We start from the raw sequence: 57,671 nt of genomic DNA on the forward strand, positions 1-57,671 counted from the left end.
TGAACTTTTGGAATCTGATGAACGATCATATGTTGACGATTGATAATCTGAAGATCTTGGTGACCGATATGATTTGGACGAACTTGATGAGCTATATGATGTTGAAGAGGTTAACGAACTGCTGTCCCCCTCTTCTTCGTGTTTTTGTTTTTGGTCTATATCATTTTTGCTTTCTTCTTTATCATCATGTTCTTTCTTTTGATCACCTTTTTTGTAAGAGCCTTTTGGGCCTAAGCTGATGCTCTTGATATGAAAAGGATATATCCGAAGCACTTCTTGATTTTTCACTAAAGTATAATGACCATCCGCATTATCTACGAGGATCCCTTCAATTGCTTCTGGTCCTCCTCGATTAATCGAAACCCATTTATGAGTTAAACTCTTAAAAACTTCGTTTAAATGATCAGCTTCCAAGACACCTGGCGTATGTCCTTCTTTATTTACAGCGTCATCATGTTTACTTATGCTTTTGATGTGATGAATATTAAAATAAACTACGCCATCCTCATTTGTGTCTAACGCAGCGAAATCATCTCCTAGCCATACCAAACTTCCTTTTTTAGATTCCGGACCGCCTTGATTTAATTGCACTGATTGGTTCATTAACTGTCCGATTAAGCTGTGAAAATCATCAGCATCAGCCATTTCTGCCGTCTCAATTGTTGTTGTGCTATTATTGGTATCCTCTGTAATACTTTTGACATGATCCAATTGATAATAAATGGTTTTTTTTTCAGTTTGTAAGGCGATATAATCTGATTTTACAGCTACCAATTTTCCTTTTTTAGATTCCGGACCTCCTCGATATACAGTGACAATTTTATCTTGCATTGAATGCAAAAAATTATAGTAAGATATATCATGATTTGAATGATTTTTCATTCTCCTCTTGCTCATTCATTACCCTCCTAGTCATTTATACATAGATGATAAATATATTGCATATATACGTGTCACAGTTATTTCTTGAACTAATTGAATAGCCTAATTGTCTGATTTTCAGCGAATACCTATAATCGTGCATTCACAAAATACTTAAATTGCTTTTAATGTATTGTGAACGATTGTTAATATACTCAAAAATCACTTCCGACTCACGGTCAAAACGTTCAATATCACTCTTTTTATATGGATCCATCAGGACAAACGGCCTGATCTGATCATAAAGCGCCAATATTTTTGGTTTCATATATTCAATGGTAAAGAGAGATTGGAGCGTTTTTTCTAACAGATGCTTGTAGGACCTGCGAAAATCGGGTTCATCCAAAATGCGAGCGGTTAATGTATTAAACCCTTGGATTCTTACATAATCTGCAGCCATCCGCTCTCCATGGATATCCCTGCCCCAAGTCGCATCATAGTCCCAAGGAATCACTTCAAATAATCCGGTTTCTCCGCTTCTGTACAAAGCGTAATTATGGACAAACCCGTCATAGTTTGAGGTGAACACAATGCCCGCCAGCCAGCGCAAATACTTATCGATATTCACATGCTTTGTCACTTCTGATTTAAATTGAGCTTTAGGGACAGTATTAATTTTAAAAATCATATCCTGTAAATAAAAATCATCTTCCTCGGTCCCTGTCTTCTTTTCATACCCATGCTCAAGCGACGTCTTCGTTTCTCTCTCCAAATCACTCACGAGAGAAAAATTAGCATCATCGTCAACCGCGTAAAAAATGGCTCCGTCCGCCAGCTTCCTTTTCGCTAAATAATATTCATCGACGGATTCAAGCTCTAGATACACTCCTTCATTCTTCCCATTTACCTTTAAAAACACAAATTCTGCCTTCGGAGACAGTGTCCCCAGCTCTGAGAAAAAATCGAGAGACAATTTGTTTCTCATCATGGAAGGATCTTTATATTCCGCATTCAAGTGAACCTCGCGGGCCCCGCGAAATGTTTTCGGCTGATAAAAGGAAATATGGTACGACTTCTTTTTGAAATCTCTAATATGAGATCCGCGATAAGCGATGTCGATATCAAATCTTTTCTGATTCACTTTCAGCACAGCCGGAACCGGTTCATCATCCCATATATCCTTTTTTAATTCCCGTAAGTCTTTTGGATGAATAAACAGCTGATACAGAGGCAAATTTGATTGATTCTTCATCCGTAGTCCCCCTTCAAAATTAGGCTTTTATTTTTGTGAGATCTCAGCGGAACACTTATACACTTTTTACAATCGTGCGTACTATGTGTGTAGTAAGGATCTTCATCCTTAAACCAATTACAAAAAGGAGGATTTCAATTGGGCCACTATTCCCATTCTGATATCAAAGAAGCGGTGAAATCCGCAAAAAAAGAAGGTTTAAAAACTTATTTATACCAAGAGCCTCGTGGAAAAAAACGCAGTCATAAAAAGTCGCACCGCTCACACAAGAAATCTCGCAGCCATAAAAAATCTTACTGTTCTCACAAGAAATCTCGCAGCCATAAAAAATCTTACTGTTCTCACAAAAAATCTCGCAGCCATAAAAAATCTTACTGTTCTCACAAGAAATCTCGCAGCCACAAAAAATCATACCGTTCTTACAAAAAGTCTCGCAGCTACAAGAAATCGTTCTGTTCTCGCAAAAAATCACGCAGCTACAAAAAGTCTTACTGCTCTCACAAGAAAAGATCACGCAGCTACAAAAAGTCTTACTGCTCTCACAAGAAAAGATCACGCAGCTACAAAAAATCGTTCTGTTCTCATAAGAAAAGATCACGCAGCTACAAAAAATCGTTCTGTTCTCATAAGAAAAGATCTCACAAAAAACACGGCAGAAAATTTCAGCACCACAAAAAAGATGATTACGACAGCAAAAAAGAATTCTGGAAAGACGGCAATTGCTGGGTAGTCAAAAAGAAATATAAATAATACAAAACTGTCATAGGCTCCGGCATACGTACGGTAGCCTATTTTCTAATTCCCCTATATCAGTTATATGTCATGACATAGCATATGCAACCCGCATTATTTGGTTTCTTTGAATGGATTTCGTTATACTCATGGTATCCTTACAATAAAGGCGGTGTTGTTATGTACATATTTCAAGCAGAAGAGCTTAGTTCCAAGGACACGTATAAGCTGCTGTCAGGAGCCGTTATTCCGCGCCCGATCGCATTTGTTACAACACTTTCTTCAAGCGGGACAATCAATGCGGCGCCTTTCAGTTTCTATAACGTGGTCAGCTCAGATCCTCCGCTACTCAGTATTTCTGTTAACCGGTCAGAAGGACGGCAAAAAGATACAGCCAGAAACGCGATAGAAAACGGTGAATTTGTCGTCCATGTCAGTGATGAAGCCATCATTGAAGACATCAATGAGACGGCGGCAAGTTTAGGGCCGGATGAAAGTGAAATGACACGCACCTCTCTCCATTCTGTAGAGAGCACAGCTGTTTCGGTGCCTGGCATTCAAGAAGCCCGCGTTCGTTTTGAATGCAAACTCGAACGGCATATCACATTCGACAATGATCATGGTGTAACCACGGCTGATCTGCTTATTGGCAGAGTTGTCTGTTTTCACCTCGATGAGAAGGTGTATGACGCAGATAAAGGGTATATTTTGACGGACGAATTAAAGCCGGCTTCCAGATTAGCCGGAAACCATTATGCAAAGCTCGGTGAAGAATTTACATTGATTCGTCCAAGTTCATAAAAGGACTATTTATATAGAAGAAACTAGTCAAAAAGACACTGTCATTAAAAGCCGGCACAGCATGTGCCTGGCTTTTTTTGTGTGAAGGAATGATAGTTGCACAAATCGTTTGCACTGATTTGGTCTTATAAATTCAGATATTGCCCATTACAATTAAAATAAGCCCGCACGAAGAGAAGGACGGCAGACTGATATCACCTGCACATAAGGAGCTGATGGGCATGCCTTTAGACCAAAGAAGATCAGCCATACTTCACCAGGTTCTCAACACAAAAAGCTATGTTACTTGCGGCGAATTAACGGAGCAATTAAACATTTCAAGGAGAACGCTGTACTATGACATTGAAAAAATTAACGGCTGGCTGAAAGAGACAGGACTGACACCGATCAAAAGAAGGCGTTCAGCAGGATTTTATTTAGAAGACCAAACGAAAAAAATGCTGACATCCGAAATGAAAACGCTGACAAATTCAAGTTATGAATATTCTCCTTCAGAGCGACAGGCAAGAGTGATCCTACGTATCTTAACGAGAAACAGACGATTGCTTCTGCAAAACTTCATTGACGAAAATCACATTAGCCGCAACACCGCCATTCAGGATATGAAGCATATTCGCGAAAAGCTGAAGACATTCGGTATCATTCTTTGCTTTACCAAAGAAAAGGGTTACTTTTTCTCAGGATTAGAGCAGCAAAAGCGAAAAATGTTGGCTGAATATACAAATCAGCTCATGCAAAAGAGCAGCAGCACTGCGGCGGTTACAGATCTTTGCCCCGATCCAGCTGCTTGTGAGCAGCGAATCCAAATCATGCGCTCTATGCTGCTGACGTTCGAAAAACTTCTTCACATGAATTTTGCTGATCATGTTCTCGCGGGCTTAAGTGTGCACTTTACGTTATTTCTGATCAGAATACAGGCGGGAAAAGAAATCACTCTAGAACAAGAAGAGCAATACGCCATCAGGCAAACGAAGGAATATGAAGCGGCCGTTCGAGCGGTGGAAGCGGCGGAACTGCCGGAAAAAGCCTTTATTTCCGATCAAGAAATGTGCTACTTCACGATCCATTTGCTAGGGGCTAAAATCAGCCAGTTCCCCGCTTCAAGTCTCATTGCAGGTGAGTTGGGTGCGGTACATGATATTGCGGACAGAATGATTGTCGATTTCCAGCGTTACGCCTGCGTGCTTTTTCAAGACCCGGAAAATCTAAAAAAACATCTGGTGCTTCATTTGAAATCAGCTTATTACAGAATTAAATATGATATCACCCCTCATGAGAGTGAGATAGCTGCCTCCATCAAAACGAAATACAGTGATATTTTCTGCTTAACGAAAAAAGTCGTTCATCACCTTCAAAAAGAATTAAGAAAGCCTGTCAGCAGTGAAGAAACAGCATTTATCGCCATGCATTTCGGAGGCTGGATGAAACGCGAAGGGGTCGCGCCCTCACTCAGAAAAACAGCGGTTATTGTCTGTCCGGGCGGCATCGGCACATCAAAAATTTTGCAGAGCCAAATTGAAGATCTTCTGCCGAATGTCGATATTCTGGAAACCGTGTCAAGCCGTGTCTATGAAACAATGACGCTTGAAACGGATGTCCTGATCTCTACCGTTCCGCTCCCAGACAGAGGGGTGCCTGTACTCATCGTCAATCCCATACTGAACAGCAGGGAAAAGATCAGCCTGCTGAAAAAAGTAGATGTACTCTCAAACAGCGCTGCCCATTTCCATCCAAGTGTTCATGACATCATGTGCATCATCGAAAAACACGCAGAAGGCATTCATAAAACAGAGCTGATGCGCGAACTGACCGAGTATTTAGGACAGCCGCACAAACATGAAAAGGAGGCGAACCGCAAACCAATGCTTGCTGAATTAATGACACCTAACCATATAACGATGGCCGACTCTGCCCCCGGTTGGGAAGATGCTGTCCGCATGGCGGCAAAGCCGCTATTGGATGACGGGTCTGTTACCCCGCAATACGTCGATGCCATGATTGCCACGATTCAGACACTGGGCCCATATATCGTCATTACGCCGAATGTCGCCATCCCGCACGCAAGGCCTGAAGACGGTGTGAATCAAATCGGTATGAGCTTTCTGAGACTGAAACAAGCCGTTTCCTTTTCAGAGAAGCCCGAGCATTCAGTCCAGCTAATTATCGTGCTCGCGGCAATCGACAATGACACCCATTTGAAAGCCCTCTCCCAGCTCACGAATATGCTGGGTGATCCGGAAAACATTCAATTGCTGATTAACGCTCAATCGGCGGAAGATGTGCTGCCAATGATTCAAAAATACTCAAATTAGGAGTGATTCAAGTGAAAAAAATCTTAATTGTTTGCGGAAATGGACTCGGATCAAGCTTTATTGTTGAAATGAATGTAAAAAAAATCATTGAAGAACTGAACATCAGCGCTGATGTGACACATACAGACCTCACCTCAAGCAAAACAGAGCAAGCGGATCTGTATTTAGGATCAGCCGATATTGTGTCAGGCCTAGACGATGGAACGCGTAACGTGGTCGGACTTAAAAACCTGCTGGACCAGAAAGAAATCAAAGAAGCCATCCTTTCCAACTTGTAACACAAAAAAACATAGACGACGGGGGTGCATCTGATGCTTGATTTTTTGATAAACGATTTCCTGGGAACTCCTGCTATCTTAATTGGACTTTTTGCCTTAGCCGGTTTGCTTCTGCAAAAGAAAAACGCTGCGGATACCGTATCGGGCACACTGAAAACGGCCATGGGATTTGTCATCCTCAGTGCCGGGGCGGCGATTGTCTCAGATTCACTTGCGGTATTCGGCAGCATGTTCGAAAAAGCATTTCACATTAAAGGCGTCGTACCCAATACAGATGCAATCTCAGCCATTGCTCAAAAAACGTTTGGTACAGAGACGGCACTCATTATGATCTTTGGAATGATTGTTAACATATTGCTGGCGCGTCTAACGCCATTTAAATATATTTTCTTAACCGGCCATCATATTCTCTACATGGCTTCATTGATTTCGGCCGTGCTGATTACCGGCGGCATCAGCGGTGTTCCTCTCATTGCTGCGGGCGCCATTATTCTTGGGGGGCTGATGGTGCTGTCACCCGCCATCCTTCAGCCGTATACAAAAAAAATTACAGGAAGCGATGATCTCGCTCTCGGCCATTTCGGTTCTGCCGGCTATTTTATTGCTGGATTCATCGGCAAACATGCGGGCAATCCATCTCATTCCACTGAGGATATCAAAGTTCCGAAATCATTAGGATTTCTGCGGGATACGTCAGTCTCCATTTCTTTAACGATGGCACTCCTTTTCTTTATTGTCGCTCCTTTCGCCGGAAAGGACTATATTGAAGCATCGTTGAGCGGCGGAAGCCATTTTCTCGTTTATTCCTTTATGCAGGCCATTACGTTCGCTGCTGGGGTATATGTCATCTTGGCGGGGGTTCGGATGGTAATCGCGGAAATTGTCCCTGCTTTTAAAGGCATCGCAGAAAAGCTAGTGAAAGGCGCCAAACCCGCTCTTGACTGTCCGACGGTTTTTCCTTTTGCGCCCAACGCTGTGATTATCGGGTTTTTATCCAGCTTCCTGGCGGGTATTGTATCCATTTTTCTTCTTCCGGTCTTCGGTCTCAGCGTTATTGTCCCGGGACTTGTACCGCATTTCTTTACAGGAGCGGCGGCGGGAGTTTACGGAAATGCAACCGGCGGCGTGCGGGGGGCTGTACTCGGTGCGTTTGCCAATGGGATTCTCATTTCTATTCTGCCTGCGTTTCTTCTACCGGTTCTTGGCTCGCTCGGATTTGAAGGCACAACTTACGGTGATTCAGACTTTGGCATTATCGGGATTCTTCTTGGCTGGATCATACAATTATGTACTTAAAGTGAGGGATGCTGCGTCATGAAACATTTATTTTCACCTTCTCTGATGTGTATGGATTTAACAAAATTCAACGAGCAGATCACCATTCTAAACAGCCGTGCCGATATGTATCATGTTGACATTATGGACGGCCATTTCGTCAAAAACATTACCCTGTCCCCATTTTTCATCAGCCAGCTCAGAACAGTGACAGCTCTCCCTATTGATGCCCACCTGATGGTTGAGAAGCCGGAGGATTTTATCGATATGACAGCAGAGGCCGGCGCTGATTACATTAGCGTGCACGCCGAAACGATTAACCGGGCGGCATTTCGGCTGATACACAAAATCAAAGATCATGGCGCAAAGGTCGGGATTGTATTGAACCCGGCCACTCCGCTAGAGTGGATCAGCCCTTATGTTCATTTGATTGATAAACTGACGATTATGACCGTTGATCCGGGTTTTGCCGGGCAGCCGTTTATCGCAGAAATGACGAAAAAAATCCGGGCGGCCAAAGAATGGAGAGAAACAAATCATTATACGTATGCCATTGAGGTTGACGGCTCCTGTAATGAAAAAACCTTCCGCACGCTTGCAGAAGCTGGGAATGACATTTTTATCATCGGCAATTCAGGCCTCTTTGACCTCGATGAAAACACAGAAATCGCATGGAATAAAATGAAAACCATTTTCCAGCAGCAGACACATCCTATAAAAATGCAACACCCGGAGTAATCCCCCCCGGGTGTTTTTCTATGAAACATTTTCTCTCCCACAAACGTATAAAGAGATGAGTTTAGGAGGGATTGGTATGACAGGCACTCATTTTTTAATTTTAATACTGATCGCAGCTGCTTTCAGTACATCATTTTATATTTTCGCCAGTAAACGCGGCATTCCCAAACCCCGTTGGTGGTATAAACCGGTGAACAGTATTCAAGGCGTGCTGGAAATCGTTCTGCTCATTTTACTGGGATTTTCTCTTTTGCGTTATCCGCCAGAGTATATGCTCATTTTATATCTTTTCGTCATTAATGGTTTACGTGCTCTTATGGAATGGAAATATGAGCGTGAAGAAAAACAATATGTACACTCATTATTTGGTGCTGCACTGTTTCTGGTCATTTTTATTTATATGAGTATGTTCTTCTTCGTATCTTAAATCCCAACAGCCGCCCCATCCCCCCTTGGGTCGGCTCCTCCTTGGAGAAAGCCCTCCTCATCCACTGCGATTGCTGCTGCGTGGCCCATCAGCGGGTCATAATCACTGACTGTCTCCACGAGATGGCCGCTTTCTTTTAGCATTTCGACCGTCTTCTCTGCAATTCTGTTCTCAACTCTGAGACCTTCATAATCCTCGCCCCACGTTCTGCCCCATACCCAGCGCGGTTCGCTGATTGCCTGCTGTGGATCCATTCCATAGTCCAGCATCCGGGTGATGATTGCCGTCTGAGTCTGCGGCTGGCCTTCGCCCCCTTGCGTGCCGTACAGAATCTTCGGTTCCCCATTCTTACAGACCATAGCCGGCATCAGCGTATGGAAGCTGCGCTTTCTCGGCTCAAGTGTATTGACATGGTTTTCATCCAATGAGAAAAATGAACCGCGATTTTGCATGAGAATGCCTGTATCGCCGGCAGTAACAGCCGAGCCAAATTCAAAGTACAGGCTTTGAATGAACGACACCGCGTTGCCATCCGAATCCATCACCGCCGCATAGGCGGTATCACTGCCTACCGGTCTGCTTTCCACCGGTTCAGCTATATAACCGATTTCTTCCGCCAGCTGCTTGGCATAACTTTTGTCCAAGAGCCTTTCCAGCGGAATATCAGCAAACGCCGGATCAGTCAGAACGGCATTCCGATCTAGAAAACTCTTTTTCAGTGCCTCCACGAGTACATGATAATAGGTAAATGAACCATGTTCTATTTGGCTGAAATCATAGTTTTCCAGAATGTTCAACGTCATTAAACCCGTAAAACCTTGGGAATTCGGCGGCGCCTGATACACAATGTACCCCCGGTAATCACAGGATACAGGCTCCATCCACTCACCCTTGTGTGCTGTAAAATCATCAAGTGTCATATAGCTGCCATTATGCTGTAAAAACGAGACAATCCGCTGTGCGATATCACCTTCATAAAATGCGCTTCTTCCTCTTTCAGCAATCATTGTCAGGCTATTCGCAAGCTCTTTTTGCACAAACCGTTCGCCGGGGACCGGTGCTTTGCCGTTTTTCGTGAAGATATCAGCGGTGTAAGGTGTTGACGCCAGCAATTCAAGATTCGTCGCTGTATGCCGGCACTGATCTGCAGATACAGGAAAACCATTTGCAGCATAATGGAGTGCAGGCTCCAATACATCAGAAAGCGACATCCGTCCGTATGTCTTCAGCACGGCATCCCAGCTATCGACCATTCCCGGTACGGTAATTGCGCTGTCGATCCCCCGCAGCGGGATCTCATTTTTCCCCTTATACACGTCTCTCGTCACATTTTTTCCTGAACGGCCGCTGCCATTGTACACTCTTACCGCCTTTGTTTTTTGATGAAAGGTCAGCCAAAAGGAATCTCCTCCAAGCCCCGTCATATGCGGATAGACAACCGCCAGACAAGCGCTCACGGCGACAGCGGCGTCAAATGCGTTTCCTCCCTTCTCCAGAATGCGGTTTCCCGCTTGTGATGCGAGGTAATGCGGACTGACGACCATTTGCTTAGTGCCGATAATAGATCTGTTCATCACAAGTCCCCTTTGCAAGAGATTTTCTTCATTATAGAGACCCTGTTTTTTCGCATCTACTGATCCGGAAGAAAAGCTGACGAACTTTATCCTTTTCGTAAACATAAAAATATTTTTATATTCATTGCGAAAATAAATATAAATTTTCTCTTACGAAATGAAACTTATATGATAAAATATTGACTAAAAGTCAAACGAAAGCAGGTGCAACAAATGGGCAATGAATATCAAATTCCTAACCTTGTTCTTGATGAGATAGACAAACAGATTCTTACCATTTTGCATGAGGAAGGGAGGATTTCTTATACGGATCTTGGCAAAAGAGTTGAATTATCACGTGTTGCGGTTCAATCACGCATTAATCAGCTGATTGAAGCAGGTGTTATTGAAAAATTCACAGCCGTGATCAATCCAGCTAAAATCGGCATTCATGTATCCGTGTTTTTTAATGTGGAGGTAGAGCCGCAATTCCTAGAAGAAGTCGCCCTAAAGCTTGAAGAAGAACCTGCGGTCACCAGCCTTTATCACATGACTGGTCCGAGCAAGCTTCACATGCACGGGATCTTCGCGGATGATCAGGAAATGGAAGAGTTTTTAACGAAACGGCTGTATCCGCTTCAGGGCGTCGTCAGCGTTGATTGCCAAATGCTGATCAAACGGTACAAAAGCCGTATGGGAATGAAGCTGTAAAGGAGAGAAACTGATGAAAAACCATCCTTATCGGGATATGACCGCCGCAATGGTGCGCACCGGAATCTTAGGCTTCGGGGGCGGGCCATCGGTGATTCCGCTGATCCGCCATGAAGCGGTGAATAAATATAAATGGATAGATGATGATGAATTTGGAGAAATATTAGCCATCGCCAATGCACTCCCCGGACCGATCGCAACCAAGATGGCGGCGTATCTGGGATTCAAACTAAAAGGCACGCTAGGCGCAATTGTTGCCACTCTGGCCCACATTCTGCCTACATGCCTTGCAATGGTTGCCTTATTTGCGGCTGTAAACGTCTTAAGCCACTCGGCAGTTGTTGCCGGCATGATTGGCGCAGTAACGCCGGTTATCGCCGTAATGCTCGGTATCATGGCATACGAGTTTGGGCAAAAAGCGCTCAAAGGATTTGGCTGGGTCACCGGAATCCTGTTTTTTATCATCGCTTTTATCGGACTGCAATTGTTACAGATCAACCCCGGTATCGTTATTATCATTTTCTTAGCATACGGGGCATTTCATTTTAAACTGAAAGACAAAATCACGAATAAACATTCAAAAGATAAAGGAATGTCCGCCTCATGATCATTATGTTTTTATTCACAGCATTTTTTATCGCAAACATTCTGGGATATGGCGGCGGCCCAGCCTCTATCCCGCTGATGTTTGAAGAAGTCGTAAACAGATACGGCTGGCTGTCAAACGACCAATTCTCTAACATGCTCGCACTTGCGAACGCATTGCCAGGCCCGATCGCAACCAAAATCGCCGCTTATGTCGGCTACAGCGCAGGCGGCTGGCCCGGCTTTCTGATTGCCCTGATCGCAACTGTTGTACCGTCCGCGCTCGCGCTGATCGTCCTGCTGCGCATCATTCAGCGTTTTCGCCAATCACCCGTGATCAAAGGCATGACACTGTCTGTCCAGCCTGTTATCGCTGTCATGATGCTCATTCTCACTTGGCAAATCGGCGCCGACGGCATCAAAGCCATCGGCTGGATTCAATCCTTAGTGATTGCGGGCATTTCCCTCCTTTTCATGACAAAATTCAAACTGCATCCGGCTTTCCTGATTATCGCGGCATTTTTATATGGGGGGCTTGTAGTTCCTCATTTATAGAAAAAGCACCCTCAAAGGGTGCTTTTTTATTTTGGGCCAGAAATGCCATTTGTCATATAAATTGTTTCTTTGGCTGCATCATTTTTGATCACGTTTTTGATTTGCAGCGTGTTTCCTGACATTCTGGCAAATTGCTTATCTTGAGGCGAGTTTGTTTTGACGTGTATCCATTCCAGCCGGTATCTTTAGCTTAAGAAATTGGGAACCTGTTGGGTTAGCGGCTGCAAATCCTCTTAAACCCCACTATCCACACTCCAGATTTGATATTCTAATTCTTCTAATAATTGTGTTCTCTGCACATTTGTTCTTGTACCATTCGTCTAATTCCCTATTCACAAGTAGACAATGAAGTAATTCACCGATTTCAGGATATTCACTAATAAATAAATCTGATTCCATCTTCCATAAATAATAATCATTCCATCCATTAATCCATTAATTATTTAACTATTTCCACCAAGTCGTTGTTACTTCATTTAAATGATATTCAATATATGCAATCACTTTTTTATAGTCGTCTGATGAAAATTCTTTAATAGGGTTTTCCCAATCATTATTTTTAACTATTGAAACCAGATAATTACCTTCAGCAGAAATGTCAGGAACCCAGCCTAAATCAAGCGTTATTGAGGATTGTTCATGATAAAGCTGCAACAAACTGTCTGTGAACAAAAACCAGGAATCATCATTCGGTTCTAAAGTTCTTGGATCTATTTCAACAAAATGATTATAATTTACTTTCCAACCTTGTGTTATTCTTAGGGGGTGTATATTAACTTTTGGAACATCTAATTTAACATGTTTTCTCAAATCATGACCTCTTTAGTAACTAGTTTGCTCTATGAGGTATTCTTACCTCTGACTTACGAAGACTACTGTCTCAAAAGACTAATTAGATAAATTAAGCCTCATTAAAAAAGCAGGTAGTACAACCTGCTTCTTTATTAGTATTCGTTTTTAATTTCTTTCATAAAAATATTATCTAATTGTTTAATTAATTCTTTAAGCTCAGTGCACATAATATCTTCTAATGGATTTTCCCAATCTTCGTTTTTTATAAGTTCAATGCCATAACTTCCGGTTGGATCCCCATCTGGGTACCATCCTACATCAAGCAACAAGTTTTTTGTCTTATGAGAAACTTGCAGGAGATCTTGATTAAAGTCAAATAACCAAGCATCATCACTTGCCTCTAATGTTTTAGGGTCAGTATCTTTTAATGTAATATAATCGACAGTCCAACCAGCCGGTATCTTTAGCCTTAAGAAATCGGGAACCTGTTGGGTTAGCGGCTGCAAATCTTCTAAAACCCCGCTTCCCACACTCCAGATTTGATATTCTAATTCTTCTAATACATGTTCTATTTTATCAAAAGATTCTACGTCATAAATCTTATCTATTTTTAAGTCAACCACTTTGATATGGTATTGATCATCTTGATATAGTACCTTAATAATGGCATTATGTTTTTCATTTTGCAGTATTAGTAGTTCATATTCTTCTACCGTTCTTTTTTCTGAGTTTAAATTGTTCAGTACTACATACCAACCATCACAGATTTTTAATGGCTGCAATTGAGAAATATGATCTCTGCTCATCTCGCTTCTCCTTGTACTCCACATTGTTATCCTATCTATAAAAAAACTTGCCGATGACAACACGGCAAGTTTCTAACTATAGCAATTCTAATACATCAGTAAACAAGGCATCTCCTAATGTTAATCTTCTGTTGAAAGGCTGTATATGCGGCAATTCACTCCACTCATACACAGTATCGTAGTAATCATACAAATAACTGAGTTCGATAAACCCTTTCTCTTGCATTATCTTATTGATATAGTTCGTTCCCTGAATGAATTCTAAAGATTCAGCGGTCCCTACAATATCATAAGCGCCATCAATTGAATCGTGTCTTAGGGAATAACTATAATTTAGTACATAAACAGGAACCAATTTAGATACTTTCATATTGATTTGCTGTTCTAAATGAAATCCATTTTCTCCAGAAAGATCTTGCAAGTGGATATTGATTTCTCCTGAAGGATTGTTTAAATCTCTAACTTCAATTTTTTTCAAACCTTTTATTTGATTAAATTCATCAGGTACCTTTATTTTCTCTGCACATTTGTTCTTGTACCATTCATCTAATTCCCTATTCACAAATAGCCGATGAAGCAAGTCACCGATTTCAGGATATTCAACAATAAATCTGATTCCATGTTCCATAGTATTTAACCATCCCATCTTCTTGAAGGCTCGCCTTTTTTCGTCTGCTTACCAGTTACAGGATCAAACTCTCCTAAATGCTCTGTTCTTCTGCGGTTCCACTTTTCTAATTTGCCATGTTGGGAATCCCATTGCCAATTAAAACCATCTTTATCTGTCCAAGACTTTCTTTTTAACCTTTCTTTTATTTGTACCATGCCTCTATCTTCCATCCATTTAGTTGGTTCCTTTAAACGGTATCCATTTGAATTGTCTCCAACAATCTTCTCTCTGTCAGCTATCGCAGCATTGTATTCTTCAGTCCGTTTCTTCTTACTGTAGTTAGTACCATTATGAGCAACGTAATCATTTTGAGTCATCCCCTCAGGTTTTTCCAACCATTTAGGTTTTTTTGACTGGCTACTAGCCATCTTCATAATTCCAAGATCTTTCACAGCAGTCGTTCCCACATCTACACGGACTGTCGGGAATCCGAACATGAGACCGTCAGGAGTTACTGGGCGTTCTGCGTACACGCGGACGTTTGTCGGGACTTTGAATTGTTTTACTTTTTCTAGTGTTTTGTTTGCCTTTTGGACTTTTGAATGGGTTGCAAGCGGTATGCCTTTGTCTATATGTTTCGCCAATGCACCAGCTCCAACCAAGCTCAATGCCGCTTCCAGCGCGCCCGATTTCCGCTTCTCCTCAGACACTTTGTTTCCAAACATATCTCTGCCTGTCACGGCTTCAGAGAATCCGTTTGACGCAACGAGGCCGTATGCGCCCATTTCTGACATTTTGAGAATGTCTAAGGATTTGCCGGTTTTGTAGGCATCTAAAGCGTGTTCGGCCGCGATAGCCGCTTTTCCGGTTTTGTAGATGGCTTTTCCGCCTTTGAAGGCGCGGCCTGCCCAGCCGACGACCGGTATGAATCCGGCTGCGGCCATAGCTCCCGCGGTCACACGTTCTGCGGCGGAGAGTTTTTCGCCGGTAACCGGATCAACGCCTTCGGTTGCTCTTTTATAATCATAATAGCCAGTGACTTCTCCAGTAAAGTTGCAAACTCCATCCCATGTTTTTTCATACCACGGTTTATTCGCTTCTTCTTCAGCCTTTTCCTGAAGCCGTCTTGCTTCGGCTTGCTGGGCTTTTGCATCAATATAGGTCGTTCCTTGCTTTTCTACTTCAATCACGCTTTTGTAAACTTCATTGCTGTGGAAGGCTTTTTTATCATAGTACATAGGGGATGCGCTTTTCCCATTGCTGGTGGCCTGCATAAGAACAGAATATTTGGTGAGCACTGAGTTGTCCAAAGATTCTAAATTTTGATATTCAGTGGTCAGGGATTCATCAAGCTTATCGACTGCCGTGATCGTGTCACGTCTGATTTTCTGGGCATCGCCCATCTTATCTGCATAGTCGTCAAGCGTGTACATGTCGAGATCAATAATATCGCTGATGCCTGACAAAATAGAATCGATTTCTGCTTTATGAGCGGAGACAATTTCCGAGGCTTTTAAATCTCCGTTGGGCAGCTCATGATCCAAAAAAGAAGTTTCCACATATGAATCATTCAGTTCTTGATCTTTAATATCTCCTGAAATGCCGTTCAAAAATGCAATCTGAGCAGAGACAAGCGTCAGCCAGCTGTCGACGATTTCCGCCTGTCCCTGAAAGAAGTCCTTAATATTGTCCGCGCCTTTTCCTTTAAAATTGTCACCTAACTCAGCAACTTCCTGAAACGCCTTTTTTAGCGTGTTCAGCTGCTCTTCCAGCGTCTCATATTGCTTTTTTCTATTTTTCGCTTCATCGATTAAAGAATGTGATTCAAATACTTTACTCATCGCACTGCCCTTTCTCTTCTATTTTACTGCGATCGCCTCATCCTGCTCTTTCAGTGAATCAACATTATCCTTCGTATCCTCGATATTTTTCTGTACCGCTTTTTTATAATCTCCGAGCATGGTTTTGATGTTCTCCTCACGCTCATGATATTTCTTCGTATAATCGAGGCTGTTTTTTCCGTTGGATCCTGCGGCGCCGATTGATACGTCAGCAAGCGCATCTTTGACAGACTCTAATGTTTTAATGACTGTGTCGTACTTCAGCTTAATTTCTGACATAAAAAAAGATCACCACCATTTTAGTTTACTAATTTGTCTTCCTGCTTCTTCTACGAAATCTTCTCCTTTAGCAAGAAGGTCGCCTGCGGCATTCGCTGCACTTTTTGTCAAATTCAGCTCAAATTTCTCTGTCTCAAGCCAGAATATTTTGCTTTGAATCGAAGCCATATACTCGTTATATTTATCATTCACAATCTTAGAAGCTTCCGATTTCGCCTCTTCTCTTCCCTTGTCGAAATCATCAGCTTTTGTTCCCGTCCAATGCTTGCCTAATTCCGGTTTCACAATTTCTTTGATTTCAGTGATTGCCTCTTCTTGCAGTGTGTCTATGTCTTTTTTTGCTTTTTTCAGCTTTTCGATCTTGTCTTCCACGTCGGAAATTTTTCCGTTGAGCGAACTTTTGATATCCGCTAGCATACTTTCATAACCCATCTGAATCACCTCTTAATACTCAAAAAGTCGTATGGAGGGGCTGATGAAGAGAGACTTTTCCATACTTTATTTCCATATATTATATTTTAAAATAGCAAGAAGGCGGCTTAAATAGGGTAAAATGCTTAATTTAAGCTTGTAACGCTCTGAATACGGAGGTCTAAAGTCTCTTTTTTGTTCGTTATCAGATCAATGCGAGCGTTTTTTTTGTTGAGAAATTCTAAAGTCGTAGTTAGAAAGACACTTGAAAGAGGCAGATTTTGATGATTTGTTCTTTTCCTTATGTGGTAAAATCTCGTAAGGTTAAAAGGAGAAACGGAGGGATGACAATGAGTTTTTTCAGTCCGATGATGTTATTTTTCGTGGTTTTTCCTTTTCTGTCCTACTTTGTATTTGGAATGGCAGGCACTTTATTGTTTAGAAAACACGGCCTTTGGTCAATGCCTCTTACAGTGCTCTGCTTATTGGTCATATTTATGTTCAGCATTGACTCGGCAACGCCTGATTTTGTTGTGTGGCTTATTTCATTTCCGCTTCTGACCCTATTGGCGGCAGGGGTGACCCTTTGGATCAAAAGCTTGTATGAGCTGCAGTCCCAATTGTACAGAACGTTTGAAAAGTCTTTTCCCCTTAAATCATCAGGTGTGATGAAAAAATTTGCGATGCCGACGTCTCCCTACAACAAATCAATATCATTGTCTGAATCAATTTGTAAAAGCATGATGGGATGTTCTTTATACGCGTATTCCAACCGAATGAATCAAAGAATTCAACTGTCCCTATGCTCGCGTATTGCTCAAACTGAAAATCTGTAGGCAGCACCCTCTAGTTTCAAACAATAGGTAAACCTTAGCGAACATATCCATCGTATACAAAAGATGGATACAAAAAAAGACCGGCATCCCGCCAGTCCTTCCTTTACATCTATGACATTGCACCTGCCGGAACAACCGCTTTCCGGCCTACAGAATAGTATTCCACTCCGGCGGCAGCAGCCTCTTCTAATGAATAGCAATTTCGACCGTCGAAAATCAGCGGCTGCTCCATCAAATCTTGATAATCTGCTAATGGAAATTGTTTAATCTCATCCCAGTCCGTTAAAATCATGACGGCGTCTGATCCCTTAACGGCTTCCGCCATCGTTTTTTTGTATTCAACAGCCTGCGGCAATATATGCTTCGCATGGCTGACGGCAATGGGATCGAAGGCTTTGATATGGGCGTCTAGTGCGGCGAGGCGGTTAGCAATGACAATCGACGGCGCGTCTCTCATATCGTCCGTGTTCGGTTTAAATGACAGCCCTAAAAGGGTGATCGTTTTTCCCGTCACTCCGCCAAGCCTGTTCAGCGCTTTATCAACGAGCATCGCCTGCTGATTGTTGTTGACCTTGATGACCGATTTCAGCAGCTCAAAATCATGCTCGACATTGCCCGCAATTTGCACGAGGGCGTTTGTGTCCTTTGGGAAACAAGAACCGCCGTAGCCAATGCCCGCTTTTAAAAATTGGCTCCCGATCCGCTTATCCTGTCCCATGCCGTATGCGACAGATTCAATATCAGCGCCGACCTTTTCACATATATTCGAAATTTCATTTATAAAACTGATTTTAGTAGCCAGAAAGGCATTTGAGGCATATTTGATCATCTCGGCGCTTCTGATATCCGTTTGGTAAATCGGGATATCAAGCGGAAGAAAGAGCTCTTCAAGCGTTCTGGCGGTGTCCTGATCGGCTGTTCCGATCACAATCCTGTCTCCATGAAACGTGTCATGGATGGCTGACCCTTCACGTAAAAATTCCGGATTGGATGCGATCGATATGCTGACAGGCTCCGCAAGATGTTTGGTAATCAGCTCGTAAATCCAATCATTTGTTCCGACAGGCACTGTGCTTTTTGTTACGACGATCGTATCTCGCGTCACGTGCCGGGCAATACGCTTGGCCACATCTGTAATATGCTCCAGGTTCGCATGCCCGTCGTTCTTTTGGGGTGTGCCGACCGCTATAAAAATAATCTCTGCCTGGTCTAAGCCTTTCTCGTAGCTCGTTTCAAAGCTCAGCCGCCCATCAGCTATATTTTTTCTCATCAGCTCTTCAAGACCCGGTTCAAATATGGGGGAAATCCCTTTTCTCATTTCTTCAATCTTTTGAGCGTTAATATCAATGCAAGTTACATGATGGCCAATCTCAGAAAGAGAAACACCTGTCACAAGACCGACATAGCCTGTTCCGATGACTGTTATATTCATGGTTTCCCTCCAACAGTTAAATTGCTGCTTTACAGCTTCCGTATTATCGTATGAGAACATCCTGACATGAATGCGGATGATCTCCCGGAATCAACCTGTACAGATTTCTGAAATATGATTCAATCATACAATATACTATTATATCGTTCTCACAAAGAAAGTGGGGAAATGAGAATTGCAGATCAAAAGAGCACGAATCGTTTTTTTCTTTTGACCGGCTGCGGTGCCTGCCTGTAAATCGCTTGATTTTGCAGAAGAAGCTCAGCGTTTTCTGTGAGCATATAAGAATATTCCGTACCGAATTCTTTCTCAAGAACACGGAGTGCCTCCTGATAGCGAAAATCTCTTGTTTTCAGATTATGAGCATCTGAAGCTAAGAAATGTATCAGATTGGCTTCAGCCAGCCGCAGCGAAAATGCTTTCATCTGTTTCCCGAAAACTCCTGCGAGGCTTCCGGTTGTCAACTGAGATGCCGCTCCTTTTTCTATAAGATGATACAGCAAGGACGGATTTTCGCGGATCTCGCTATTGCGTTCGGGATGCGCGATAACCGGAATGTATCCTTTCAGCTGCAAATCATAAAAAAGCTGCTCGGCATATCGCGGTACATGATCAAACGGAAACTCAATCAAGATATATTTCGTGTCATTCAGTGACAGCAGCCGGCCCTCAGCCAATTCCCGTTTCAAGTCCCCATAAATTCTGATTTCCTGTCCCGGCAGTACGGTGAGCGGGATCTCCTCTTTCATTAAACGTTTGTTTAACAGGTCTGCCGCTTCTCTGACAGCGGTTTGCTCATTTTCATATGAGCCATTCTTATGATGCGGGGTTGCAATGATGGTTCTGATTCCTTCACGAACAGCCGCCCTGGCCATTTCGATGCTGTCTGCCAGGCTACTTGCCCCGTCATCCATTGACGGGAGGATGTGGCAATGAATATCAATCATTTCTAAGCCTCCTTTTTTCGCAAAAATAAATAACGGGCAGCATGCACGTTATTTATTTTTGTATGAAATTGTCTCCCCTTCCGTAGTAGCCGTAATCAGAGTGCTTCGAGCGCTTCTTGCCGTTCATAATGGCTCCGAGGAGCTTGCTGTTGCACGAATCGAGCGCCTCTTTTGCTTTTGCGGCTTTTTCTTTTTCCGTCTTCCCGCTTGAAACAACCAAAACGGAACCGTCTGCAACGTTCCCTAAAATTTGCGCGTCTGCTACAGGGAGAATAGGCGGCGTATCGAAAATCACCATATCATAGGCCGCACACGCTTCCTCCGAAAGCTCTTCCATCCACTTGGAGGAAAGCAGCTCGGCCGGATTCGGCGGGATCGGGCCGCTCGTCAACACATCAAGATTTTGTTCCTTAGACGTTTGCACAGCCTGCTTCAGTGAGTATTTTTTCAATAAAACGGATGTTAAGCCTGTCATATTTTCTAGTTGAAAGGTGGTATGTACTGTAGGTTTTCGCAAATCTGCATCGATGAGCAAAACCTTTTTTCCCTGCTGTGCAAATACGACAGCAAGGTTAGCAGCTGTGGTAGACTTTCCTTCTCCAGGGCATGCCGAGGTGATCATTACTGATTTCATTTGGCGATCCACTGAAGAAAATTCTATATTTGTTCGAATCGTTCGATATTGTTCTGAATTCAAGGATTTCGGCTCTGTCAGCGCAATGACATTTTTGCGACTCCATGAGCCCTTGCTTTTTCTAAGCGCCAAAATGTCCACTCCCCGCTTTATCAGATTGAATGCCTTTTAAGCTCTTTTCTGTTTTCTGTTCATTGGCAATGGTGGAAACCGTTCCTAATACCGGTATGTCCAGCAATGTTTCGAGCTGCTCTTCCGATTTGATCGTATTATCCAAATGCTCAAGCAGGAAGGCCAGTCCGATGCTTCCTGCCAATCCTGCCGCAAACGCGATGGCGATGTTCAGCAGCGGTTTTGGCGATACAGGCGACGGATGGTCAGAAACCTCAGCTTTTGACAGAATGCTTACGTTGTCAACATTCATAATCGAAGTGATTTTGTCTTTAAAGACAGATGCGACAGTGTTGGCAATGTGAGCCGCCGTTTCCGCGCTCCCGTCTCTGACAGAAATATTGACCACTTGGGAATCCTGCTCACTGGAAACAGTAATTTTTTCATTCAGTTCTTGTGAAGTCATCGACAAGCCCATCTCTTTAATCACTTCGTCTAAAATAGCAGGGCTCTTAATGATGACGTTATACGTATTGATTAATTGAAGATTGGTTTGGACATCGTTAAATTGGACTTCTTTTTGGTCGTTTTTCGATTGATTGACCAAGATCTGAGTTGACTTTTCATAGATGGGTGTAAGTGCGAAGAAACTGATGAATCCGCCGGCAGCAGTCGCAGCTGCGGTTACAATCATAATCAAAAGTATGCGTTTTCTTAACGTTGATAATATGTCTTTTAAACTAATAGATTCTCCCATGATACCTCCAAATCAGCTTAAACATCCTTTTCCATACGATTATACAACGTTAAAACAGCATTTCTCCATCTTTTCACGTGACAATATTCGACAAAAATTTACAAAATCAGTTTTCAGCCTCTATTATGTAAGCGTTCTATTTATTGTCTTGCCAGAGCTGAATCTTTTTCTCCTTCCGTTCATAAATCAGAAAAAAACCCCGCCAAAAACCAGCGGGATTTTTATGTTGCATATCCATTTTTAATATGAGAAATCAAATTTTCAAGCATTTCCTTAGTGGTCATCTCGGATGACTGCTCACCAATATCATGTGCATGCATCAAAATTTTCAGAAATTCTTCTTGATTCAATTTCTTTTCACTCATCATTTTATTCCTTTCAGCTTCCATTAAGTTGAAAACACGATTATTATATGATGCCGGCTCTCGTTTTGCAATCTCTAATACATCATTCGACACATCCCATTTTTTATGTCCTATTTTAGGAAAAACTTTTTCATGCCGTTGTGTTGCGATATAATAGAGAAATTGGATCTTTTTATTACGTGACTCGGTTAGGAGCGATAATCATGCTTCAGAATATGATTTCTAAAGACGATGTGCTGGCATCGGCTGAACAATTAAAAGAGCTTCTTCCTTACAGCGAGGAAAATGTTCAGCTGATCAAAAAAGCCCTTATTTTATATCGGCAGGATTCGGTCTATCGTTTACAAGCAGTGAGTCCGACGGAAGTTACGGCTTACGTGCAGGATGTTGTGCCTGTGCGGGTCACATTGAACTTATTTGTCATAGCCAAAAGCGGCTGTTCATGTCCGTCTGGGAGAATCTGCCGCCATAAGCTGGCTGTTTTTTTATATGTATATGCAATGTTTGAACGAGTGGGAACTTTTACAGAGCACTGGCTGGAGAGGGAAAAGCTTGAAGAAAGCAAAGAGCTCGTCCGGCGTCAATTTCAAGAGAAGGTGCTGCCTAATGAAGAGTCGCTTTCAAGCTGGCTTGCTTTTTTCGATTCAGAGTTTTCTCTTTGGCAGGCACGCACGCCTGAAGGCAGCCAAAACATGCAGGGCCTCTATTACGGCTATCTGTCTGCTTTGAAAAAGCATGCCCCGATCAAGCCGGAGCTGAAAAGTCTATATCAGATTCATTCAGCGATCGCGGTGTGGCTTCGCATGTTTACATTGATTGAAGAAGGAAAACTGGACCCCGAGCGCGATTTTTATTCCCTCAATCCTTATGTTGAACAGCTGATGGATACGATCTACAGCTCAATTGATAAATTAAAGACGTACGCACTGTCGTTTGCACTCGATCCTTTTCTGGAGAAAACGCCGGATGTCATTCGGAATCTCTTATTAAAGGAGGATATTTTTCAATATGAACGCATCCGCATTTTCGGTGAAATTTGGAGCGCGCTGTTGCCGCGGCCGAAATGGGTGGCGCGTGAGCAAGAGATCCTGCAAAAAGAAGCCGGGCGGCGGTTTTCTCCTGAGATGCAATTCGGGCGTCTGCATCTAGAATTTTTGCAGAAACATGATGATGCGATTTTTGCGGAAACCGACCAATTCCCTCCGGAAGCGCTGCCGTATACGTTCCAATGGCTGAGTGAAATCACCGCGAAAAAGGATTGGAAACGGCTCAAGGCATGGTACCTCCGTATTGAATTGATTGCGATTGGTTATACGAAGCTGGATAAGCCGTTCAAAGAAATTCGCGACGTAATTGGCGAGCTCTTCCTTCTGCTGAACGCGTATGTGAAGCAAACCAATGACCATGCACTGTTTGAACGCTATGCAGCAGGCTGTCTGCCGTATACTTTCACAGAATACAGCCATCATTTGTATGAGAAAAAGCGTTATGCCGAGTGGATTGAAATCCACAGTCTTGTTGGCTTTTCCATCTATGAAATAGATAAAACGATGCTCAAAGAAATTGCGGCGAGCGATCCCGAGGCCCTCATACCCGCTTACCACAGAGAAGTGGCCTTTTTCATCGACCAGAAAAACCGCAGCTCTTACAAGGAAGCGGCCCGGTATTTGAAAAAACTGCGGACGCTCTACAAAAAAGCGAAAAAACTGAAGGTATGGGAACGCTATATTCAGCAGCTGAGCTCACATTACAAGCGCCTGCGCGCCCTTCAAGAAGAACTGCAGAAAGGAAAGTTGATTGATGGCGAGTCTTAAAGAAATACTTATTCACGTCGAACAAATGGAAGACGGGTCATTCACGCTCTCAGCCTTTGATGAGAATGAGCAGCCCCTTCCCTACAGCCACATGAAAAAGCATTTGTTTCAATGGCACGAATCCTCATTTTACGGAACATTCCTTGAGGATGTCAGCTTCATCGGGACAACCGCGGTTTTGCTTTCTCCATGGATGACTGTAGAGCTTCTCGGCAAGAACTCGTTCAACTCATTCAGCTCCGTGCAGCTCACAGAAGAAACGGAACCGCTGATTGAGGCAGCGTCCACCATTTACGAATTTATCGCGGACGGCGATTTCCTGCCTGACTATGAAGCATGGACAAACGGTGTTTTTCGCTGGAAGGATCGGGACAGCATACTGGATGGCTTTACTGCGGAATGGTTTTCAGCCGCGGTGCAGGATTATATTCAATATGACGACGAACTGCGTGAGAAATGGGAAAATATCAAAGAGAAATCACCTGCGGTCACAACATTTCGCGGACATTTTCTGGATGAAGAGGATTTTCTCGAAGGCATCGGCTGGGTTGACGATCAAACCCCGTTTACGGTCGGCCTCCGCTTGAACGAACCAGACTTTGACGGCGATGATTGGAAAATCGAAATGTTTTTACGCGATAAAAAGAGCGGCGCGGTTGTATTTTTTGATGGGCTGAAGAGCCTCAAAAAATCGTGGCAGGCCTACAGCGATAAAATCGCACGGGAGCAGGACCGCTTTCATAGAACGGTTCCGTGGCTGTCATTTGATTCCGGCACGACGCTGATTTCAGAGGAAGAAGCCTGGATTTTCCTGTCAGAGGCAAGTGAGACGCTTGTCGATATGGGCGTTGAAATTCTTCTGCCATCCTGGTGGCAGATTGTCAGAGACAGCAGCATGATGCTTAAAGCAAAGGTGTCTTCCGCCCCGCGCGGCGAGTCATTTGTCGGTATGAATGCGCTGCTTGATTTTAACTGGCGGTTTGCGACAAACGGCATTGAGCTGACAGAGGATGAATTTAACGAGCTTGTCGCGAGCAACAGGCGCCTCGTCAATATTCGCGGGCAATGGGTGAAAATAGATCCTCAGTTTATCAAACAGATGAAACGGCTGATGGAGAAAGCGGAATCAGAAGGGCTCCATATGTCTGATATTCTGGCACGCGAGCTGATGGATCAGCGGGAAGGCGGGCTTGAGGATTCAGACATCATGGATACATCCGCTTTTGCCGGTATTCAATTCGACCTGTCAAAACAGCTCAGATCACTGATTCGAAAGCTGACAACTGCGGAAAATTTGCCGGAGCATGAGGTCAGCCCCTCCTTTCAAGGCACGCTCCGTCCGTATCAGAAATACGGCATGAATTGGCTGCTGTTTCTGCGGCAAAGCGGTTTTGGCGCCTGTCTGGCCGATGACATGGGGCTTGGGAAAACCATTCAGATGATCGCCTATTTTCTTCATGTGAAGGAAAGCGGACGGCAAAACACGCCGAATCTGATCATCGCGCCGACATCCGTCCTCGGCAACTGGCAGCGGGAGCTTCAAACCTTTGCGCCCAATCTGTCGGTCGCTCTCCATTACGGCCCTCGCCGTCCGAAGGGAGAAGACTTCACCGGCTATTATGATAACGCGGATGTTGTATTAACCTCCTACGGGCTGTCGCATGCCGATTCTGAAGAGCTTTCTACCGTGACATGGAGCACAATCTGCCTTGACGAAGCACAAAATATTAAAAACGCGCACACGAAGCAATCACGCGCAATCAGAAAGCTGAAGGGCATTCACCATATTGCGCTGAGCGGAACACCGATGGAAAACCGTTTGACTGAGCTATGGTCGATTTTCGACTTCATGAATAAAGGCTATCTCGGCAGTCTGACTGGTTTCCATAAACGCTATGTATTGCCGATCGAAAAGGACCGGGACGAAAAAAGAATCGGACAGCTTCAGCAATTAATCCGGCCGTTTTTGCTGCGGCGGACAAAACGGGATGAGGACGTCGCATTAAACCTTCCCGACAAGCTGGAGCAAAAAGAGTTTATTCCGCTGTCAGCCGAACAGGCGTCTCTCTATGAGCAGCTGGTGAAAGACACTTTTGAACATATGACGTCACTGACAGGCATGCAGCGAAAAGCACTGATCCTCAGCATGCTCGGACGGCTTAAACAAATATGCGATCATCCCGCGCTTTATTTGAAGGAAGACCAAACCGAGCTGCTGGCCGGAAGATCAGTCAAGCTTGAAAAATTGCTTGAGCTGATGACTGCGATCCGCACCCAAAACGAAAGCTGTCTCATTTTTACGCAATATATTCAAATGGGGAACATGATGAAGCGATTGCTTGAAAAAACCTTCGGCGAACCTGTACAGTTTTTGAACGGGAGTCTTTCTAAGCAAGACCGCGATACACTCGTTGAGAAATTTCAAAAGAAAGAATACCCGACACTGATTCTATCGCTGAAAGCGGGCGGAACCGGACTCAATCTGACAGCCGCCAATCACGTCATTCATTATGACAGATGGTGGAATCCGGCTGTTGAAAACCAAGCCACTGACCGGGCATACCGCATCGGGCAGGAGCGATTTGTCCATGTTCATAAAATGATTACAACAGGAACAATTGAAGAAAAAATTGATATGATGCTTGAAACAAAGCAAACACTGAATGACCAAATTATCCAAAGCGAAAACTGGATTACCGAGCTGTCCACAGATGAGCTCGAAGAATTATTCACATTAAGCGCCTCAGCGCAGGCACAATAACCACAAAAAAGCTGGCTCCTAAAAAGAGCCAGCTTTTTTCCGTTCATAGCCGTCACGCCGAATTTCACAGAATCCGTTACGCCGGTTATGTTCAGGATGCACTTTTTTTCGAAAAATAAACTTTACAGCAAATGCCGAATCATATGGGCAACGCCGTGTTCATCATTGGTCAGGGTTACAGCGCCGGCTATCGCTTTGATGTCCTCCCGCGCATTGCCCATCGCTACACCTTTTCCGGCAGCTTCCAGCATGGATTTGTCATTTAAGCTGTCGCCCACGGCTGCTGTTTCATTCATTGGGATGTTAAGCCGCTTTGCCAGTCTTTCCAGCGCCTGCCCCTTGGATGCCTTTTTGGAGGATAACTCAAAGTTATGATCAGCAGAGCTGACAAGTGTCAGATCTTTATCATGCTGGTATCTCTGCCAGCCGGCCTCCAGCTTTTCTTTGAAGAAAGAAAAGCCAAGAATGTTGTAAAAATCAATCTGTTTATCCTCCTCAAAGAGCTCTTGAAACGTGTCGATATAGGCGAAGCCCGATTGACTGTATTGCACCTCGGCTGCCTGTATCAGAACAGAAAGATCAGCCTCTGGATTCGCACTTTTGACCCGGTCAAGCTCAACGTCAAGGAGCTGCCTGCCGTTTTGCTGCGTGTAAATGGCTGAGTCTGTAAAAACCTCGTAATAATAGTTTTCTGACTCGAGCCATGAGAGAATGTCATACGCCCGTTTTTTATCGATTGTTTCCGAATGAAAAAGCCTGCCGTCAGGGTCGTGAATGACGGCGCCGTTCGCACTGATAACCCACGTTTTGATCCCGAGCGGTTGAAAAATGGACACGACATCAAAATAAGCGCGTCCCGTTGATACAACAACCTCAATCCCGTCCTGCTGTGCCTGCCGCAGAGCATTTTCATTTTCTGTGCTTACTTGATGTTTGCTGTTCAGCAAGGTTCCGTCTAAGTCAATCGCAATCAATTTCACGTTGATCAGCCCTTTCTTTCATCTTGCTCTGTCACGAGAAGTTCGACGCCATTAAGATCAAGCAAGTCGCAAAACGCCTGATCAGGCAGCCGGTCTGTGATTAAGAGATCAATTTCACTCAGCTCAGCGTACTGATAAAAACCGGTGCTTCCCAGCTTTGAATAATCCGCAAGGGCGATCACCTGCTTCGCCTGCTGAATCATTTTTCGCTTCACCAGCCCATCTTCTTCATGGGCGATCGTAATGCCGTGTTCAGAAATGCCGACAACACCGATCAGCGCTTTATCGACGTGATAGCTTGAAAGCTTTTCAATCACAGAGGCGCCGTACAAAAAACGGTGCTCCTTTTCAAGCTTGCCTCCGAGAAGATAGATCTCAATACCACCTTTGTCTGAGAGCACTTCCGCTAGATTAATGGAGTTGGTGATAACCGTGCAGTCATCTGCATTTAAGTGTTTAGCGCACGCCTGAACGGTTGTAGACGCATCTAAAATAACCCGGTCGCCATTTTGGATCAGCGATGCTGCGAGTTTGCCAATCTTATTTTTTTCCTCGGACACTGTTTTCAGCCGGCCGGAATACCCTTGGATTTTCTGATGCACAGACGGCAGAATGGCGCCGCCTCTTGTGCGGATAATGGCATTCTGTTCCTCCAGCTTCACAAGATCCCGCCTTGCTGTATCTCTGGACACCTGAAGGAGCGTACAGATCTGCTCCGTTGTAATGCGGTTATGCTCTTTTAGATAATCCACAATCGCTACTAATCTTTCTTCTTGGTACACGCCCTCATTCCTTTTTATATGTCGTTATCTTTAAGCGATTATAAGTTTTTATATATGAACAATCAATATTTTTAAGTGAAATTAAGTAAAAATGCATCGTAAGAACCAATTTTTCCTAGAACAAACAGAAAGAAAAAACCAGTCTGGTCGACTGGTCAATTCAGAGGGGGTGATGCGAAGATAAGTAATCGTGAATGGAATATAAAGCGGGAGGAGCAGGGGTATGTCAATCGGCAGCTTTTTCCCGAGGTTTAGGATCCATAAAACGAACAGTGTCAGCCATCACTTCAGTTACATATACTTTGACACCTTCCGCATTTTCATAGCTCCTTGTCTGAATCCTTCCGCTTAGGCCGACGAGAGAGCCTTTTTGGCAATATAACGCCGTGTTTTCGGCCGTTTTTCTCCAAAGCGTGCAATTGACGTAATCCGCTTCAATATCCCCCGAAGCATTTTTGAAGCTTCGGTTAACCGCGATCGTAATGTGTGTGACTGCCGCGCCTGCGGAAGTGTATCGAAGCTCAGGGTCTTTTGTTAACCGTCCGACAAGCATGACCTGATTGAACATTGCGATTCCTCCTCTCCTTGCGGTTACACGTATTGTAGACGATGCATCGAGAAAAGAAAAACGCCTAAAATTGAATATCAGCCTCTGTTTTTATCTTTCGTTTTCATTTTTCCCTCAGCTAAAAACAGCTTATGTTTTTTCCCTCTAAAGAAATATGTATTTTTTAAAAACCGGAAAAACAATTTAGATGTCAGCCAATGCTGCGTATTCATACAGACATAAGAAGAGCCGTCCCATGCAAACCACTGAAAGCTGAGCTTCTTTTCCGGCAGCGACAGCTGGATTTTGTACTGTTCCATCCCATCGTAAGTTTCGTATAAAAAAATCATCCTCTCTTTCCTATAGAGATGAACCTCAAAAATATCTTTACGGCTTAACATATAAACTTCGCTCGTTGGAACCAAAGGCTGATCCGCCCGAGTGCCGTCAATATAAATTTCCTTTAAATGAAATCGATTCATACACACCTCTCCGTAATCCATAGTCAGTTACAGTATAATGAAATAGTCAGTTACAGTATAATGAAAAAATAGAAATTATTAAATGTTGTACCGAACAAAATAAATTGCCCCCAGCATTACAGCGTTTTCACGGAAAAATGAATATGTGTTATAATTCATTTTAAGAATTCTTTGTAAGTAAATGGGGTGAGATAAAATGAAAACCTTTAAACTGGTTGATCTGAACGTGGAACGAGTGGACAAGGAAGAAAAGTCAATTGAACAGTTTCCCCTTATTGACGGACTGATTATCAATAAAGAAGACGGCGAAAATCACTGGCTGATTGAAGCGCTTGTTCCGAAGGAGCACATGTCTTTTTTTGACCAGCTTCAAAAAAAGCAAGCTGAGGTCAAAGTATTTGTGACGATTACGAAAAAAAGCAACCGCCCCGCCCAGCTGACTGCAGCTGTGAAGAACATTGCTGAACTGGAAGAAAGCATTTCGGTTTTAATTTACGGACAAATGGTGACAAGAAAACAGCAAGGCACTGAAACCATTCTGGAATCTCTTGTGAAAGAGGGCTATACAGGAGCGAAGCTGATCGAAGCGTTTAAACAGAAGATATAAAAGAGAGTGGAAATCATCCCCTCTCTTATTTTACATGTGCTGAGGTGATAGGTATGAGTAAGCGTAAAATTCAAACGGTTTTATTATCACTTATCGGCGCGGCTGTCCTTCTAACATCGAGTTTGCAAACACCTAGAGAAGCTGATGCTGCCGAGAAGAGGCCCAATCTAAGGAAGATGAATGTCGATGAATTCTTCACTGATCACGACGGAACTTTTATCTTACGTGATCTAAAAAACGAAAAAACATTCATCTATGACAATCAACGCGCGAAACAAAGATTTGCGCCGCAATCCACTTTTAAAGTCCCAAACGCGCTCATTGGATTACAAACAGGCGCCGTTAAAGATGAATATGACATCAAATACTGGGACGGTGTAAAACGTGAGCTCGATATCTGGAATCAGGATCACACGCTCGGATCTGCCATGAGATACTCTGTTGTTTGGTATTATCAAGCGATGGCACGAGACATCGGAGAAGATCGAATGAAGGAATGGATTGATAAAATAGCTTATGGCAATCAAGATATCAGCGGCGGCATTGACCAATTTTGGCTGAGCAGCACGCTTAAGATTTCTCCTCTGGAACAGACTGACTTTATGGAAGCCTTATACAAAGAAAAACTGCCATTTGATAAAAGCGTAATGAAAACGGTGAAGCGGATGATGATTCAGGAGGATGAAGATCATTATACCCTTTATGGAAAAACCGGTTCAGGTTCAGGCATCGGCTGGTATGCAGGCTTTGTCAAAACTGAAAACGGAGTGTATAGTTTCGTGACGAACATTGATGGTACCGGCACAGAAGCGAAAAGCATGACAATGAACATATTAAACAAATATATTCTGTATTAGAATAAAGCCTGCCTTTTATCACAAGGCAGGCTTTTTCATTCTCCTATAATCAAATGAAAAATAAATGGTCTACACACATCTTCACATTCCGCTACTCGATCTGTCATTTGTATGACCGACAATCTCAATCAATTTCCCTTTCACTGCGAGACGTCCTTCGGTTTCCACAGCTTTGTCGCATGTGATTAATGTGATTTCCTTTTCTTTTGTATCCTGGATCACATCTGCATTTATTTCAGAAATATTTTTTATTGATGTCACAGAGTACATATAATCGTTTTTGAAATCTGTGATGACAATTTTGGCGCCTGTTTTTATGTTAGCCAGAGGTCCGAATAAAAGGCTCTTCCGCTTCAGGTGATGGCCTGCCAATGGATAGTTTCCCTCGCCCATTTTCTGATCCGGGCGCATTGTAGCCGCTCCGATCAGCAGGTTTTCATTGGTGGTTCCTTTTAATATGGGGAGCTCCAGATCCACACTTTCAATGGTGATCCGGCCGATTATGGCCTTCGGATCCCGATCGAAGCCCGCATTTATAGCTTCCTTTAGCGTGGGCGGCTGAATGGAATTGAAATCAAATTCTGCTTCTTTTTCATTATTTTCTTGCAGCTGCTTCACAGTCAATTCCGACTCATACTGGTTTTTGCTAAGGTAGGCGATGAGACTTCCTTTTATGAAAGGAGAAAAGATAAGCAGCAGGCCGGAAAGAATAAACACCGCTATGATTATCTTTTTATACATACTGTACATCCCTTTCTTTTGCGTCATGCTATGGTTTTAAAAAAGCACCTGATCAAATCTTCAATGATCAGGTGCCATCACATTTAAGCCTTTCTTTGTCTCTTTCTAGAGACATGAGCCATAGCTCCGCCTGCTAAGAGCAGCAGAATGCCGATCATAACCGGCACCGTACTGTCTGTATCACCGGTTTTTGGAAGGGAATTGTCTGTTTTGGTATGGCCAGCTGGATCATCGGCTTTTGGATGTGAATTGTCTGTTTTTACATGACCATCTGTGCCATCGGTTTTTGGATGCTGTCCATCTCCCTTCACATGTTTATCCGGTGTATCATTGCTCGGCGTTGGCGTTTTTAATTTCTGATTAGAAGCAACAACCTCAACAGGTTTTGACTGTCCTTTTTCAATTGTGAAATCGATTGGTGTTTCATCCAGTTTATAGCCATCGGGCGCCTTTGTTTCGATAAGCTGGTAGCGTCCCGGCGCAAGGCCTTTGATAGTGAAATGTCCATTTTGATTTGTTTTCCACAATTTAGGTAGATCTTTGTCGTAGCCGTCAGTTTTTACAGGCTTGCCGCTCGCGTCCAATAACTTGAATTCAGCACCCTCCAAAACGGCTTTTTTATCGTCTTGATCCACTTTTGTCAGTTTCACGTCGCCTGGTGTCAGTATGTTCTCTGCGGTGATTTCGACTGGCTTTGTTTCAGTATTGGTGATCTTGAACGATATTGGCGTTTTATTCAAACTGTAATTCGCAGGTGCTTTTGTTTCGATAAACTGATATTCTCCCGCTTTGAGACCGTGTACGATAATCTGTCCTTTGTCATCCGTGATGAGACCGGATTTCAAAACTTTGCCGTTGGCATCAGTCAGATTGAACTCCGCTCCTTGAAGAACTTTCTCTTTATCATGTTGATCTATTTTTGTAAGAACGACACGGTTCTCGATGTTGACAGCTGTTACTTCAACTTGTTCTGGTTGGCCTTCATGTTCAGCCTTAATGGTGAACGGCACCGGGCTTTCGGATAGGAGATATCCGTCTGGCGCCTGTTTTTCAACAAATTGATAGCTTCCCGGAGCCAAACCGTCAACCTCAATGTTGCCGCCTTCTTTTGAGACAAGGTCATCTCTTACTGTGTTTCCATTGTTGTCAACGATTTTGAAAATGGCACCGGCTACTCCTTTTTCATCTTGGTCTACTTTCGTTAATTGAACGGAGCCTTTATAGTTAATGGCTATCCCGGCATCAGCTGACTTTGGCTTTCCTTCTGCTGATTCGGAGATGGTGAACTCTTTTCTCTCAGTGTTCAGCACATATCCTTCAGGCGCTTTCGTTTCGACAAAGGCGTAGCGTCCAGGTACGAGACCTGAAGCTGTGATCTTTCCATCTTTATCCGAGGTCAGCTCTTCTTGAACCGTATTTCCTTTGTCATCGACAATCTTGAAGACGGCCCCTTCAAGTTTCTGCCCTTCAGCATCTTCCTTCACGAGCTGAACGGAGCCTTTATCGTTAACAGCTATCCCGGCATCAGTTATTTCCGGCTTTCCTTCTGCTGATTCAGAGATGGTAAACTCCTGTTTCTCAGTGTTTAATACATAACCCTCAGGCGCTTTCGTTTCGACAAAAGCGTAGCGTCCAGGTGCAAGGCCTGAAGCTGTGACCTTTCCATCCTTATCTGAGGTCAACTCTTCTTGAACCGTATTTCCTTCCTCATCGACAATCTTGAAAACAGCCCCTTCAAGTTTCTGCCCTTTGGCATTTTCCTTCACCAGCTGCACAGAACCTTTATAGTTAACGGCTGCTCCGGCATCAGCTGACTCCGGCTTTCCTTCTGCTGATTCGGAGATGGTAAACTCTTGTTTCTCGGTGTTTAATACGTATCCCTTAGGCGCTTTTGTTTCGACAAAGGCGTAGCGTCCCGGCGCAAGGCCTGAAGCCTCTACTTTTCCGTTTTTATCCGACGTCAGCTCTTCTTGAACCGTATTTCCTTCGTCATCGATAATCTTGAAGACCGCTCCTTCGAGTTTCTGGCCTGCGGCATCTTCCTTCGTTAAATAGGCCCTTCCTTGATAATTGACCATTTCTCCTAATTCTACGTCAGACACCTGATTCTTATCATTCTTTGCGATTGAGAAATGAATCGCTTTTGTATTCACGATAAACCCGGCAGGAGCTTTCGTTTCGGTGAGTCGGTAATAGCCCGCCGGCAAACCATTCATTTCGATTTTTCCGTTTTTGTCGCTTTTGATATCCGTTTCTATCAAAGTATAGGTGCCGTTGCCCGCCTTTTTCTCCAGCTTGAAAACAGCACCAGCTAAAGGATTTTTTTGTTCGTCTTTTTTGATAAGCGTCACCTTGTTCTGTTGATTTACGACTTTGTACAGCGCTCCTGTCTTGGATGAGTTGCTGTCTATCTTAACAGAGACTCCTTTTGCATAAGCATCGCTGATGGTATATCCGTCAGGCGCTTTTACTTCTTTTAATACGTAAGAGCCGTAGCGAATATTTCCGAATGTAAGCTTACCATCGGCCCCTGTTGTGCCGTTGCGCAGGAGCTGCTTGGCGTCTTCAGACCATAACTGAAACTCTGCTCCTTCAAGAGCTTTATCGTCCTCTCCTGTCTTTAAAATTGTCAGGCTTCCTTTTTCTCCAGATCCGGAACCGTCGCCGCTTGAAATGGCAACAAAGATCGAGCTGCTGTTTTCCTGAGTCTGCTCTTTCACATTTGTTCCTGAAATGGACACCTTATTTTTAACGTGGCCGTTCGTGCCGGCTATATTAATCAGAGACCGGTATTTGATCACATAGGCACGGTCAATTTGCTTATAGCTGCCTATGAATTGCAGGACAAACGATTGTTCACCTGTTGTATTGTCGGTTTTGATGTCTACCTTGTAGTCTTTGTCTTTTTGAAGCTCGACATCGCCCGCGGTCAGATTTCCGCTGCTGTCTTTGACCACTCCGTTTTCATCATATTTTGCTTGATATACTTTAAAAGACGCTGCATCTAGTATTTGATTATCATCTGGCGTGTCAGTAACTTTCACGTCATCCAGCGTTGATTGGCTAGAGTTGACGTTGATATTCCAATCGATGTGGTTTCCATTTTGTTTGCCGCCTTTGAAAACCAGGTTTCCTCCGTTCACAACCGAAACAGAACCCGTCAACGTGCGGTCTGCATACCCGTCATTATGGTATGTTGCCTTGTTTGTGTACTGATTCTGGTCAATGACCTTTCCTTTGAGCGATGTCTTAAACTCAATCAGGTATGGCACAGAATCGCTCGTTTTAAGGTGTACTGTCAGAGTGCGTTCATTTTTTTCTGAAGGCTCTTCGACCTCATACTTGGAAGGATCAAGGACGTCTCCTTCTGTGATGGAGCCGTTTTTATTGATCGTATAGCTCTTTACCACAACGGAACCCGGCACAAATTGCTGAGGATCTATTATGGCATCTTTTATATAAGGATTTTTTGTCGGTTCGCCATTATAATTGATGCCGACTTTCCACGTGATTTCCTTTGAAACTGCGTTATATGAACCGTTTTTGAAACCATTATTTGAAGTCTGATGATTCGGTGTAAAACCGCTTGATACCTTATTTGTGCGGTCATTGCCGTATTGATCAGTCCATGTTGAATGTGCTGTATTCTTGACGCTTTCGTTAGAATAATCAGCATTGAATGTTGTTGTGTAAGTGATCTTAAACTGACTGTCTGTTTTTTTGTAATCCCCGATCAATGCCAAAGTAAAGCCTTTATTGTCGGGTTTTTTTGTCAATGTGTAGTCTTTGTCTTTCTGCAACGTTTTGTTGTTCGTTGTGTCTTGAATCTTGAACGATTCATCAATCAGAACCAATCCGCCGCTTTCGAATTGGTCATCCAACGTCCAATTGTTCATCTCATATTTGTTTTTATTAATTGTAATCGTCCAATCAACCGTCTTCTTCTCATAATCAACGTTTGAATACCCTTTAATGAGGTTCTGCTGAATGGCTATTCCAGAGGCTTCTTTAGAATCCCCTGTTCCGGTCACCACGCTATTGGTGTATGTTGTCGATTTATCAATGATCACTCCGCTGTTGACCTTTGTTTGATATGTGATTTTGTAAGCGCTGGTAACGGTTTTATTAAATTTGATTTCAAATCCGCTTCCATTATCGATCAGCGTGTAATCCTCGCCTTCCTTTAAAGGCGTGCCCGCTTGCTCGCTGCCATTCTGTCCAAAGGTAATAGGAATAACCTTCAAGGAATCTTTTACGAGGTGCAAATCGCCAGTTCCAAAAGAATCCTTAATGCTGGCCTTGGATTGGTCGATCTGTTTCTCACCATAGTTGTATGAAAGAGCCCAGCTGAATGTTTGAGATTCTCCATCATATCCGGTCGATGATTTCGCGATCATTTTTCCATATTTGGCCGCAACAGTGGCTTCTGCAGAAATTGGTTCCAGATTGTCTCCGCTGAATGCCGCCTTGTTCGTCAGCGATATATTTCCGCCTTCACTCGGCTTTGCACTATTGTCAATGTCGGTTTCGTACACAAGGCGGTAGGCTGAATCAATTGTCCCATCAAATGTGACATTTCCTTTTGAATCAATGCTGTAGCCGGAAGAAACTTCATTTCCTTTGCTGACAGAACCATCAATGTTCACATTGAGTTCATACACTTTAACTGAACGGTAGGTTAAACCCTCTGGAAGGCTTTCCGTGAGTTTGGCATTCTTGACTTGATCTAACTTTTTATTGACATCGACCGTCCATGTTACTTTACCGGGGTTGATGCCTTTATCCAGTGCACCTGATTTATCAATGGTTTTACTCACATTTGGTTTAAAATAAACTGTTGTTTCAGGAGTATCAGAATTCACAGGGAATGGAATCTTCTGTGTTGTCGAACCCGTTATTTTTTTCTCATTGAACTGCGTATTGATAACCAATGTGCCTTTGACATTAGAACTTTCTTTTACCTCGCCGTTAAATGTCATCACCACATGTCCGTTCGTATCAATAGAAAATGTCCCGTATGTGGTGTCTCCGGCGCTTAACGGCAGGTTCACAATGTCATTATGCATAATAAATTCTTTAGGTAAATCAAATTCATATTTATCACCGGCATTGATTGTTTTTCCCAAATCGTCAGGAATGGCCCAATCAATTGCAATTTTCACCGGAGAATTCGTATCGGCACGATTGCCCTTGTCATATGGCTTTCCGTTTTCGTCCGTCAATGTCACGCCGGTTAAAAGATTTTGCGTGATTTGTTTTTCTTCAGTTTGCAAACTTCTGAAAGCTGATTGACTTGAGGATGACACTTTATTTGAATCTTTATCCTTTGAGGAATCACCGCTCTTAGAGTCGGCTGACGGTTGCTGTTCTTCCTCTTTTTGATCCTTGCTGACTGGAGGTGCAGATTTGTCATCTGTCTCTTTCTGATCACCATCAGTATCAGAAGGGTCGTTTTTTGGCTCTTCCTCCTCGGCATCTGGTGATTCATCTTTCTTAACAGGAATAATCACCTGCTGGGTTTTGCCTCCCCCTAGTTGAAAAAGGGCTGCTACTGTATGTTCATCGTCTTTGGCATCTGCAGCAAACGCGGCTGACAGTGTAATGGTCCCCTTGGCATTCGGAGAATCCGCGAATCCAGTTGTTAATTTTACCGTCATGGTGCTGCTGCCCGCCGGCACTTGATAGCTGCCGATGACCTGATCAGCAGATTTGATTTCACCTTCTGCACCTTTATCAAATGTAAAGTTTTTAGGGATCTCCACATTGATATCCTGTTCACTATCTGTTTCTACATCTTTTTTCAATGACCATTCATATGTCAGTGTCACTTCATCCCCCGGCGTTAATGCCGGTTCGTTTCCTTTTGATCCGTCTACAATCTGGTTCTTGCCGTCCTTGACAGTCACCGAATCGAAGAATTGGCTGTCACTTGACGGTACATCCACAGCCTGTGCGGTAAGAGTATAGCTGGCGATCTGACTGAAGAAGAAAAAGATGGCAAGGCTTATGATCATAACGATCCGCCCGCTTTTTTTCAGCCCTAAGGGAAAACTCCTCGTTCTCAACTTTTCATTCCTCCCTTTCATATCTATTTTTCACTTGCCGATTGATACATGAGACCATAAAACCATGTTCCATCCCCCACAATTAAACTACTAATGCCGAATGAGTTTTAAAACTAAGATTTGCCATCCGAACCAAACTACATTGTATGAAATGGAACTATACAATTTCTGTACAACAAAAAATCATGTATGATTCAAGTGAAATGGATATAATTGGAGATTCGAAGTTTCAGACATATGGCGAGGGCCTTCCCTTTAGATGACATGTACAAAAAAACCAGTGTGCATCGAAAGGCAATCGACACTCACTGGTTTGGATAAGTTTTCTGCTTCTTTAATTAATCTGATCTTTCATTTGTTTGTAGCGCTGATATTCCTTTATCGCATCTTCTACCTTCCCGTTTTTGTTAAATATCTGCATTTTGTATTGCATAATTTTGTGATCGAAAGGTTCAATTTTCTCAACCTGCAGACAAATGTCCATCGCTTGACTGTAGTTCATTTCATGCATGAAAAAATCAATCAATTCATATGCCTTGCCGATCCACAGTTGGGCAAGACGCGTTTTTTCCGGTTCTGCCCACAAGTAGCCGTACTCCATAAAGTAATGGTTTTCGTATGACATTAACATATCCATGTGCTGGTGTAAGGTAGATGTATTAAGCGGCGGAGCCTCTTTTAGTGACCTTTCCCATTCAACAACATCAATTTTTACTCCTGAAAAACGAAGAATATACCCTGTTTCGGTTTTCTCGATTGATTGGCCGAAAGGAACCTGGCCGATTAATTTCCGGATTTGGTAAATGGTTGAGTAAAGCTGGGTGCTTGCTTTTGAAACATCATAGTTGGGCCAAAAAAGGTCGATTAAAAGGTCTTTACTGACGACACGTCCTTGATTTTGAAGTAAAAAAGCATAGATTTCACGCGCCTTGGACGTTCTCCATTTGACCGGTATGTTTGTCTTGACACTATTTAAGGTTTGATAAAACTGCAGGCTTCCAAAACATTGAATGAAATAATGCGCCTCGGTATTTTCTGCAGGTGCCCTGAGCTTGTTATTCGTTCTGATACGTTCAACTGTTGTCTCAAGCCGCTTGTAAATGACAGGCTTCAGCAAATAATCAATGGCATTCAGCTCAAACGCTTTGATAGCAAACTCATTATAAGCCGTGATAAAAATAACTTGGACGTTTTCATTCTGCGCTTGAATCGCTTCAGCAAGCTCAATGCCATTAATTCCGGGCATTTCAATATCAAGAAACACCGCATCTATAGCAAGGATCGCCGCATGCTCCAGAGCTTCAATCGGATCTTGAAATGCCGTAATAGATTGAAAGGCGTTTGTCCGTTCAAGCATATTCTTAAAATGAAGCAATGCCAGATGCTCATCATCAACAATTAACGCGTTCAAAAACACATCCCACCCTATATGTAAAATCGAGATATTAGTAAATATCTTCTATTATATCATGCCAAATAGCCCCTTTAATTGGATTCTTTTTCTTTCTATTGTAGCTTTTGAAAGTTTACATTTACAATATTTATAAAAAATAGGAATGTAGAATGAACCTATTAAAAAGGAGCATTGTTATGAAAGAAAAATTTATTTTCATTTCGATTATTTTCGGTTATGCCGCTTTGTTTATGGCTTTTATAGCGATTGACCATCTTTCTGGATCAACACTTCCTGAAGCAAAGCATGGGGTCATGAACTTGGAGAACTGGGATTTTCAGAAGGATGGGAATGTACAGCTGAACGGAAAGTGGACATTATATCCAAATCAGATTTTATCGCCAAAAGAGATTGCTTCAGCAAAAGGAAAAGATCCCCTCTTCGTTGATGTCCCCAGTAATGTGAAGCTGGCCAAGCAAGGTATCAACGTGGATTACGGAACGTACAAGCTGACGATCAAATCAAAGCTAGACAATCAGGTTTTCGGGGTCAGCACGTCGTTTATTTACAGTGCAAATCGCAGCTATTTTAATGGACAAGTCATAGGCCAAAGCGGCAGCCCCTCAAATAAACCTGATTTTACAGCACAAAACAGACCGTATACGAGCTTTTTCCCGCTTCACAAGGGTGATAATGAACTTGTCGTACAGTTTTCGAACTTCGGAAAAACGCCGGGGTGGGGAATCGCAAAGCCGATTACCTTTGGAACTCAGGACCAAATAGTGCGTGAAAACAAAATTTCCTTTCTTAATGATACGGTCATGATTACAGCATTTTTCATTACCGGATTATATTTTCTGGGCTTTTACCTGCAAAGAAAAAAGGATAAACATTTGCTGTTTTTTTCTGTTATGTGTCTTCTGTTTTCATTCATTATTCTGATGATCGGAAAAGAGCGGATTATATTCCTCCTCTTTCCGTCCATTTCATTTTCATTGTTAAATTCAATGAGGGCAATCTCAACTGTGTTTGTCAGTATAGCGGTTTTTCTCTATCTCTATTTTGCTTACAGAGAGATTGTGTCAAAACGTTTTATGCTCATAGCCACTGTTTCTTGCGGGCTGGTCTTGATCATAGATTTTTTAACCGTTGGGTTTATCGGCCACTCCTCATACATACTACATTCCGTGCTAGCCGTTTCGACCCTGGTTTATATCACATATATTTTTACGATCGCAGCGATCCGCAAAATGGAAGGAAGCCTGTATCTGACAATCGCTTCTATATCAATGAGTGCTTTTGTCATTTTAACGACCATCTCCGCTTACACAGGAAAAACGGCTTTTTCTTTTAATTCGATCTACTCATTGCCGACAGTCATTGCGTTGCTGGCGATTGTTCTTCTCATGGCACAGCAATTTGCCGGCGCATTCCGCGAAAATGAAGTGCTGTCGTGGAAATTACTCAGGGTTGACCGGCTGAAGGATGAGTTTATAGCGAAGACATCGCATGAATTTAAAACTCCGCTGAACAGCATTATTAATATATGCCAAACGTTGCTGGCCGGCAAAGGAAAAAGAACGATAGAAGAAGAGAAAGAAAACATGCAGCTTGTTATCCGCATGGGCTACAGGCTGTCCAATCTGGTGAATGACATCCTGGATTTAGAAAAAATAAAGCAAGGCATGCTTCAGATTCACCCGGTGCCTGTTGATATTTATGCTTTAGTTTGTTCGGAAATGAATTTCTATAATCTCTTATCGAGACATAAAAACTTAAATATGATGAATCATATTCCAGACGACCTTCCTTTAGTGCTCGCAGATGAAAACCGCTTCCGCCAAATATTAACCAATTTAGTAGACAATGCAATCAAGTATACAGCGGAGGGCCAAATCACACTTTCTGCTTCAAAACTGAACGATAACATGATCAAGGTGACAGTTACGGATACCGGAAGCGGCATTTCCGAAGCCGATCGCCAAACCATCTTTGAGTCTTTTCAGCAAGCAGAAATGAATAAAGACGACGGAGCCGGTCTTGGCCTCAGTATTGTCAAACAGCTGGTCCAGCTCCAAAACGGGGACATTTGGGTTGAATCAGAAGAGGGAAAAGGGTCGGCATTCCATTTCACATTGCCCATTGTCCATCATGAATCTGTGCCTGAAACCAAAACAAGTCTTCCAGAATTACAATCCGGGCTAGAGATGTCAGGTATCTCTTTAAGCACGCCCTATTACTCTGAGAAAATTAACGCTCCAACCATTCTGATTGTCGATGATAACATTGACAGTTTAAAAATTTTAAGCGATATGCTTGAAGGCGTGCCCTACAATGTAATTGCTGCAAAAAACGGAACGGAAGCATTAGAAGTGGTTTCTTGCACGAAGCTTGATTTGGTGATTCTGGACTTGATGATGCCGGATATGACTGGTTTCGAAGTCTGTACGAAAATTCGTGAACGATTCAGTATGGTTGATCTTCCGGTTCTGATCATTACAGCAGCCATCATCGGCCACGACAAATACAAGGCTTTTCATGCCGGAGCGAATGACATCTTGCAAAAACCTTATCATTACTCTGAATTTATGGCGCGTATCAAAAACCTGATTATGATGAAACATACAGCAAACCAAGCGACAAATATGGAGATGGCATTTCTGCAGTCGCAAATCAAACCACACTTTCTCTACAATGTGTTAAACACAATTATTTCACTCAGTCATTTGGATATTGAAAAAGCGCGAGAGATAACAGCTGAATTTACTAACTATTTAAGAATGAGTTTTGATTTCCAAAATACATCAGCTATCAGTTCATTCAGAAACGAGCTTTCTATTATCAATTCCTATCTCTCCATAGAAAAGACGCGCTTCGGCGATCGGCTGGACATTCTTTTCGATATAGACAAAGACATTGACTTCATCCTTCCGCCTTTAATGATTCAGCCATTGGTGGAAAATGCAGTCCATCATGGCGTCAGCAAGAAAAGAGGCGGTGGATGGGTGAAGCTGACCGTAAAAAAACAAAGCATGAACGAGTATTACGTCGAAGTTGAAGATAACGGTGTTGGCATTGCGCCGGAAAAACAAAAGGATATCCTGTCTCAAGACTTCGATCGCAGCGTCGGACTCAAAAATATCAACCAGCGGCTCAAGCATTTTTGCGGCAGTGAATTGAACATCCGCAGCATCCCGGATGCCGGCACAGCTGTTTCGATGGTCATACACATTACTGAAACAACAGATTCTCCTAAATTTATAAGTACGTCTCCGGATGCAGAGGAACAATAAAGAATACGGTAATCCTTGACCTATAAAAAAAGACTGCCGCATTCCAGCGACAGTCTTTTTTTATTCTGGAGATCTTGTCTGCTGCTTCAGCAAGTCCCTGATTTCTTTCAATAACTCTTCTTGCGCATCCGCCGCTTCCTCCTCGGCCTCTTCTTCCGCTTCTTTCTTGCGCCTCAATTGATTCAAAGTCCGAATCATAATAAAAATAGAGAACGATATGATCAAGAAATTCACAATGGTTTGAATGAAGCTGCCGTATTTGACGACCGCATCACCGAATGTAAATGACAGTCCCGAAAAATCAAGCCCGCCCAGAAGCAAGCCAACTAAAGGCATAATGATATCATTAACGAGCGATGTTACGATCTTACCGAACGCGCCCCCTATGACAACACCAATCGCAAGGTCAACAATGTTCCCGCGCATGGCAAAGGTCTTAAACTCTTTCCACATTACAATCACCTGCTTTTTTTGTTTTGAAAGAAAAAAAGACAAATGTGCCGCTGCCCATCTGTCTTTTTTTCACTTACTCGCCAAGGGCAAAAGTCAGTTCCACTTCGCAAACCACTTCGCCGTCAACTTTGGCAACGCCTTTTCCGCGCCCGATTGTGCCTCGCGCACGAATGATCTCAACCTCAAGGTGAAGCTGGTCACCAGGTTTCACTTGTTTTTTAAACCGGCAATTGTCAATGCCGGCAAAGAAAGCCAATCTGCCTCGGTTTTCTTCTTTAATCAGCATGGCAACAGCGCCGACTTGGGCAAGTGCCTCTACGATTAATACGCCGGGCATAACCGGATACTGAGGAAAATGGCCGTTAAAAAATTCTTCATTTGCGGTTACATTTTTATATCCTGCGGCCCGTTTGCCCTCTTCAACTTCCGTAATCCGGTCTACGAGCAAAAACGGATAACGGTGAGGAATAATTTCTTTAATTTGCTGAGTATCAAGCATTCTCTTGACATCTCCTTCATCTGCGTTAGTATGTATAGCAATCATTTATGATCCAATCTGTACATTTGAAAAGTATATTATGAATGAATCTCTTTTTCAACCTGCACCCAAAGTGTAACCAACTGTCAATGAGAGCCGTCAAAAGTTGTGATATGATAATTATAGATTTTACCATTAGCAAAGAGGTAGGAAAATGATTTCAAAGTTTATAGAAAAAAGAATGCAAAAAATGTTAGACGAGTGGTATACCGCTATTGGCAAACGCAAAATGGATGACGCAGCAGCACTTAAAGAGGAAATCGATCAGAACCTTCCGAAGCTTAAAAGGAACACAAAACTTTGGATGCGTTATCAATTGTTCCTCGCACGGCATCAGCTGCTTTATGAAAACCAGGACGGTCTGGATTCATTATTCCATGATTTATATGAACAGGAAGAAAAAATGGATGATGAATTGAAATATTATCTGCACTTTTTCTCAGGATTATATGAAATGGTAAAAACCGCTCCGAAGCATGCGGTGAATGGTTTTAAAAAAGCTGAGCAGCACCTGCACGCGATTCAAAACTCATTTGAAGCCGCTGACTTTTATTATCAAACCGCCGGCGCCTATTACTTGATGAAATCACCGCCGCTTTCCATCCAATATGTTGAAAAAGCTTTAAATATCTACTTGCATCAATTCGGCTATGTAAAAAAGGTGATCAGCTGCAAACTGCTGCTCGCTGTAAACTATATTGATCAAGAACGCTATGATGAGGCTGAACAGCTTTTCAAAGAAATCATCAAGAAAACCCAGCAGTTAAATGACGATAACCTGCTGTGCCATGCTTATTATAATTTGGGCTTTTTAAAAGCAACCGAAAAAAAAGACCATGAAGCACTTCTATACTTTAAAAAGGTATTGAAGAATCATGAATTTGAAACCAATTCTCCAGTATCCTATCTTCACTGTGTGTATGAATCCGTCAGAGCCCTTTTTAAAACAGAAAAGATCTCAGAAGGAAAAGCGGTTTTGCAAAAAGGAAAAGAATTATCTGAAAAAGTAAACATTCAAACAATTCAATTGAAATTAAAAACACTTGAAGCGCTCTATACGTCTGCTGAAGATCCTTATGATACCTTGCTTGAATATGTGCTTGAACTTGAAAAAATTGAAGCTTGGGTGGATTTAGAGGTGCTGTTGGAGGACATCACGGAATACTACAAAAAAAAGGACGATTTCGAAAAAGCCGCCTTTTTTATACTGCGCGGCTGATTGAAAACGCCCCTCTCTCTATTATCTGACAGAATTAATCAAACCGAGCATCTGATCACCCATTGTGATCGTTCTGCTGTTCAGCTGATAAGAACGCTGAGACGTAATCAAATCTGTCATTTGTTTAGAAATATCCACATTTGACATTTCAAGTGCACCCTGCTGCATGCCGATGTTTTGTCTGTTTGCGCCATTCAGCTCTTCAAAGGCTGCCGCATTATCAATGGAGAAAAGATTATTTCCTTCGGATTTCAGCTCTTGAGGATTGTTCACTTGGATAACTCCGAGATTAAACCGCTGTACTGTATTCCCGTTAGATGCGGTTAAGGTCCCGTTATCATTGACCGTAATTTTTTTCATTGAGCTGTCTATGTTTACTGCATTGCCGTTTTCATCAAGCACGGGATGACCGTTGCCTGTCACGAGCTGAAGCTGGTTGGCATTATCAGCTGAAGGCGACAAATAAAGCGCCCCGTCCCTCGTATACTGGCGATTGCCATTCACGTTAACCTGCAGGTATTGGTAAGGAGACGTAAAGGCGATATCCAGATCGCGCTCCGTCTTCTGAATGCTTCCTTGATCAGATACAAGCCGTGAATTCATCATCGCTCCGACGCCAAGGCGCAAGCCGGGCGGCGTTTTGCGGGATTGTGCCACTTCTTCGTTTTTTTCATCAACCTGATCGAATTGCTGTCTGACGAGCTCAGAGAAATTCGTATCCTTAGCCTTATAGCCGGTTGTGTTGCTGTTGGAAAGGTTGCTGCTGATTGTGTCAATCTGCTGCTGCAGCTGGTTTAAGGTGGTTGATGCCGTTAGCATTGACCTAAGCATAGTTGATGTCCCCCGTTTTTTCTTCCTTTATCTTATATTTTTCCGATTTCATTGGCTGCTTTGTCCATACTTTTGTCATAAGCTTGAATGACCTTCTGGTTTGCTTCAAACGATCTGTACGCTTCAGTCATTTCTGTATAGGCGCTCGTCACATCAACATTCGAAAGCTCAGAAACGCCTTGTTTTAATGAATAAGATACTTGGTTATTGCCAGCCGCGCTCGGCAGGTCATTTCCGTCAGCCGTGCTGTACAAATCATTGCCATCTTTTTTTAGATTTCTGACATCCTCTGCCATTCTGACATCAATCTGTCCGGCTGTTCGTCCGTTCGCAGTAACAGTACCGTTTTCAGACACGGTGAAATTTTCATTTTCGACCGTAATCGGCTGTCCTGTCGTTGATAAAATGGTATTTCCGTTAATCGTCAGCTGATTATTCTCATTTAAAGAAAACGTGCTGCTTTTTGAATAACGGACCCCATTCTCCGTTTGAACCGGATAAAAAAGGGCGGCACTTTCATTTGTTTCCGCATGAACCGGAACTTGATTTTCAACCAATGTGATGTCTGTAGGCTGATCCGTCGACTTGAGGCTTCCCTGTGTAAAAAGAGGCTTAAGCTCCTGCATATAGACACCGGTATTAACGGAACCGATTTCTGTTTTCGATGTGCCAGCCGGAGATTTTGATTCAATTCTGCTAAGAAGCATCTCAGGGAACGCGCGCAGCGAGCCTTGGTCTGCTTTATATCCGGATGTATTTGCGTTTGCGATATTATTAGAAAGCATTTCCGTTCTGCGCTCTTGGGCAATCATTGCGGATGTTGCGGTATATAATCCTTTTAACAAGTTTTCCACCTCTAAAATGGCATTTTTTCCAGTTGTCACATAGGAACATTCGTTCTATAATATAAATCAGTATTTTATCCTATTATCGGCATTTCCCATCAATTCGTGAAGAGTTTTCATAAAAAAACCCCATTCTTTTTCAGAATGAGGTTTGAGTGATCAGCTTAGTTTGCGTTTAGGAAGCTTGTCCATATTATCAAGCATAACACCTGTTCCGACTGCCACACAATCCATTGGATTTTCAGCGACAAGCACCGGAACCTTCAGCTCTTCAGCGAGCAGCTGGTCGAGGCCGTTTAAGAGCGCGCCTCCGCCGGTAATGATAACGCCGCGATCAATGATATCAGCGGACAGTTCAGGCGGTGTTCTTTCAAGCACTTGTTTCGCAGCCTGCACAATAACAGCTACAGATTCACGAAGGGCTTCTTCTACTTCTTTGCTGTTTACTGTAATTGTTCTTGGAAGACCGGAAACCATGTCCCGTCCGCGAATGGAAATTTCTTCGTGACGTGCGTCTGGGAAAACTGTTGCGACTTTAATCTTAATATCTTCCGCAGTACGTTCGCCGATCAGCAGCTTGTACTCGCGTTTGATGTAATTTAAGATTTCCATGTCAAACTTGTCCCCAGCCATTTTAATAGAAGAGGAGGTGACAATATCGCCCATTGAGATGACTGCGATATCCGTCGTCCCGCCTCCGATGTCTACAACCATGTTACCGCTCGGCTGGAATATTTCCATACCCGCGCCAATAGCGGCAACTTTCGGTTCTTCTTCAAGGTACACATGTTTACCGCCGCTTTTTTCAGCAGCTTCTTTGATGGCTTTTTGCTCAACTGATGTAATATTCGTCGGGCAGCAAATAAGCATGCGCGGTTTTGAGAACAGGCCTTTTACGTTCAGCTTGTTAATAAAATGTTTCAGCATTGCTTCTGTTACTTCAAAGTCAGCAATAACTCCGTCTTTCAGCGGGCGAATCGCAACAATATTCCCAGGTGTACGTCCAACCATTCGTCTTGCCTCTTCGCCAACCGCCAGCACTTTGCCGCTGTTTTTATCAAGTGCAACTACGGAAGGTTCATTCAGAACAATTCCTTTACCTTTAACATGGATCAGTACATTTGCAGTACCGAGGTCAATACCAATATCCCTTGCAAACATCTATTTATATCCTCCTTGAAAATCTGTTTCACAGTAAATATCCACATTGTGCCCTAATTATATATATTATCATAAAATATAGAAAAAAAGTTGGAAGCACATTAAGTTCTTTACAAATTTTTGCGGATGATCTACAAACGATTTCCGGAAGACAATGCAGGCTGATTTGCCCTGGGTGATTATGGCTGGCGAACGGGCTCTCCTTCGAGAATTTCATCCTTTTTATACTTGAGTTTTGTTGCTTCTCCTCCTCGTAAATGCCTGATGGATTTATGATAATCGAGTATTTCTTTCACTTCGTTTGCCAAGTCAGGATTGATTTCAGGCAGACGCTCTGTTAAATCCTTGTGTACTGTACTTTTGGAAACACCAAATTCCTTCGCAATGACACGAACGGTTTTCTTTGTCTCCACGATGTACTTTCCTATCTTGATTGTTCGCTCTTTGATGTAATCGTGCACACCACTCGACCTCCCTAAAATGGATGTGAGAAGTGTGAAATGAGATCCGTATTCTGTAAAGAGTCATTCATTATGCAGCTTCTTTGTTGTATGATTTTACAAGTAAGTTTGTGAAATATGCCCACGATCCCTCACCTCAAACACTCTCTTTGTTAGGTTTGTAACAGTGTATTAGCATTCTTTTGGGAATATGCTAAAAACTCAATAAGGACAAGGGGTGAAACGAATTTTTCGGCTTCCGCTAACTATTTCGCGTCACTAAACTTTTATCTTTACATCCGTTCATCGCTCCTGTAAAATGAAAAAGCAATTAGTTACTTAGGTAAGTTTTTTAGAAGGAGACCGAAATGACCTACGTCAACAGACACCTCATTCATCAAATCAACCAAAGCGCCCGCCTGATTGCCAAAAAAGCCAATGAACAGCTGGAGCCATTCGGCCTTTACTCATCTCAATGGTCAGTTTTATATTGTTTGCGTACGATCGGACCAATGACTCAAAAGGAGATTTGGTCCTATTTAAATGTGGAAGCCCCGACCGTAACCCGGACGATCAAACGCCTTGAAGAAAACGGCTGGGTACAGAGACGGCAAGGTGAAGACAAACGGGAAAAACTCGTTGTCCTCACAAAAGAAGCAGAGAAGAAATACGAAGAAATCAATGTGAAAATGCTTAAATTTGAGGAAGAACTGCTCGCAGATTTCCGTGATGAAGATAAAGAAGCGTTTTCTCTTCTATTTCGTTTGTTTTTACAACATTGAAAATAAGGAAGTGACATACATTTGAAAAAGCCTGAACCAATTTGGACCAAAGATTTCATTATGGTCGTTCTCGTGAACTTGTTTGTTTTTGTGTTCTTTTATACATTTTTGACTGTTCTGCCTATCTATATGATGCAGGAGCTTGGCGGTACTGAATCTCAGGGAGGGCTGTTGATCAGTCTGTTCCTGTTATCCGCCATTTTCACTCGTCCTTTTTCAGGGGCTATTATAGAACGGTTTGGGAAAAAGAGGATGGCGATTGTATCGATGGCGATTTTTGCCCTTTCGTCTTTTCTTTACCTGCCGATTCATAACTTCTATTTGCTGCTTGGATTGCGGTTCTTCCAAGGAATCTGGTTCAGTATTTTAACCACTGTAACCGGCGCGATCGCAGCCGATATCATTCCAGTTAAACGCCGCGGCGAAGGGCTTGGATACTTTGCCATGTCTATGAACCTCGCAATGGCTATCGGTCCGTTTCTCGGATTGAGCCTAGTGAAAATTGTTCCTTTCTCTGTCTTCTTTACAATTTTTGCGGTGTTTATGATTGTCGGGCTGTTTGTTACATTACTCATTAAAGTGCCAAACAGCCTCAGCAGCGGAACGACTGTATTCCGTTTCTCTCTTTCGGATATGTTTGAAAAAGGCGCGCTTAAGATTGCGATTGTAGGGCTGTTTATATCATTCTGTTATTCAACAGTTACAGCATTTTTGTCCGTTTTTGCTAAGTCTATTGATCTATTAAATGTCAGCGGCTACTTCTTTGTTTGCTTTGCTGTTACGATGATGGTTGCGCGACCGTTTACAGGCAAACTGTTCGATAAAGTCGGAGCGGGGATAGTGATTTACCCTTCAATCCTGATTTTCTCTGTCGGACTTTGCATGCTTGCCTTTACGCACAGCAGCTTGATGCTTCTATTATCCGGAGCTGTGATCGGACTTGGATACGGCTCAATCGTGCCATGCATGCAAACGCTGGCGATACAAAATTCACCGGCACACCGTTCAGGGTTTGCGACAGCAACGTTCTTTACGTTCTTTGACAGCGGAATTGCCGCAGGATCGTATGTGTTCGGATTATTCGTTGCTTCCGCAGGCTTCTCATCTATTTACTTATCAGCGGGTCTATTCGTTCTGATTTCTCTTCTTCTCTATGCATGGAGCCAGAAAAAACCTGCTGTAGCCGAACCTGAAGGAAAAGTGTCGATTGCAGAATAGCTAGTCAGACTGCCGGAATTTGCCGGCAGTCTTTTTTTGCATAAAAAACGGCATTCTGCTCCGTTTAACGGAATAGAATGCCGCTTGTTCATGATTCAATAATCGGACGCGCAGGTGAATCCGGATCTAATGTAAAATCAAAAGACTCTTCGTCGCGATACATCGGATCTGCATAGAGAGAGCCAACATCGTTTTTCGTTGCTTTTTGATAGGACGGAAATGAGTCGTATTCTGTCTTTTTCCACATCCATAAGCCGTCTTTATCTGCTTCCTTATGGTAAACGTTATGATTGACTGTATTTCCTTCATTGGTTTTAAATTCGTTGGCAATAAACAGCCTAGAGTCACTTGCCGTCATAATATTTTTTTCTATTATGTTGTTTTTTGTATCATGCTGCAGCAATAGCTGACCGCCATACAGCCCTTTTGTGTCGTTTCGGAACATCATGTTGTGAGCAATCACAGAACCGGCGGTGCCGCCACGCTCCTTGTCGTATCCGCCGATTGAAATCCCCGTGTACGCATTCTGGTACACCTTGTTGTCGGTAATCTTTATATCCTCAGCATATTTCCCTTTGTGCTCAGAGGTTGCTTCAATACCGATATCGTTTCTGTATACCGTGTTTTTCCTGATGTCAATACTGCGTCCTCCGTCGACATAGATTCCGCCCGCTGAGTACTCATCTCCATAAGCCGGATTTCCGAAAGTTGAATGATGATAGACAGTATTGTTTTCTACGATGCCGTTCCTCACATAATCGTTTTGATCTGCCGTTCCTTCATATCCGATAAGATCGATGCCAATATTGTTATTATCACGGACCAAATTTCCCGCAATTGTAAAGCCGTCAATGTTTCCGTTTAGCACAACCGCTTCACTCGCTCCGAGTGTCAGCTTTTCAACGGTATTATCCATGATTTTAATGTCTTTCATGCTTCCCGTTCCATACACTGCAATTCCGTGGGCATTGCCCTCATCTGCCGTTGTTTTTATATTCCGAACATGATTACCCTTAATCGTGATATGGCTGCTGGAGCCAGTCACATAAATTCCCATGGCGGTTGCTTCTTCAGATGAAACAGAGAGATTCTCAATCGTTAAACCGCTGATGGTGATGTAATGTTTATTGTCTATGCCGATTAACGGCGTTTCATATTTTGCGCTCGTAATAGATAACCCGGTAATCACTGCTTTTTCGTTCTGATAGTTTCGAAACGTGACAGGCTTCCCGTCCGTGCCGCTATGCTTCACTTCAAGCGGTTCATCATACGTGCCTTCACGGATTAATACGGTTGTTCCGGCAACAGCTTCCTTAGCGGCGTGCGCCAGTGTACGAAATGGCTTAGTTTTCGTCCCTTCATTTTGATCATTGCCGTTAGGAGAAACATATAAGCAGTTCACTGATTCATGTTCATTTGCTGCCGTCTTATCATAGATTAAAGCGATGATCACAACAGTTAAAACAACTGCAGCAGAAATAAAAAATGGTAGCTTCATATGGGATTCTCATTTCTATTTAGAATGGACTTTCTTCTATCATTATAGGTTATCCATTTATGGAAAACCATCTCAAATCCATTCCACTGCAGAAAACGCTTATTCCGCACGAAGCACCTGTTCAGAATCATACTTTCCGACAGCAGATGATACCGGCGGGTGAATCCGCATCAGAGCAATATAGACAAGAAATGATGTCAGTACACCTACAAACCATGAGATGTCATATAAGCCCTTTAATGCGGGGACATACATCCCGATTAATGAGATGAGTGCGCCTAAAAGCGTGGCCGCGAATGCCCGGTAGTTATAGCCTTTAAAATACACATACCGTCCGGTTTCGGAATATAGGTCATCAACCGAGAGCTCCCGCTTGCGAATGATAAAGTAATCAGCCATCATGACGCCTGCCACCGGACCGAGCATGCCGCCGATTAAACCGAGAAACGCATAAACACTGGTTGCGCTCTCCATGAGCTTCCACGGAACCGTAAATAAAGCGAGCAGGGCTGTGATAAAGCTGCCTCGTTTAAAATTAATATATTTCGGCAAAGCATTCGCAATATCATAAGCGGGAGACACGATGTTTGCTGCGACATTAACTGAAATGGTGGCAATACAGAGCGTAATCACAGATAATACGATGACATAAGGATTATCAAACCTGGCCAAAATATCAACCACGTCCCAAATCGGCTCGCCGAAAGCAACCTGTGAACCGGAGGTCACCGTAATACTGGCAAACGCAAATAACGCGAAGGTTCCCGGCAAGCCGTAAAACTGGCCTTTAATCTGCTCTTTTTGCGTTTCCGCAAACCGTGTAAAATCAGGTATGTTTAAAATTAACGTCGCCCAGATACCTATAATGCCGGTGACTCCGGCAGCAAACGGCCAAAACGTTTCTGAAAACGTGTGAAATTTCCCAGTCTGCGAATAGATCGGCCCGAGTCCTCCGGCTATATCGACCGCCCACCATACCATGCCGCCAAACACCACATAAACTAAAGGACCTGCCCATACCTCGAAACGCTTAATCGATTCCATACCATGATGCAATACAAGTAAGTGCACAGCCCAAAAGAATACGAAAGAGAGGAAACCAGACAAGTGGATACCTAGAATATTCCATTCCCCGCCAATCTCTCCCCAGCCGGGCCACATATTTAACAGCAAAATGTTCAGCGCCGTGCTCCCGGCAAAGGTTTGAATACCAAGCCACATAATGGCTGTAAAAGCCCTCAGAAGCGCCGGAATGTTCGCGCCGTAAATTCCGTAAGAAGCCCGGATAATCACAGGAAATGGCAGCCCGTATTTTGTCCCTGCATGCCCGTTTAAAGCGAGTGCGCCAAACAAAATAAGCGAGGCCGTAATAATGATCGCCAGCACCTGCCACGGTGAAAGCCCAATCGCAATTAATCCGCCCACTGTCGCGTAGGTCGGTATATTATGTATGCATCCCATCCAAATGGAGGCGAAGTTCATTGCTTTCCACGTGCGTTTTTCCTGTCCTAAAGGCAGCAGATCCTCATTGCTCAGCCTGTTTGATTGCAGATGACCCTCTTTTAATTCCATAGCCGGCTCCCCTTTCAGCTTGTCTATCTTCCGTCATATGTATAGTTTTCTAACATCACATGTGACTTAATATAACTGAAAAGTCAGACAAATACATTGGCTATGATACACAAACCTTTTATTCATTTTTGAGCATCCTAAACAAGAAAAAGAGACAGACTCGTATATCTGTCTCTTTTCTCATGATCTTGTTTTCATTAAGGCGGTGAATCTCAAAGCCATAAACAAACTCAATCCGCCTACAGCAATAAGGATCATTCCCATGATATCAAAATGAGCCGCTGTAATCTCTTTACCGAACAGAAGGCCCAGAATCACCGATGACAAAATCGAACCAAGGTAACGGCACGTTTGGAACAGGCCTGAGGTAGTTCCCACCATGTCTGAAGGGCTCGTTTTCAGCATCGCTGCCTGAAGCGCTACGTTTCCAAGTCCGTAACCGATGCCGAGCAGCGACAGGATCAAGCCTTTCCCGATAACCGGAACGCTGATAAAAAAGACCGTTAATAGCACAGCGCCCGCGGTCATCAGAAGCGATCCCGCTAAAATCGGCTTAATGACTCCCGATCGATCAATCCACTTGCCTGTAATGGGCGATATAGCGATGCTCATACCCGACATGAACAGCATAAACAGACCGCTCGTTTGGACAGAAAGATGCATTTCATCTTGAAAATAACTCGGCAGCCCGAAAAATAAACAGTAGAAGAATACATTGAGTAAAATAAACTGAACGTATACCGCTGACAGACTTCGCTGCGTTTTAAACAGACGGACATCAATAAACGGCTTCTCCGTTTTCAGCTCACGCCAGACAAATGCGGCAAGCAGAATGACACCAATCACACCTTCTGACATATGTGGGGATGTGCTGAACGAAAGCAAAAAGGACAGGAGCAAAATGATCCCGCCGGCAAACAAAAGGATTCCCGGAACATCTAGCTGCCGGATAACCGCTCTGATCCCCACCCCTTTTTTCTGATCCTTTGGGAACATATACATCCCTAACAGGAAGCTGAGGATAATAAACGGCAGATTGACGATAAAAATTGCCGGCCAGCCGCCCCAGACAATCAAAAAACCGCCGACTGTCGGCCCCAGCGCCGTCATTGCAGATGCAAATATGGACAGAACCGCCATGGCTGAAGCCTGGCGCTCATGTATGTGGTTTCGTATCAGCCCGACTCCCGACGGATAAATCGCACTGCTCCCCACCGATTGAAACAACCGCATGACCAATAATGTCATAAAGGTTGGCGCAAGCGGCGCCCCGATGGCGGAAACCGCCACAAGAATAAGCCCGAATAAAAACAACCTTTTCCGCCCAATCAAATCGCCAAGCTTTCCCGTCACAGGCTGGGCCACAGCACTCGCCAAATAGAAAGAGGAGATCAGCCAGGAAACCGTCGTAAATGACAGGTGAAACTCATGCTGGATGCTGTGGAGCGCCAGAGAAATCATAGACGAGTTCAGCGGATTCAGCATCGTTCCTGAAGCTACCGCTGTTAAAAAGACAGCACGGCTCTTTTTTGATATTTTCATTTCACTTGTGATAAAAATTCTTCTGTTGTCCGCGATTTGCCGATTCTCGGGAAAATAAAGCGCAGTGTCGCTTCATGCTCTTCCTCACTGAACGTGGACATCGCGTCAGTAATAAAAATCTGCTGATAGCCAAGCTGAAAGGCCTCGCGAGCCGTACTTTCCACTCCGATATTCGTGGCAATGCCGCATAGTACAATGGTATCAATGCCTCGGCGTCTCAGCTGCAAATCTAAGTCCGTGCCGAAAAACGCGCCCCACTGGCGTTTGGTCACTGTGTAATCTCCGTCCTGCACACCGATTTCCGGAACAAATTCCGCCCAGTCCGCCGGCATTTCACCTGAACCTTCCTGCGCCTGTTCATCCGTTTCCGGCTTTAGCGCATCTGCTCCGTCATGGAAGGCTACATTCACAAAGCTGATAAAGCCGTTATGCTTTCGGAATTCGTCAACAAGTTTTTTCGCATTCGGGACAACCTGTCCGCTTTTGTCTATTGGCACAATTCCTTTTTGCAGATCAATGATAACCAATGCTGTGTTTTGAAAATCAATGGTAAGTGTGTTCATTTTGCGTTTCCTCCTGATGCTGGTTAGTGTTTCTCACATCCCATATTTTACTCTTCACTTCACATGAATTCTTGCATGACGCTTGTGAAGTTCTCAGGAGAAGCACTTATCTCACGATTTTTCTTTTATATAAAAATAAAAGGTGGTGCATACAAACATACCGGCAAGCACTGCGATCATAAAAGTTGTCATAGCTTCGTCACCTGCCTGCCGTTAATCGGCTGCTGATTAAACATGCCCATAAATTTGCGGCGGTCAATCCAAAGCAGAATCAAACACATGATCATTAATATCGTACTGAGATCCTGCACGCCAATATCAAAACAATAGTTAATCATGACGATGTTCACAATAATCGGCATAAATACAACGGCACCTAACGCAGATGTTCTTGGAATCAACAGCAAAACTGCAGCAATGATTTCTCCAAAGCCTATAAATACTTCATAGACATGAGAATAACCAAAAAATGTCCACGCAATTGTAAATCCCTTTCCCGCTGCAGCTTCAATTTCAGGCCTTACTTCACCAAACTGCCCTATGACCACTTTCGCCAGGCCGTACACAACAAAATTAAAGGCCAAAAACAACCGGAATGTCGCCGGAATGGACTTTCTTAACGCTCTCAGCAGCCTGCTGCCTTTATTCATATCGCATCCTCCTCGGTGTATTATATCAACTAATACACTTAATACAGTATACGACATTCTATTTTTTGTCAATTCCCTTTTTTCTCATAAAATTAGAGTTATTTTATAGACACAAAGTCTTGTATAGTAAATACCGTTTTTTCTTCCCTCTTCCGCATCGATAACACACACTAAAAAAGCATGTTAGGAAATCTAACATGAAAATGTTTTATCATTCTTTTTTCTCTATAATGAAGAAATATAATAATTGCTTTTATTCTGAAAGATACGGAGGAATGAGACATGCAAATGGGCGATACAGTATTTATGTTCTTTTGCGCTTTACTCGTGTGGCTGATGACCCCGGGGTTAGCGTTATTTTATGGAGGAATGGTAAAAAGCAAAAATGTGCTGAGTACAGCAATGCACAGTTTCTCTTCCATCGCCATCGTATCCATTGTTTGGGTTTTATTCGGATATACACTTGCCTTTGCTCCAGGCAACTCACTGATTGGCGGACTGGAGTGGGCAGGTCTGAAGGGGGTCGGATTTGATCCGGGTGATTACAGCGACACGATTCCCCATTCATTATTTATGATGTTCCAAATGACGTTCGCGGTTCTGACAACTGCCATCATTTCCGGGGCTTTCGCAGAGCGGATGCGATTCGGCGCTTTTCTTTTATTCTCGGTTTTATGGGTTTCATTGGTTTACACGCCGGTTGCTCACTGGGTATGGGGCGGCGGCTGGATCGGCCAGCTTGGCGCGCTTGATTTCGCAGGCGGAAACGTTGTTCATATTTCTTCCGGGGTGGCTGGCCTTGTTCTGGCCATCGTGCTCGGCAAACGAAAAGACGGCACAGCGTCTTCTCCGCATAACCTCATTTACACCTTCTTAGGAGGCGCCCTGATTTGGTTCGGCTGGTTCGGTTTTAACGTCGGCAGCGCCCTGACATTAAACGATGTGGCCATGTACGCCTTTATTAATACAAACACGGCAGCTGCAGCGGGGATTGCCGGCTGGATATTGGTGGAATGGATCATCAACAAAAAACCGACGATGCTCGGCGCGGTATCAGGAGCGATTGCAGGACTTGTGGCCATTACGCCGGCGGCCGGGTTTGTCACACCGTTTTCTTCTATTATCATTGGCATCATTGGCGGAGCGGTTTGCTTCTGGGGTGTCTTCTCGCTGAAACAGAAATTCGGATATGATGACGCGCTTGATGCCTTTGGCCTGCACGGCATCGGCGGCACATGGGGCGGCATCGCGACAGGATTGTTCGCAACAACTTCAGTCAACTCCGCTGGTGCAGATGGTTTATTCTACGGGGATGCAAGTTTAATCTGGAAACAAATTGTAGCGATCGCCGCAACTTATGTTTTTGTATTTATTGTCACATTCGTTATTATTAAAATTGTAGGCCTCTTCCTGCCCCTACGCGCAACCGAAGAAGAAGAATCACTCGGGCTTGATTTAACAATGCACGGGGAAAAAGCATATCAAGATTCTATGTGAGGAGTGACGCTATGAGCGGTCAAATGTTCAAGGTAGAAATTGTAACGCGTCCGGCAAATTTTGAAAAGCTGAAGCAGGAACTCGGAAAAATCGGAGTCACCTCTCTGACCTTCTCCAATGTTCACGGCTGCGGGCTTCAAAAAGCACATACGGAGCTTTATCGAGGGGTAAAAATAGAAAGCAATGTATATGAACGGTTAAAAATCGAAATCGTGGTCAGCAAGGTTCCTGTTGATCAAGTAACTGAGACCGCTAAGCGGGTTCTGAAAACGGGATCACCGGGTGACGGTAAAATCTTTGTCTATGAAATCGGCAATACGATTAATATCCGCACCGGCGAAGAAGGACCTGAAGCGCTGTAATATCATTAAGAGATTCGGACACTCCGGATCTCTTTTTTTGCGAACAGAAAAAACCCCCAGAAAACGTGGTACCCATTCGAATCCTCTTCAAGCGCCATGATTTCAGACAATCTCTATTTTTATTTGAAACTTTTTCTGAGTAAGATGAGTCTACTTAATATAAAAATGTAAAAGGTGATTATTTGAATTACGAAATATTTAAAGCTATCCATGGATTATCTCATCACAATTCTGTTCTCGATTCCATTATGGTTTTTATAACGGAATACGCGATCGT

General features: G+C 43.3%; 53 protein-coding genes and 3 pseudogenes (1 of these 56 running past the window's edge). 22 read left to right on the top strand and 34 right to left on the bottom strand.

Translation table 11 applies throughout. The annotated features are described in order from the left end of the window. Both NST16_RS19935 and cotH read right to left on the bottom strand, forming a co-directional pair. A pseudogene (locus NST16_RS19935) lies at positions 1–897 on the bottom strand (spore coat protein CotH); the annotation flags it as partial. Positions 898–1,024: 127 nt separating this feature from the next. After that, positions 1,025–2,113 carry a spore coat protein CotH gene (gene cotH / locus NST16_RS19940; protein ID WP_340888468.1) on the bottom strand — a complete coding sequence of 363 codons (1,089 nt, stop codon included), beginning with the start codon at positions 2,111–2,113 and terminating at the stop codon, positions 1,025–1,027. Positions 2,114–2,251: 138 nt separating this feature from the next. Here cotH and cotG point away from each other — a divergent pair, with 138 nt between their 5' ends. From cotG to NST16_RS19975, 7 genes are all read left to right on the top strand, one after another. Continuing rightward, entirely contained in the window at positions 2,252–2,863 is a 612-nt protein-coding gene (gene cotG, locus NST16_RS19945; RefSeq protein ID WP_168748917.1) for a spore coat protein CotG, read from the top strand. A 162-nt stretch (positions 2,864–3,025) separates the two neighbouring features. Continuing rightward, entirely contained in the window at positions 3,026–3,646 is a 621-nt protein-coding gene (locus NST16_RS19950; RefSeq protein ID WP_168748918.1) for a flavin reductase family protein, read from the top strand. 221 nt (positions 3,647–3,867) lie between these two features. After that, positions 3,868–5,958 carry a BglG family transcription antiterminator gene (locus NST16_RS19955; RefSeq protein WP_340888471.1) on the top strand — a complete coding sequence of 697 codons (2,091 nt, stop codon included), beginning with the start codon at positions 3,868–3,870 and terminating at the stop codon, positions 5,956–5,958. 11 nt (positions 5,959–5,969) lie between these two features. Continuing rightward, a complete protein-coding gene (locus tag NST16_RS19960) occupies positions 5,970–6,236 on the top strand; it encodes a PTS sugar transporter subunit IIB (protein ID WP_010332137.1) in 267 nt (88 codons plus the stop codon). 33 nt (positions 6,237–6,269) lie between these two features. Continuing rightward, positions 6,270–7,532: a PTS ascorbate transporter subunit IIC gene (locus NST16_RS19965; protein WP_340888473.1), complete on the top strand. Its 1,263-nt coding sequence runs from the start codon at positions 6,270–6,272 to the stop codon at positions 7,530–7,532. An 18-nt stretch (positions 7,533–7,550) separates the two neighbouring features. Further along, on the top strand, positions 7,551–8,249 hold the full coding sequence (alsE, locus tag NST16_RS19970; protein ID WP_340888475.1) for a D-allulose 6-phosphate 3-epimerase: 699 nt from the start codon (positions 7,551–7,553) through the stop codon (positions 8,247–8,249). A gap of 76 nt (positions 8,250–8,325) precedes the next feature. Continuing rightward, positions 8,326–8,676 carry a DUF4181 domain-containing protein gene (locus NST16_RS19975; RefSeq protein WP_326331951.1) on the top strand — a complete coding sequence of 117 codons (351 nt, stop codon included), beginning with the start codon at positions 8,326–8,328 and terminating at the stop codon, positions 8,674–8,676. On the opposite strand, the gene ggt is transcribed toward NST16_RS19975, so the two are convergent. Next, entirely contained in the window at positions 8,673–10,250 is a 1,578-nt protein-coding gene (gene ggt / locus NST16_RS19980) for a gamma-glutamyltransferase (protein WP_340888479.1), read from the bottom strand. The genes NST16_RS19975 and ggt overlap by 4 nt on opposite strands. Before the next feature lie 213 nt (positions 10,251–10,463). On the opposite strand from ggt, the gene chrS reads away from it, so the two are divergent. From chrS to NST16_RS19995, 3 genes are read left to right on the top strand one after another with little or no spacing between them, the layout of a single operon-like run. After that, positions 10,464–10,940, top strand: coding sequence for a chromate efflux transcriptional regulator ChrS (chrS, locus tag NST16_RS19985; RefSeq protein WP_010332142.1), 477 nt, complete (start codon positions 10,464–10,466; stop codon positions 10,938–10,940). 13 nt (positions 10,941–10,953) lie between these two features. Further along, positions 10,954–11,547: a chromate efflux transporter subunit ChrB gene (gene chrB / locus NST16_RS19990; protein ID WP_024123093.1), complete on the top strand. Its 594-nt coding sequence runs from the start codon at positions 10,954–10,956 to the stop codon at positions 11,545–11,547. Further along, complete coding sequence (locus tag NST16_RS19995; protein WP_340888483.1) at positions 11,544–12,080, top strand: chromate transporter; 537 nt, start codon at positions 11,544–11,546, stop codon at positions 12,078–12,080. The genes chrB and NST16_RS19995 overlap by 4 nt, the downstream gene beginning before the upstream one ends. Positions 12,081–12,527: 447 nt before the next feature. Here the strand turns inward: NST16_RS19995 and NST16_RS20000 are convergent, their stop codons facing one another. The 12 genes and pseudogenes from NST16_RS20000 to NST16_RS20055 all read right to left on the bottom strand — a co-directional run bounded on the left by NST16_RS20000 (position 12,528) and on the right by NST16_RS20055 (position 21,901). Further along, a complete protein-coding gene (locus NST16_RS20000) occupies positions 12,528–12,890 on the bottom strand; it encodes a hypothetical protein (protein WP_326334225.1) in 363 nt (120 codons plus the stop codon). A 134-nt stretch (positions 12,891–13,024) separates the two neighbouring features. Beyond that, complete coding sequence (locus NST16_RS20005; RefSeq protein WP_340888485.1) at positions 13,025–13,678, bottom strand: hypothetical protein; 654 nt, start codon at positions 13,676–13,678, stop codon at positions 13,025–13,027. Between the two features lie 76 nt (positions 13,679–13,754). After that, a complete protein-coding gene (locus tag NST16_RS20010; RefSeq protein WP_340888488.1) occupies positions 13,755–14,306 on the bottom strand; it encodes a hypothetical protein in 552 nt (183 codons plus the stop codon). Between the two features lie 5 nt (positions 14,307–14,311). Next, a complete protein-coding gene (locus NST16_RS20015; protein WP_340888490.1) occupies positions 14,312–16,129 on the bottom strand; it encodes a T7SS effector LXG polymorphic toxin in 1,818 nt (605 codons plus the stop codon). Positions 16,130–16,147: 18 nt separating this feature from the next. Next, positions 16,148–16,408 (bottom strand): YwqI/YxiC family protein, encoded by a 261-nt coding sequence (locus tag NST16_RS20020; RefSeq protein ID WP_010332154.1) that lies wholly within the window; start codon positions 16,406–16,408, stop codon positions 16,148–16,150. 9 nt (positions 16,409–16,417) lie between these two features. Next, complete coding sequence (locus tag NST16_RS20025; RefSeq protein ID WP_010332155.1) at positions 16,418–16,840, bottom strand: YwqH-like family protein; 423 nt, start codon at positions 16,838–16,840, stop codon at positions 16,418–16,420. Between the two features lie 586 nt (positions 16,841–17,426). Further along, a pseudogene (locus NST16_RS20030) lies at positions 17,427–17,662 on the bottom strand (DUF1963 domain-containing protein); the annotation flags it as partial. 102 nt (positions 17,663–17,764) lie between these two features. Continuing rightward, on the bottom strand, positions 17,765–19,087 hold the full coding sequence (locus NST16_RS20035) for a UDP-glucose dehydrogenase family protein (protein WP_168748932.1): 1,323 nt from the start codon (positions 19,085–19,087) through the stop codon (positions 17,765–17,767). Positions 19,088–19,269: 182 nt separating this feature from the next. Beyond that, positions 19,270–20,034 (bottom strand): tyrosine-protein phosphatase, encoded by a 765-nt coding sequence (locus NST16_RS20040; RefSeq protein ID WP_326196629.1) that lies wholly within the window; start codon positions 20,032–20,034, stop codon positions 19,270–19,272. 52 nt (positions 20,035–20,086) lie between these two features. Continuing rightward, the gene (locus NST16_RS20045) at positions 20,087–20,800 is read right to left on the bottom strand and encodes a CpsD/CapB family tyrosine-protein kinase (protein ID WP_326196628.1); all 714 of its coding nucleotides are present in this window, start codon (positions 20,798–20,800) and stop codon (positions 20,087–20,089) included. Then, entirely contained in the window at positions 20,790–21,536 is a 747-nt protein-coding gene (locus tag NST16_RS20050) for a YveK family protein (RefSeq protein ID WP_010332160.1), read from the bottom strand. Before NST16_RS20050 ends, NST16_RS20045 begins: the two co-directional genes overlap by 11 nt. A 221-nt stretch (positions 21,537–21,757) precedes the next feature. Continuing rightward, complete coding sequence (locus NST16_RS20055) at positions 21,758–21,901, bottom strand: hypothetical protein (protein WP_010332161.1); 144 nt, start codon at positions 21,899–21,901, stop codon at positions 21,758–21,760. A 203-nt stretch (positions 21,902–22,104) separates the two neighbouring features. Here NST16_RS20055 and NST16_RS20060 point away from each other — a divergent pair, with 203 nt between their 5' ends. Together NST16_RS20060 and NST16_RS20065 are read left to right on the top strand one after the other, a co-directional pair. Beyond that, positions 22,105–23,715 (top strand): SWIM zinc finger family protein, encoded by a 1,611-nt coding sequence (locus NST16_RS20060; protein WP_340888497.1) that lies wholly within the window; start codon positions 22,105–22,107, stop codon positions 23,713–23,715. Then, positions 23,702–26,476 (top strand): DEAD/DEAH box helicase, encoded by a 2,775-nt coding sequence (locus NST16_RS20065; RefSeq protein ID WP_340888500.1) that lies wholly within the window; start codon positions 23,702–23,704, stop codon positions 26,474–26,476. Before NST16_RS20060 ends, NST16_RS20065 begins: the two co-directional genes overlap by 14 nt. 122 nt (positions 26,477–26,598) lie before the next feature. Here NST16_RS20065 and NST16_RS20070 read toward each other — a convergent pair whose 3' ends face one another. From NST16_RS20070 to NST16_RS20085, 4 genes are all read right to left on the bottom strand, one after another. After that, on the bottom strand, positions 26,599–27,456 hold the full coding sequence (locus NST16_RS20070) for a Cof-type HAD-IIB family hydrolase (RefSeq protein ID WP_326218506.1): 858 nt from the start codon (positions 27,454–27,456) through the stop codon (positions 26,599–26,601). A 5-nt stretch (positions 27,457–27,461) separates the two neighbouring features. Next, complete coding sequence (locus NST16_RS20075; RefSeq protein WP_168748938.1) at positions 27,462–28,238, bottom strand: DeoR/GlpR family DNA-binding transcription regulator; 777 nt, start codon at positions 28,236–28,238, stop codon at positions 27,462–27,464. Positions 28,239–28,464: 226 nt separating this feature from the next. Then, positions 28,465–28,806, bottom strand: a complete 342-nt coding sequence (gene ssbB / locus NST16_RS20080) for a single-stranded DNA-binding protein SsbB (protein WP_010332166.1) — start codon at positions 28,804–28,806, stop codon at positions 28,465–28,467. Between the two features lie 77 nt (positions 28,807–28,883). Continuing rightward, entirely contained in the window at positions 28,884–29,267 is a 384-nt protein-coding gene (locus NST16_RS20085) for a hypothetical protein (protein ID WP_010332167.1), read from the bottom strand. 196 nt (positions 29,268–29,463) lie between these two features. Here NST16_RS20085 and NST16_RS20090 point away from each other — a divergent pair, with 196 nt between their 5' ends. Beyond that, a complete protein-coding gene (locus NST16_RS20090; RefSeq protein WP_010332168.1) occupies positions 29,464–29,874 on the top strand; it encodes a YwpF-like family protein in 411 nt (136 codons plus the stop codon). A 53-nt stretch (positions 29,875–29,927) separates the two neighbouring features. Then, positions 29,928–30,731, top strand: a complete 804-nt coding sequence (gene blaOXA, locus NST16_RS20095) for a class D beta-lactamase (RefSeq protein ID WP_268471622.1) — start codon at positions 29,928–29,930, stop codon at positions 30,729–30,731. Between the two features lie 81 nt (positions 30,732–30,812). Here blaOXA and NST16_RS20100 read toward each other — a convergent pair whose 3' ends face one another. The 3 genes from NST16_RS20100 to NST16_RS20110 all read right to left on the bottom strand — a co-directional run bounded on the left by NST16_RS20100 (position 30,813) and on the right by NST16_RS20110 (position 38,948). Then, positions 30,813–31,472 (bottom strand): class A sortase, encoded by a 660-nt coding sequence (locus NST16_RS20100; protein ID WP_326331453.1) that lies wholly within the window; start codon positions 31,470–31,472, stop codon positions 30,813–30,815. An 83-nt stretch (positions 31,473–31,555) separates the two neighbouring features. Then, positions 31,556–37,537, bottom strand: coding sequence for a SpaA isopeptide-forming pilin-related protein (locus NST16_RS20105; protein ID WP_340888506.1), 5,982 nt, complete (start codon positions 37,535–37,537; stop codon positions 31,556–31,558). A 334-nt stretch (positions 37,538–37,871) separates the two neighbouring features. Then, positions 37,872–38,948, bottom strand: a complete 1,077-nt coding sequence (locus tag NST16_RS20110) for a response regulator (RefSeq protein ID WP_340888507.1) — start codon at positions 38,946–38,948, stop codon at positions 37,872–37,874. 803 nt (positions 38,949–39,751) lie between these two features. Between NST16_RS20110 and NST16_RS20115 the strand changes: the two are divergent. Both NST16_RS20115 and NST16_RS20120 read left to right on the top strand, forming a co-directional pair. Next, a pseudogene (locus NST16_RS20115) lies at positions 39,752–41,014 on the top strand (ATP-binding protein); the annotation flags it as partial. A 228-nt stretch (positions 41,015–41,242) separates the two neighbouring features. After that, a complete protein-coding gene (locus NST16_RS20120) occupies positions 41,243–42,223 on the top strand; it encodes a histidine kinase (protein WP_340888581.1) in 981 nt (326 codons plus the stop codon). 60 nt (positions 42,224–42,283) lie between these two features. Here the strand turns inward: NST16_RS20120 and mscL are convergent, their stop codons facing one another. Both mscL and fabZ read right to left on the bottom strand, forming a co-directional pair. Further along, entirely contained in the window at positions 42,284–42,676 is a 393-nt protein-coding gene (mscL, locus tag NST16_RS20125) for a large conductance mechanosensitive channel protein MscL (RefSeq protein WP_010332174.1), read from the bottom strand. A 73-nt stretch (positions 42,677–42,749) separates the two neighbouring features. Then, positions 42,750–43,175, bottom strand: a complete 426-nt coding sequence (gene fabZ / locus NST16_RS20130) for a 3-hydroxyacyl-ACP dehydratase FabZ (RefSeq protein ID WP_010332175.1) — start codon at positions 43,173–43,175, stop codon at positions 42,750–42,752. Positions 43,176–43,368: 193 nt separating this feature from the next. Here fabZ and NST16_RS20135 point away from each other — a divergent pair, with 193 nt between their 5' ends. Beyond that, the gene (locus tag NST16_RS20135) at positions 43,369–44,433 is read left to right on the top strand and encodes a response regulator aspartate phosphatase (RefSeq protein ID WP_340888508.1); all 1,065 of its coding nucleotides are present in this window, start codon (positions 43,369–43,371) and stop codon (positions 44,431–44,433) included. Positions 44,434–44,454: 21 nt separating this feature from the next. Here the strand turns inward: NST16_RS20135 and NST16_RS20140 are convergent, their stop codons facing one another. From NST16_RS20140 to NST16_RS20160, 5 genes are all read right to left on the bottom strand, one after another. Next, complete coding sequence (locus tag NST16_RS20140; RefSeq protein ID WP_010332177.1) at positions 44,455–45,264, bottom strand: flagellar hook-basal body protein; 810 nt, start codon at positions 45,262–45,264, stop codon at positions 44,455–44,457. A gap of 32 nt (positions 45,265–45,296) precedes the next feature. Continuing rightward, positions 45,297–46,109: a flagellar hook-basal body protein gene (locus NST16_RS20145; protein ID WP_340888510.1), complete on the bottom strand. Its 813-nt coding sequence runs from the start codon at positions 46,107–46,109 to the stop codon at positions 45,297–45,299. 159 nt (positions 46,110–46,268) lie between these two features. Beyond that, entirely contained in the window at positions 46,269–47,270 is a 1,002-nt protein-coding gene (gene mbl / locus NST16_RS20150; protein WP_010332179.1) for a cell shape-determining protein Mbl, read from the bottom strand. 179 nt (positions 47,271–47,449) lie between these two features. Beyond that, positions 47,450–47,731, bottom strand: coding sequence for a sporulation transcriptional regulator SpoIIID (gene spoIIID, locus NST16_RS20155; protein WP_010332180.1), 282 nt, complete (start codon positions 47,729–47,731; stop codon positions 47,450–47,452). 14 nt (positions 47,732–47,745) lie between these two features. Then, positions 47,746–47,856: a protein usd gene (locus NST16_RS20160; protein ID WP_081720816.1), complete on the bottom strand. Its 111-nt coding sequence runs from the start codon at positions 47,854–47,856 to the stop codon at positions 47,746–47,748. A gap of 222 nt (positions 47,857–48,078) precedes the next feature. On the opposite strand from NST16_RS20160, the gene NST16_RS20165 reads away from it, so the two are divergent. Together NST16_RS20165 and NST16_RS20170 are read left to right on the top strand one after the other, a co-directional pair. Then, positions 48,079–48,492 (top strand): MarR family winged helix-turn-helix transcriptional regulator, encoded by a 414-nt coding sequence (locus NST16_RS20165; RefSeq protein WP_340888511.1) that lies wholly within the window; start codon positions 48,079–48,081, stop codon positions 48,490–48,492. 21 nt (positions 48,493–48,513) lie between these two features. Then, positions 48,514–49,710, top strand: a complete 1,197-nt coding sequence (locus NST16_RS20170) for an MFS transporter (protein ID WP_268448146.1) — start codon at positions 48,514–48,516, stop codon at positions 49,708–49,710. An 88-nt stretch (positions 49,711–49,798) separates the two neighbouring features. Here NST16_RS20170 and NST16_RS20175 read toward each other — a convergent pair whose 3' ends face one another. From NST16_RS20175 to NST16_RS20195, 5 genes are all read right to left on the bottom strand, one after another. Further along, positions 49,799–51,208: a right-handed parallel beta-helix repeat-containing protein gene (locus tag NST16_RS20175; protein WP_340888514.1), complete on the bottom strand. Its 1,410-nt coding sequence runs from the start codon at positions 51,206–51,208 to the stop codon at positions 49,799–49,801. A gap of 99 nt (positions 51,209–51,307) precedes the next feature. Then, entirely contained in the window at positions 51,308–52,780 is a 1,473-nt protein-coding gene (gene pucI, locus NST16_RS20180) for an allantoin permease (RefSeq protein ID WP_268446920.1), read from the bottom strand. Between the two features lie 180 nt (positions 52,781–52,960). Then, positions 52,961–54,322, bottom strand: coding sequence for an MFS transporter (locus NST16_RS20185; protein WP_229149817.1), 1,362 nt, complete (start codon positions 54,320–54,322; stop codon positions 52,961–52,963). Further along, positions 54,319–54,885: a hydrolase gene (locus NST16_RS20190; RefSeq protein WP_168748950.1), complete on the bottom strand. Its 567-nt coding sequence runs from the start codon at positions 54,883–54,885 to the stop codon at positions 54,319–54,321. Before NST16_RS20190 ends, NST16_RS20185 begins: the two co-directional genes overlap by 4 nt. Before the next feature lie 188 nt (positions 54,886–55,073). Beyond that, positions 55,074–55,535, bottom strand: coding sequence for a hypothetical protein (locus tag NST16_RS20195; protein ID WP_010332187.1), 462 nt, complete (start codon positions 55,533–55,535; stop codon positions 55,074–55,076). A gap of 282 nt (positions 55,536–55,817) precedes the next feature. Between NST16_RS20195 and amtB the strand changes: the two genes are divergently transcribed. From amtB to bcrC, 3 genes are all read left to right on the top strand, one after another. Further along, a complete protein-coding gene (gene amtB, locus NST16_RS20200) occupies positions 55,818–57,032 on the top strand; it encodes an ammonium transporter AmtB (protein ID WP_010332188.1) in 1,215 nt (404 codons plus the stop codon). Between the two features lie 11 nt (positions 57,033–57,043). After that, positions 57,044–57,394, top strand: a complete 351-nt coding sequence (locus NST16_RS20205) for a P-II family nitrogen regulator (protein ID WP_010332189.1) — start codon at positions 57,044–57,046, stop codon at positions 57,392–57,394. 182 nt (positions 57,395–57,576) lie between these two features. After that, on the top strand, positions 57,577–57,671 hold the 5' end (the start) of the coding sequence (bcrC, locus tag NST16_RS20210; protein WP_229149818.1) for an undecaprenyl-diphosphate phosphatase BcrC. The gene runs 487 nt beyond the window's last position; only the first 95 of its 582 coding nucleotides appear in the window; its start codon is at positions 57,577–57,579; its stop codon lies beyond the right edge, outside the window.

The sequence above is a fragment of the Bacillus sp. FSL K6-1005 genome (genome assembly GCF_038000225.1).
Taxonomy (GTDB): Bacteria; Bacillota; Bacilli; order Bacillales; family Bacillaceae; genus Bacillus; species Bacillus mojavensis.

Excerpts from the sequence above, each read along its gene's own strand:
- NST16_RS20185 (WP_229149817.1), bottom strand. The coding sequence starts at position 54,322 with ATGAAAATATCAAAAAAGAGCCGTGCTGTCTTTTTAACAGCGGTAGCT.
- NST16_RS20065 (WP_340888500.1), top strand. The coding sequence starts at position 23,702 with ATGGCGAGTCTTAAAGAAATACTTATTCACGTCGAACAAATGGAAGAC.
- NST16_RS20175 (WP_340888514.1), bottom strand. The coding sequence starts at position 51,208 with ATGAAGCTACCATTTTTTATTTCTGCTGCAGTTGTTTTAACTGTTGTG.
- chrS (WP_010332142.1), top strand. The coding sequence starts at position 10,464 with ATGGGCAATGAATATCAAATTCCTAACCTTGTTCTTGATGAGATAGAC.
- NST16_RS20025 (WP_010332155.1), bottom strand. The coding sequence starts at position 16,840 with ATGGGTTATGAAAGTATGCTAGCGGATATCAAAAGTTCGCTCAACGGA.
- NST16_RS20020 (WP_010332154.1), bottom strand. The coding sequence starts at position 16,408 with ATGTCAGAAATTAAGCTGAAGTACGACACAGTCATTAAAACATTAGAG.
- alsE (WP_340888475.1), top strand. The coding sequence starts at position 7,551 with ATGAAACATTTATTTTCACCTTCTCTGATGTGTATGGATTTAACAAAA.
- ggt (WP_340888479.1), bottom strand. The coding sequence starts at position 10,250 with ATGAACAGATCTATTATCGGCACTAAGCAAATGGTCGTCAGTCCGCAT.
- pucI (WP_268446920.1), bottom strand. The coding sequence starts at position 52,780 with ATGGAATTAAAAGAGGGTCATCTGCAATCAAACAGGCTGAGCAATGAG.
- NST16_RS19955 (WP_340888471.1), top strand. The coding sequence starts at position 3,868 with ATGCCTTTAGACCAAAGAAGATCAGCCATACTTCACCAGGTTCTCAAC.
- mbl (WP_010332179.1), bottom strand. The coding sequence starts at position 47,270 with ATGTTTGCAAGGGATATTGGTATTGACCTCGGTACTGCAAATGTACTG.
- NST16_RS19975 (WP_326331951.1), top strand. The coding sequence starts at position 8,326 with ATGACAGGCACTCATTTTTTAATTTTAATACTGATCGCAGCTGCTTTC.
- NST16_RS20205 (WP_010332189.1), top strand. The coding sequence starts at position 57,044 with ATGAGCGGTCAAATGTTCAAGGTAGAAATTGTAACGCGTCCGGCAAAT.
- amtB (WP_010332188.1), top strand. The coding sequence starts at position 55,818 with ATGCAAATGGGCGATACAGTATTTATGTTCTTTTGCGCTTTACTCGTG.
- NST16_RS20055 (WP_010332161.1), bottom strand. The coding sequence starts at position 21,901 with ATGAGTGAAAAGAAATTGAATCAAGAAGAATTTCTGAAAATTTTGATG.
- NST16_RS20085 (WP_010332167.1), bottom strand. The coding sequence starts at position 29,267 with ATGAATCGATTTCATTTAAAGGAAATTTATATTGACGGCACTCGGGCG.
- NST16_RS20100 (WP_326331453.1), bottom strand. The coding sequence starts at position 31,472 with ATGTATAAAAAGATAATCATAGCGGTGTTTATTCTTTCCGGCCTGCTG.
- NST16_RS20015 (WP_340888490.1), bottom strand. The coding sequence starts at position 16,129 with ATGAGTAAAGTATTTGAATCACATTCTTTAATCGATGAAGCGAAAAAT.
- fabZ (WP_010332175.1), bottom strand. The coding sequence starts at position 43,175 with ATGCTTGATACTCAGCAAATTAAAGAAATTATTCCTCACCGTTATCCG.
- NST16_RS20035 (WP_168748932.1), bottom strand. The coding sequence starts at position 19,087 with ATGAATATAACAGTCATCGGAACAGGCTATGTCGGTCTTGTGACAGGT.
- chrB (WP_024123093.1), top strand. The coding sequence starts at position 10,954 with ATGAAAAACCATCCTTATCGGGATATGACCGCCGCAATGGTGCGCACC.
- NST16_RS20010 (WP_340888488.1), bottom strand. The coding sequence starts at position 14,306 with ATGGAACATGGAATCAGATTTATTGTTGAATATCCTGAAATCGGTGAC.
- NST16_RS20090 (WP_010332168.1), top strand. The coding sequence starts at position 29,464 with ATGAAAACCTTTAAACTGGTTGATCTGAACGTGGAACGAGTGGACAAG.
- NST16_RS20060 (WP_340888497.1), top strand. The coding sequence starts at position 22,105 with ATGCTTCAGAATATGATTTCTAAAGACGATGTGCTGGCATCGGCTGAA.
- blaOXA (WP_268471622.1), top strand. The coding sequence starts at position 29,928 with ATGAGTAAGCGTAAAATTCAAACGGTTTTATTATCACTTATCGGCGCG.
- mscL (WP_010332174.1), bottom strand. The coding sequence starts at position 42,676 with ATGTGGAAAGAGTTTAAGACCTTTGCCATGCGCGGGAACATTGTTGAC.
- ssbB (WP_010332166.1), bottom strand. The coding sequence starts at position 28,806 with ATGTTCAATCAGGTCATGCTTGTCGGACGGTTAACAAAAGACCCTGAG.
- NST16_RS20120 (WP_340888581.1), top strand. The coding sequence starts at position 41,243 with ATGCTTGAAGGCGTGCCCTACAATGTAATTGCTGCAAAAAACGGAACG.
- NST16_RS20040 (WP_326196629.1), bottom strand. The coding sequence starts at position 20,034 with ATGATTGATATTCATTGCCACATCCTCCCGTCAATGGATGACGGGGCA.
- NST16_RS20135 (WP_340888508.1), top strand. The coding sequence starts at position 43,369 with ATGATTTCAAAGTTTATAGAAAAAAGAATGCAAAAAATGTTAGACGAG.
- NST16_RS20050 (WP_010332160.1), bottom strand. The coding sequence starts at position 21,536 with ATGGGAGAATCTATTAGTTTAAAAGACATATTATCAACGTTAAGAAAA.
- cotH (WP_340888468.1), bottom strand. The coding sequence starts at position 2,113 with ATGAAGAATCAATCAAATTTGCCTCTGTATCAGCTGTTTATTCATCCA.
- NST16_RS20165 (WP_340888511.1), top strand. The coding sequence starts at position 48,079 with ATGACCTACGTCAACAGACACCTCATTCATCAAATCAACCAAAGCGCC.
- NST16_RS19965 (WP_340888473.1), top strand. The coding sequence starts at position 6,270 with ATGCTTGATTTTTTGATAAACGATTTCCTGGGAACTCCTGCTATCTTA.
- NST16_RS19995 (WP_340888483.1), top strand. The coding sequence starts at position 11,544 with ATGATCATTATGTTTTTATTCACAGCATTTTTTATCGCAAACATTCTG.
- NST16_RS19950 (WP_168748918.1), top strand. The coding sequence starts at position 3,026 with ATGTACATATTTCAAGCAGAAGAGCTTAGTTCCAAGGACACGTATAAG.
- NST16_RS20195 (WP_010332187.1), bottom strand. The coding sequence starts at position 55,535 with ATGAATAAAGGCAGCAGGCTGCTGAGAGCGTTAAGAAAGTCCATTCCG.
- NST16_RS20190 (WP_168748950.1), bottom strand. The coding sequence starts at position 54,885 with ATGAACACACTTACCATTGATTTTCAAAACACAGCATTGGTTATCATT.
- NST16_RS20005 (WP_340888485.1), bottom strand. The coding sequence starts at position 13,678 with ATGAGCAGAGATCATATTTCTCAATTGCAGCCATTAAAAATCTGTGAT.
- NST16_RS20140 (WP_010332177.1), bottom strand. The coding sequence starts at position 45,264 with ATGCTTAGGTCAATGCTAACGGCATCAACCACCTTAAACCAGCTGCAG.